Origin of the sequence: Streptomyces sp. NPDC005494 (genome assembly GCF_042872025.1) — a bacterium.
Classification (GTDB): Bacteria; Actinomycetota; Actinomycetes; order Streptomycetales; family Streptomycetaceae; genus Streptomyces.
On sequence record NZ_JBIAJR010000001.1, the window covers coordinates 7676 to 63427 of the forward strand.

Consider the following 55752-nt stretch of genomic DNA (forward strand, 5'->3'; position numbering starts at 1 on the left):
CCCCGGCGCCCGCCCCGGCGGGGGGGGGGGGGGCCGCCCGGCCCCCCCCCCCCGCCCCCCCCCCCCCCCCCCCGGGCGCGGCGGGGGGGGGGGGCCCCCCCCCCCCCCCCCGGCGGCCGGTGGGGGTTGAGGCGTCGGTCAGCCGTTCAGGCCGAGGTTGCCGAAGGCCGGGTTCAGCAGGCCCACCACGTTGACGGTGTTGCCGACCACGTTGACCGGGACGTGCACCGGGACCTGGACCACGTTGCCCGAGGCGACGCCCGGGGAGCCGACGGCCGTGCCGTGGGCTCCGGCGCCGCCGTGGCCCGTGGCGGAGGCGGCTCCGGCACCGGCGGCGATGATTCCGCCCGCGATCATGGTGACGGCTGCGGCCTTCTTCAGGGACTTCACTTCAGGATCCTCCTCGCGTCGCCGCGGCCGACCGCCGCAGCATGCATGGAGAACGCCGGCACGCCCGGGGAGGATGCGCCATCCGGGTGACATACACCCGACAGTATGAATCTCGGACCGGAGGGGACCCGTCCGTTTATCTGACCACCCGGTGGGGCCCGCCCGATCGTCCGGCCACCCGGTGGGGGCCGCCCGCTTGTGCGACCACCCTGTGAGGCCCGCCCGCTTGTCCGACCGCCCTGTGACGCCCGTCCGTTTATCCGGCCACACAGTGGGGCCCCGTCCGCTTATCCGACCACCCGGTGAGGCCCGTCCGCTCGTCCGGCCACCCGGCGCACCTGTGTCACCCCGCGGCTCCGTGCCGGACCGCCCACAGCGCCGCCTGGGTCCTGTCCGCCAGGTCGAGCTTCATCAGGATGTTCGACACGTGGGTCTTCACGGTCTTCTCCGACAGGACGAGCGCTCGTGCGATCTCCCGGTTGGAGCGCCCGTCGGCGATCAGCCCGAGCACCTCACGCTCCCGCTCGGTCAGGGTGCTCCCCCTGCCGGTACCGCCGCCCGTGTCCTCCTGGGCCAGCAGGGCGCCGGCCACTTCAGGCTGGAGCAGCACATGGCCCGCGTGCACTGAGCGGATGGCACCGGCGAGGGCGTCCGGGTCCACGTCCTTGTACACGTATCCCGAGGCCCCCGCCCGCAGCGCGGGTACCACCGTGCGCTGCTCGGTGAAGCTGGTGACGATCAGGACCTTGGCGGGGTTCTCCAGCTCCCTCAGCCTGCGCAGCGCCTCGATGCCGTCCGTGCCCGGCATCTTGATGTCCATCAGGACCACGTCCGGCCGCAGCTCCTCGGCCCTGGCGACCCCCTCGGCCCCGTCCGCCGCCTCCCCGACGACCTCTATGTCGTCCTGGACCTCCAGGAAGGTGCGCAGTCCCCGGCGGACCACCTGGTGGTCGTCGACCAGCAGCACCTTGATGATCTTGTCAGCCACAGGGAACCTCCATCTGGACGGTCGTGCCCTCACCGGGCCCCGACTCGACGGTGAGGCGGCCTCCGACACTGCCCGCCCGGTGCCGCATCGACACGAGCCCCAGATGCCGGCCGGCGTGGCGCACCTCGTCGGTGTCGAAGCCGCGGCCGTCGTCGGTGATCCGCAGCATGACGGCGGACGTGTCGCGGGTGAGGGTGACGGCGACCCGCCCGGCGCCGGAGTGACGCAGGGCGTTGTGCAGGGCCTCCTGCGCGACCCGGAGCATCGCCTCCTCCTGGCCGGCGGGCAGGGCGCGTACCCCGGCGCTCTCGAAGGTGACCCGTGCGGTGTGGGCACGGTCCAGGACCTGGACCTGCGTACGGAGCGTGGCGACGAGGCCGTCCTCGTCCAGGGCTGCGGGGCGCAGCTCGACGACGGCCGCGCGCAGCTCGTCCACGGCTTCCCCCGCCAGGGCGGCGACCTGGTGGAGCTCGCCCTTGGCGCGGACCGGGTCGCGGTCGACGAGAGCGGCGGCGGCCTGCGCGGTGAGCCGGAGCGAGAAGAGCTTCTGGCTCACGGCGTCGTGCAGCTCGTGGGCGAGCCGTGAGCGCTCCTCCGCGATCGTGAGTTCGCGGCTGCGCTCGTAGAGCCGTGCGTTGGTGAGGGCGATGGCTGCGTGCTGCGCGAGGATCCCGAGGAGTTCCTCGTCCTCCTCCGTGAAGCCGCAGCCGCCCGCCGGGCGGGCGCAGCGCTTGTTGGCGAGGAAGAGCGCGCCGATGGTCTCGTCGCCGTCCTGGATGGGCAGGCCGAGGAAGTCGGACATGTCGGGGTGTGCGTCGGGCCAGCCCTCGAAGCGGGGGTCCTCGGTCACGTCGGCGAGCCGCTGGGGCTTCGGCTCGTGGAGCATCGCCGCGAGGATGCCGTGCTGCCGGGGCAGCGGCCCGATGGCCTTCCACTGCTCGTCGCTCACACCGTCGACGACGAACTGGGCGAAGCCGCCGTGGTCGTCCGGTACCCCCAGGGCCGCGTACTCGGCGTCCAGCAGTTCACGCGCGGACGCGACGATCGTCTTGAGGACGTCCCGCACCTCGAGGTGCCGGCTCATGGCGAGCAGCGCGGCGCTGACCGCGGCGAGGCCCGATGGTGGGCGGTGACTCATGTGCTCACCGTACCGGCGGGCCCGGCGCCGCCGTATCGGCCTGTGGACGGGCGCGGGACGGGACTCCGGGCCTAGGGCCGCACGCCGGGCAGCCGGGGCCCGGCCCCTCTTCTCCGCGAGTACCGGCAGCCCGGCCCGGCTCCCCGGCCTCCTCCCGGCGACGCCCGGACTCCCGCCTCCGGCCTGCCCGAGATGCCCCTTACGCTCCGCATCGCACACGCAACTATTCGTGAGTGCGAAGGGCCCTCCATGTGAGCCCAGGCATAGGACCCACGTCACTTACGAAGACGGATAGTTGACGCAAAGCGGGCAATTTTTCAGGGCTCAAACCGGACAAGAAGGAACGAACGAGACCCTGTTCCACTACTCAGCTTCGTACGTCACACCTTTGCCAGGCCATTTTGCTGGCGCTAAGAATTGCATCTGTCCCCGACGGAGATGCGCCCCGGCGCTTCCGTCCGCGTCCTCGCCGAGGACCCCTGCTATTCGAAGAGGTACGACTGTATGTCCGTGTCCCGCATCTCCAGCCGTAGCCGTCGTCTGAACAAGGCGCAGAAGCTCTCCGTCGCGGGGGTCTCGACCCTGGCCGCCGCCGCTGTCGCCTTCTCGCTCGTCCCGCAGGACGCGTCGGCCACCACCGAGCCGCAGGCCGCTTCGGCCGCCGCCCCGGTCGCCTACACCGGCTCGCAGACGCAGACCCTCAAGGCCACCGGCCTGGGGCAGAACACGACCGACCAGCTCGTGAAGACCGTCGACGCGGCCAAGGCCGAGGAGACGGCCGCGAAGAAGAAGGCGGCCGACAAGGCCGAGGCGAAGGCCAAGGCCGTCGCCGAGGCCAAGAGCAAGGCCGCCGCCAAGAAGAAGGCCGAGGCCAAGGCCGCCGCGAAGAAGCGCTCGGCCGAGAAGGCCAGCCGCGCCGCCGACCGCAAGCCGGTCTACGCGAACAACCTCGACGGCTGGATCCGTGAGGCGCTCGCCATCATGGACAAGAAGGACATCCCCGGTACGTACGAGGGCCTGCACCGCAACATCATGCGTGAGTCCAGCGGTAACCCGCGTGCCATCAACAACTGGGACATCAACGCGATCAACGGCGTCCCGTCGAAGGGCCTGCTGCAGGTCATCAAGCCGACCTTCGACTTCTACCACGTCAAGGGCACCAAGCACGACCAGTACGACCCGGTCGCGAACATCACCGCTGCCGCCAACTACGCGGCGGACAAGTACGGCTCGATCGACAACGTCGACAGCGCGTACTGAGTCACGCACCGAGCAAGGCCTGGCAGAGCTGACCCGCCGGCACGCAGCGTCGCGTGACCGGCAGGCACATGCCGAAGGGCGGCACCCCGCGGGGTGCCGCCCTCGGGCGTTTCCGGGGCCGGTCGGTGCGGCCCCGGCGGCGCTACTTGCGCATCACTTCGGGCTCGTGGCGGCGCAGCATCCGCGAGACGGCGAAGAACAGGACCCCGCTCATGACGAGCATGACCGCGATGTCGATCCCCCACTGCCCGGCCGTGTGCTCCCAGAGCGGGTCCAGGTCGGTCGGGTTCTCCGGGTCCCACGGCGGCATGAGGTGGGCGAGGTCCAGCGTGGTGCCCGCGGCGGCAACCGCCCAGCGCGACGGCATCAGCCAGGCGAACTGCTCCAGGCCGGGCGATCCGTAGACCTGGAAGAGCACGCCGGTGAAGACGACCTGGACGATGGCGAACATGACCAGCAGCGGCATGGTCTTCTCGGCGGTCTTCACCAGCGCGGAGATCAGCAGGCCCACCATCATCGAGGTGAAGCCGAGCACGATGATCGACACGCAGATCTCCACGGCGGGGGGCATGAACAGGCCCTCCTCCGGCAGCTTGCGGGTGGAGAAGCCGATGCCGCAGATGATCACGCCCTGGAAGGCCGTGATCACACCGAGGACGATCACCTTGGACAGCAGGTAGGCGGAACGGGAGAGCCCGGTGGCCCGTTCCCGCTCGTAGATCACCCGTTCCTTGATCAGCTCTCGAACCGAGTTGGCCGCGGCGGCGAAGCACATGCCGACCGCGAGGATCAGCATGATGGTCCCGGCCTTGCCGTTGAACCGCGAGGGCGGCTCGGGCTCCGCGAGGCCGAACTCGGCGGGGATGACCACACTGACGACTCCGAGCACCGCCGGCAGGAGCACCATCAGGAGCAGGAAGCCCTTGTCGGAGGCGATCACCGAGATGTAGCGGCGCATCAGCGTCCACAGCTGGGCCGCCCAGCCCGACGGCTTCGGCGGGCGCATCTGCTGCGGCGGGGGCATGTGCACGGACTGCGCGGCGACGGCGTCGATGTCCGCGGCGTACATCTGGTAGTGCTGCGAGCCGCGCCAGCGTCCCGCCCAGTCGTAGTCGCGGTAGTTCTCGAACGCGGAGAAGACGTCCGCCCAGCTGGTGTAGCCGAAGAAGTTCAGCGCCTCCTCGGGCGGGCCGAAGTAGGCGACGGAGCCGCCGGGCGCCATCACCAGGAGCTTGTCGCAGATGGCGAGCTCGGCCACGGAGTGTGTGACCACGAGGACCGTACGGCCGTCGTCGGCGAGGCCGCGCAGCAGCTGCATGACGTCGCGGTCCATGCCCGGGTCCAGACCCGAGGTCGGCTCGTCCAGGAAGATCAGCGACGGCTTGGTGAGCAGCTCCAGGGCGACCGAGACGCGCTTGCGCTGGCCTCCGGAGAGCGAGGTGATCTTCTTGTCCTTGTGGATGTCGAGCTTGAGCTCGGCGAGGACCTCGTGGATCCGGGCGGTGCGTTCGGCCTCGGTGGTGTCCGCGGGGAAGCGCAGCTTGGCCGCGTACCGCAGTGCCCTGGTGACCGTGAGTTCCTTGTGCAGGATGTCGTCCTGCGGGACCAGGCCGATGCGCTGCCGCAGCTCGGCGAACTGCTTGTACAGGTTCCGGTTGTCGTAGAGGACGTCGCCCTGGTTGGCGGGCCGGTAGCCGGTGAGCGCCTTGAGCAGGGTGGACTTGCCGGATCCCGACGGGCCGATGACGGCGATCAGCGACTTCTCGGGGACGCCGAAGGAGACGTCCTTGAGGATGTCCTTGCCGCCGTCGACCGTGACCGTGAGGTGGCGGGCCGAGAAGGAGACCTCACCGGTGTCGACGAACTCTTCCAGCCGGTCCCCGACCAGCCGGAAGGTCGAGTGTCCGACACCGACGATGTCGTTCGGGCCGATGAGCGCCGAACCGGACTTGCTGAGCGGCTGGCCGTTGACGTACGTGCCGTTGTGGGACCCGAGGTCACGGATCTCGAAGCGGCCGTCGGGGGTCGCCCTGAATTCCGCGTGCAGGCGCGACACCTGCAGGTCGGAGACGACCAGCTCGTTCTCCAGCGCACGGCCGATGCGCATGACTCGGCCGAGGTCCAGCTGGTGGAAGGTGGTCGGGCTGCGGTCCCCGTAGACCGGCGGCGCACCCGCCGCGCCCCCGGGGGCACCCGCCCCGCCCCCGTGGCCCTGCTGGTGCGGGACCGGAGCCTGCTGCCAGCCCTGCTGCTGCGCGGGCCCGCCGGGCCATCCGCCCGCGCCCTGCTGCTGGGGCGGCTGCACGGGAGCCTGGTGGGGCTGCTGCACCGGGGCCTGGTGGGGCTGGTGGACGGGGGCCTGCTGGGCTCCCACCGCCTGCCCGCCCTGGACTCCGGCACCCGCGGCGGCTGTGAGGCTGAGCCGCGGTCCGTCGGTGGCGTTGCCCAGGTGCACGGCCGTCCCGGGGCCGATCTCCTGCTGCTGGATCCGCCGGCCCTGCACATACGTGCCGTTCGTGCTGCCGTGGTCCTCGATGGACCAGCCGCGCCCGTTCCAGCTGATCGTGGCATGCCGCCACGACACTCTGGCGTCGTCGATCATCAGGTCGCCCTGCGGATCACGTCCGAGGGTGTACGACCTGGACGGATCGAGCGTCCAGGTCCTTCCATTCAATTCCAGTACGAGTTCCGGCACTCCGCGCCCCACTAGTTGTCCCCCGTGTCGCTCCCGCTGCGGGGAGCCTAGGGATGCTGAACATCGTGGGGAACTATTCCAGGAGCGGTCCCCCGACGGAAAGCCGGGCGGCGTGAAGAGGGCGCGGAGGCTCCGCATCCCGCCCGCGGACTCGGGAGAAAGCGGTAGGGAGCACCGCATCCGAGGCACCCCTTCCCCGGGCCGCCGTCCCCTCCCGGGCCGCGTCCCGGGCTGTCCGCCACTCGGGACGGCTTCGGAGCTCCCCCCGGCCGCCCTATACGGTGGGACCACCATGAGCGCATCTCAGCCACCTCGGTCTCCCCGGTCTCCTGAGCTCCCCGAGCCCCCTCGGTACGCGGACGCACCCACCCTTCTCGTCAAGATCTTCGGGAAGGACCGTCCGGGCATCACCGCCGGACTCTTCGACACCCTGGCCGCCTACGCCGTCGATGTCGTGGACATCGAGCAGGTGGTCACCCGCGGCCGCATCGTGCTGTGCGCCCTGGTGACCTCCCCCGCCCCGGGCGGCACGACCGAGGGCGACCTTCGTGCCACCGTGCACAGCTGGGCGGAGTCCCTGAAGCTCCAGGCCGAGATCATCTCGGGCACGGGTGACAACCGGCCCCGCGGCTACGGCCGTTCCCATGTGACCGTGCTGGGACACCCGCTGACCGCGGAGTCCACGGCGGCCATAGCGGCCAGGATCACCTCGACGGGCGGCAACATCGACCGCATCTTCCGTCTGGCGAAATATCCCGTCACCGCTGTCGAATTCGCGGTGTCAGGTACGGGGACCGAGGAGCTGCGCACCGCCCTGGCGACGGAGGCCGCCGGCATCGGCGTCGACATCGCGGTCGTGTCGGCCGGACTGAGCCGTCGTGCGCAGCGTCTGGTCGTGATGGACGTGGACTCGACGCTCATCCAGGACGAGGTCATCGAGCTTTTCGCCGCCCATGCGGGCTGCGAGGCCGAGGTCGCCTCGGTGACCGAGCAGGCCATGCGGGGCGAGCTCGACTTCGAGCAGTCGCTGCACGCACGCGTGGCGTTGCTGGCGGGCCTCGACGTGTCCGTGGTGGACAAGGTGCGGACCGAGGTCCGGCTGACCCCCGGCGCCCGCACCCTGATCCGCACGCTGAAGCGGCTCGGCTACCAGGTCGGCGTGGTCTCGGGTGGCTTCACGCAGGTCACGGACGACCTCAAGGAGCGGCTCGGACTCGACTTCGCCTCCGCCAACACGCTGGAGGTCGTCGACGGCAAGCTCACCGGACGGGTGGTGGGCGACATCGTCGACCGGGCGGGCAAGGCCCGGCTGCTGCGCAGCTTCGCCGAGCAGGCGGGGGTGCCGCTGGCGCAGACGGTCGCGATCGGCGACGGCGCGAATGATCTGGACATGCTGAACACGGCCGGTCTCGGTGTCGCGTTCAACGCCAAGCCGGTCGTCCGCCAGGCCGCCCACACCGCGGTGAACGTCCCCTTCCTGGACACCGTGCTGTATCTGCTCGGGATCACCCGCGAAGAGGTCGAGGCCGCCGACGGCCTCGTGGACTGACGCGCGCGGGAGCGGCGTGCCACGGGACCGAGGTACGCGATACCGGCGCACGCGGGGACGGGGCGCACGTGAAGGGGCGCACGTGAAGGGGCGCACGTGAAGGGGCGCACGTGAAGGGGCGCACGTGAAGGGGCGCCGGCACAGTCCCTGTGCCGGCGCCCCTTCCGGGTCCGTGGTCAGTCGTTCGGCGTCCAGTACTCGACGAGCTTGCCCACGCCGTGCTCCAGGGTCTTCCAGGAGCCGGTGAACTCGACGACGGCATAGGCCGCGGTCGGGAACCCGTCCCTGGTCATGCGGGAGAGGGCGTCGCCCTCGGCCGATCCGCTGAGCGCGTCCGCCGCGCCGTGCATACCGGGGTTGTGGCCGATGACCAGCAGATTGCGCACGTCGTCGGGGGTCTCGTCGAACAGGGCGATCAGCTCGCCGAGGGAGGCCTCGTACAGCCTCTCCTCGTACACGGTCCTGGGGCGCTGCGCGAACTCGTGGACCGCGAGCTTCCAGGTCTCGCGGGTCCTGGTGGCGGTCGAGCACAGCGCCAGATCGAAGGCGGTTCCTGAATCGGCCAGCTTGCGGCCGGCGACGGGGGCGTCCTTCCTGCCCCGCTCGGCCAGTGGCCGCTCATGGTCGGACTCCTGCGACCATTCCGCCTTTGCGTGCCTGAGAAGGACGATCCTGCGAGGTGTATCGGCGCTCATACACCTCAGCTTCGCACGAATTACGCTTCCGGGCGCAGGGTGTTGACGGGCTCGCCCGCCATGGGTGAAACCACGGCACCGGCAGGCCTCGGGGCGCCGGTCAGGCGGGCAGCAGCGCCATGAGGCGGCCCAGCAGCCGGCCGATCGCGGGGTCGCCGGCCGCCGCGTGGGCCTGGCCCGGTTCCACGATCAGCAGGAGCAGTCCGGCGAAGGCGAGGGCAGGCAGCGTGATCGCCCACCACGGCAGCCGGACCTCGATGGTGCCCTCGGCCGGGCGGTGGGTCCAGGTGCGTGTATGGGCCGGCATGTCCGCCTCCGTGGTCCTCGGCTGTGTTACCCAGAACCTACGGGGCGGCCGACGGCGGTCCCATCCGGTGACCCACCCACTCGACCCTGAACCTGGCCCCCTAGGGGATGGTGGGGGCAGCCCCACCATCGAGGACGGTCCGGGCCGGTCAGGGGGAGGCGATGGTGGCGATCACACCGATGACGACGGAGATGAGAAGCATCGTCCCGAAGACGAGGAGGAGCTTCTTCTGGCCGTTCTGGGGATTCGGATCGAGCACTGGCATGCGCACAGTGTCGCATCTCAGCATTCGTCCTCGATCGTCCGGTCCCGTCCCGCGAGCACCCCGGCCACCATCTGCGGCACCAGGAGCCCCGCCATCAGGGCGATAGGAAGCCCCCAGCCGCCGCTGTGCTGGTAAAGGACCCCGACGAGCAGCGGCCCCGGGGCGGCGATCAGATAGCCCGTGGACTGGGCGAAGGCGGAGAGCCTGACCACGCCCGCGCCGGTGCGGGCACGCATCCCGATCATGGTGAGGGCGAGCGGGAAGGCGCAGTTGGCGATGCCGAGCAGCAGGGCCCAGAGCCAGGCGCCGCCCGCCGGGGCCAGGTAGAGACCCGCGTAGCCGAGGAGGCCGCATCCCCCCAGCACCAGGGCGATCGGCCCCTGGTTCTTCAGCCGGGCGGCGACGCGCGGGATGACGAAGGCGAGCGGTACGCCCATGGCCATGGTCACGGCGAGCAGGACGCCCGCGGTGCCCGCCGAGACTCCGGCGTCGCGGAAGATCTGCGGCATCCACTGCATGGTGATGTAGGCCGCCGTGGCCTGGAGTCCGAAGAAGCAGGCCAGCGCCCAGGAGGTACGGCTACGGGTGATCCTCGGCGCGGGAGCGTGCTGCGGGGCCGATTCCGCCGACTGCCCGGAACCGGAGCCGGGCCCGCGGTCGCGGTTGCGTACGAGCGGGAGCCAGGGCAGGACGGCGACCGCGGCGAGGGCGGCCCACACCACCAGCCCGGTCCGCCAGTTGCCGCCCAGCGCGTCGGTCAGGGGCACGGTGAGCGCGGCGGCGAGGGCTGTGCCGAGGGCCAGGGCCATCGAGTAGAGGCCGGTCATGGTGCCGACCCGGTCGGGGAACCAGCGCTTGACGATGACGGGCATCAGGACGTTGCTGACCGCGATCCCCATCAGCGCGAGGGCGCTGGCGGCGAGGAACCCGGCGGTGCCGCCCACGAAGGGGCGCAGCAGCAGGCCCACGGCGATGGCGACCATGCCCGCGCAGACGACGGCGCCGGCTCCGAAGCGGCGGGCCAGCCGTGGAGCGGCGAAGCCGAAGAGCGCGAAGCAGAGCGGCGGTACGGAGGTGAGGACACCGGCCACGCTGCCGCTCATGTGCAGCCCGTCGCGGACCTCTTCGAGGAGGGGGCCGAGGCTCGTGATCGCGGGCCGGAGGTTGAGCGCGGCGAGAACGAGGCCGAGGACGACGGTCCGCAGCACCCAGGGCGACGGCGCGGGGGCGGGGGCGGACCGCGCGCGTGCGGGTGTGGCGGCGGGGCTCAGGGTCGGGGTCTCGTCGGAACGCATGGGACCCATCATAGAATCATGGGATGATTGACTGTCCACCTCACGTCGGCCCCTGAGACAATCGGGGGGAGACGATCCGACGGGCCCGCACCTCCCGGACGACCCCTTCCGGAACACGAGCAAGGAGCAGCATGGCGCTGACGTCCCCGCGGCGTTCGGCTCTCGCCGATCAGGTGATTGCCCAGCTGAGGAACCAGATCACCGCCGGCGAGTGGCCCGTGGGCTCGCGGATCCCCACCGAACCCGAGCTGGTCGAACAGCTGGGGGTCGCGCGCAACACCGTCCGCGAGGCGGTGCGCGCCCTGGCGCACAACGGCCTGCTGGACATCCGCCAGGGCTCCGGTACGTACGTGGTGGCGACCAGCGAGCTGGCCGGGGTGATGCACCGCAGGTTCGCGGACGCCGACCCCCGGCACGTGGCCGAGCTGCGCTCCACCCTGGAGTCCTCGGCGGCCCGGCTGGCGGCTCTGCGGCGCACGGACCGGGACCTGCGGCAGCTGGACGCGCTGATGGTGCGCCGCGAGGAGACCTGGGCGTCCGGGGACCTGGATGCCTTCGTGGCCGCGGACGCGACCTTGCACCTCGCCGTGGTCGCCGCGTCCCACAACGACGTGCTGACGGAGCTCTACGCCGATCTGAACGACCTGCTCCGCGACTACCTGCGCGACGACGTGGGACCGGAGCTGCGGCCGGAGGAACTCATGGACCACACCCGGCTCGTCGAGGCGATCCGTGCGGGTGACGCGGAGACAGCGGCCGCCGAGGCCGCGGCCCACGCGATGGACTGCCTGCGCGAGCGGGTCCAGGCCTGAGGGGAAGCAGATCCGGGACCTCCGGGCCTCTCAGGAGGTCACCGAATGGCTGACCCAGACCGAGCCGACCTCTTTCCAGCAGCGGTCCTCCAGCTTGACCGTCCGGCCGGGCTGCACGGCGACCGCGCTGCTGTCGGCGTCGACGTCCCACCAGCGCGCGCACTCGGTGTGGAGGCGTACGACATCCGTGCTGGGATACGGGTTGTGGCAGTAGGCGGTCACCCGGGAGCCGTCGACGGACGTACGGCATTCGGAGCCCGAGGGTTCGGGTTCCGGCGCGAGGGGAGCCGCCGCTCCGCCACCCGCCCGGTTGGCCGCGCTCACGGCGACCGGAGCCGCGATTCCCGCGATGACGGCCGCCGCTACGAGCAGGGCCCAGGTTCGGCGACGTGTGGAGCGCACAGCGATCTCCTCCCCACAGCCTGACCAGAAGTCCGGTTTCTCCACATTCTGCGGTGGGGCGGCCATTTTTTCGACTCGAGCGACGTGGGGCGGGGGCCGGACCCGCGACAGCGCCCGTGCCGACGTGGGCCCGGAGGCGCGACGGCGGGCCACCCCGGCACGGGCCCGGACGCACGACAGCCGCGCACCCCTCGCCGGGGTGCGCGGCTGTCGGCGAGCGCTGGGCGGTCAGGCGCCCATCATGTGCACGCCGCCGTCGACGTGGATGATCTCGCCCGTCGTCTTCGGGAAGAAGTCCGAGAGCAGCGCCACGACCCCGCGGCCGGCCGGCTCCGGGTCGGCCATGTCCCACTCCAGCGGGGAGCGGTGGTTCCAGACGTCCGCGAGCTCGCCGAAGCCCGGGATGGACTTGGCGGCCATGGAAGCGAGCGGTCCCGCCGAGATCAGGTTGCAGCGGATGCTGTCCTTGCCCAGGTCGCGGGCGAGGTAGCGGGAGGTGGCCTCCAGCGCGGCCTTGGCCGGGCCCATCCAGTCGTACTGGGGCCAGGCGAACTGCGCGTCGAAGGTGAGGCCGACGATCGAGCCGCCGTCCGCCATGAGCGGCTTGCACGCCATGGCGAGCGACTTCAGCGAGAACGCCGAGACGTGCATCGCGGTGGCGACCGACTCGAAGGGCGTGTTGAGGAAGTTGCCGCCGAGCGCGTCCTGCGGCGCGAAGCCGATGGAGTGGACGACGCCGTCCAGCGAGCCGAGCTCTTCCTTCACCAGACCGGCCAGCCGGTCCAGGTGCTCGTCGCTGGTCACGTCGAGCTCGATGACCTTGGCGGGCTTGGGAAGCTTCTTGGCGATGCGCTCGGTCAGCGTCGGCCGGGGGAAGGCGGTGAGGATGACCTCGGCGCCCTGCTCCTGGGCCACCTTCGCGGTGTGAAAGGCGATGGACGACTCCATCAGCACGCCCGTGATGAGGATGCGCTTGCCGTCGAGAATTCCGCTCATGGTGATCAGTGACCCATGCCCAATCCGCCGTCAACGGGGATGACGGCTCCAGTGATGTAAGACGCGTCGTCGGACGCGAGGAAGCGCACCGCGGCGGCGATCTCGGCGGGCTGCGCGTAACGGCCGAGCGGCACCTGCGACACGATGTCCTTGCGCTGCTCGTCGGTGAGCACCTGCGTCATGTCGGTGTCGACGAACCCGGGCGCGACGACGTTGAACGTGATGTTGCGCGAGCCGAGCTCGCGGGCCAGCGACCGGGCGAAGCCGACCAGGCCCGCCTTGGACGCCGCGTAGTTGGCCTGGCCCGCCGAACCGAGGAGGCCGACGACGGAGGAGATCAGGACGACACGGCCCTTCTTCGCGCGCAGCATCGCGCGGTTGGCCCGCTTGACGACGCGGAAGGTGCCGGTGAGGTTGGTGTCGAGGACCGAGGTGAAATCGTCCTCGGACATCCGCATCAGCAACTGGTCCTTGGTGATACCGGCGTTGGCGACCAGCACCTCCACGGGACCGTGCTTCTCCTCGATCTCCTTGTAGGCCTGCTCCACCTGCTCCGTGTCGGTGATGTCGCACCGAACGCCCAGGACCCCCGCGTCGGTGAGCACCTGAGGCGGCTCTCCCGAGCGGTAGGTGATGGCCACCTTGTCGCCGTTGTCGGCGAAGGCGCGGGCGATGGCGAGGCCGATGCCCCGGTTTCCTCCGGTGACGAGAACCGAGCGGCTCAACGGATCACCCTTTCCTTGGCGGTCTGGTACCTCGAAAACCTATCGGTACCACCGCTCATCCAGGGAATCGGGCCCTGACAGCGCCGCCGGGCCGCGACTGTCGGATCCCTACAGAATGCTCCGGGCATGCCCTCGGCACGGTAAAAGGAGCGCACGGGGATGCCGGGACCCCTCATGATTCACTGCGGAGACGTTTTTCAGAGGTGGAGAAGGGGAGGCCCGCGTGGCCCACGAGGTAGATCAGTCGTTTCTGGCCCTGCCGCTGCGTGCCCTCGCCGACGCGGCACTCGCCCGCGCCCGGGCACTCGGTGCCGTGCACGCGGACTTCCGGCTGGAGCGGGTGCGCGGTGCCTCCTGGCGCCTGCGGGACGCGCGGCCGGCCGGGACGTCGGACACCACCGATCTCGGCTTCGCCGTCCGGGTGGTGCACGGCGGTGCCTGGGGGTTCGCGTCCGGGGTGGACCTGACCATGGACGCGGCGGCCAAGGTCGCCTCGCAGGCCGTGGCCATGGCGAAGCTGTCGGCGAAGGTGATCGCCGCGGCCGGCTCCGACGAGCGCGTGGAGCTGGCGGACGAGCCGGTGCACGGCGAGCGGACCTGGGTGTCGGCGTACGAGCGGGACCCCTTCGACGTACCGGACGCCGAGAAGGCGGGGCTGCTCGCCGAGTGGAGCTCGCGGCTCCTCGCGGCCGACGGTGTGGCGCACGTCGACGCGTCCCTGATGACCGTCCACGAGAACAAGTTCTACGCGGACACGGCGGGGACCGTCACCACCCAGCAGCGGGTGCGGGTGCATCCGCAGCTGACCGCGGTCGCGGTGGACGGCACGACCGGTGAGTTCGACTCCATGCGGACGATCGCACCGCCGGTGGGCCGGGGCTGGGAGTACCTGACGGGCACGGGCTGGGACTGGGACTCGGAGCTGGAGCGCATCCCCGGGCTGCTGGCCGAGAAGATGCGGGCGCCGAGCGTCGAGGCGGGGACGTACGACCTGGTCGTGGACCCGTCGAACCTGTGGCTGACCATCCACGAGTCGATCGGCCACGCCACCGAACTGGACCGCGCGCTGGGCTACGAGGCGGCGTACGCGGGAACGTCGTTCGCCACCTTCGACCAGCTGGGGAAGCTGGCGTACGGCTCCCCCGTGATGAACGTGACCGGTGACCGCACCGCCGAGCACGGGCTCGCGACGATCGGTTACGACGACGAGGGCGTCGAGGCGCAGTCCTGGGACCTGGTCAAGGACGGGACGCTGGTGGGCTACCAGACGGACCGGCGGATCGCGAAGCTGACGGGTCTGGGCCGCTCCAACGGGTGCGCGTACGCGGACTCGCCGGAGCACGTCCCCGTGCAGCGCATGGCGAACGTCTCGCTGAAGCCGGACCCCGGCGGGCTCTCCACGGAGGACCTGATCGGCGGGGTCGAGCGCGGGATCTATGTGGTCGGCGACCGGTCGTGGTCCATCGACATGCAGAGGCACAACTTCCAGTTCACCGGCCAGCGCTTCTTCCGCATCGAGAACGGCAGGCTGGCGGGCCAGCTCCGGGACGTCGCGTACCAGGCGACGACCACCGACTTCTGGGGCTCCATGGAGAAGGTCGGCGGTCCCCAGACCTACGTCCTGGGCGGCGCGTTCAACTGCGGCAAGGCCCAGCCGGGCCAGGTCGCCGCGGTCTCGCATGGCTGCCCCTCCGCCCTCTTCCGAGGCGTGAACATCCTCAACACGACGCAGGAGGCCGGGCGATGAGCCGCGTCAGCAAGCCGTACGAGATCGTCGAGCGCGCACTGGAGCTGTCCACCGCCGACGGCTGTGTGGTCATCGCGGACGAGAACTCCTCCGCCAATCTGCGCTGGGCCGGCAACGCGCTCACCACGAACGGCGTCACGCGCGGACGCACCCTGACCGTGATCGCGACCGTGGACGGGGCCGAGGGCGCCGCGTCGGGAGTGGTGTCGCGCTCGGCCGTCACGGCCGACGACCTGGAACCGCTCGTGCGGGCCGCCGAGGCCGCAGCGCGCGGTGCCGGGCCCGCCGAGGACGCGCAGCCACTGGTCTCCGGCGTCCCGGCGTCCGCCGACTTCACGGACGCGCCGGCGGAGACCGGGTCCGACGTCTTCGCCGACTTCGCACCCGCGCTCGGCGACGCCTTCGCCCGGGCCCGCTCGGGCGGCCGTGAGCTGTACGGCTTCGCCCACCACCAGCTGACCTCGACGTACGTGGGTACGTCGACGGGCCTGAGGCTGCGCCACGACCAGCCGAACGGGACGCTCGAGCTGAACGCCAAGTCGCCCGACCGGACCAGGTCCGCCTGGGCGGGCCGGGCGACCCGCGACTTCAAGGACGTCGACCCCGCGGCCCTGGACGCCGAGCTGGCGCAGCGCCTGGGGTGGGCGGAGCGCAGGATCGAACTGCCGGCGGGGCGGTACGAGACGCTGCTCCCGCCGACGGCTGTGGCCGATCTGCTGATCTATCAGTACTGGTCGGCGGGCGCCCGGGACGCGGCGGAGGGCCGGACGGTGTTCTCCCGGCCCGGTGGTGGCACGCGGATCGGCGAGACGCTCTCCGAGCTGCCGCTGACACTGCGCAGTGATCCGCACGCGCCGGGCCTGGAGTCCGCGCCGTTCGTGATCGCGCACGCGTCGGGGGACGGTTCCTCGGTGTTCGACAACGGGCTGCCGCTGGCTCCGACCGACTGGATCAAGGACGGCGTGCTGGAGCGGCTGACCACGACCCGGCACTCCGCCGGGCTGACCGGTCTGCCGGTGGCGCCGGCCATGGACAACCTCGTGCTGGACGGCGGCGGTGAGCGGTCCCTGGAGGAGATGGTGGCCGCGACGACCGGCCGTGCCCTGCTGCTGACCTGCCTCTGGTACATCCGGGAGGTGGATCCGGCCACGCTGCTGCTGACGGGGCTGACCCGGGACGGGGTCTACCTGGTGGAGGACGGCGAGGTGCTGGGCGAGGTGAACAACTTCCGCTTCAACGAGTCCCCGGTCGGGCTGCTGTCCCGGGCGTCGGAGGCGGGCCGCACGGAGAAGACCCTGCCGCGCGAGTGGGGCGACTACTTCACGCGCGCCGCGATGCCCGCGCTGCGCATCCCGGACTTCCACATGAGCTCGGTCAGCCGGGGCGTCTGACCGTCCTAGACTGGACCGGCACACCCCGAACCCCCCGAGGAGAGAATCGACCGTGACCGACATCGTCGACGAGCTGAAGTGGCGTGGGCTGTTCGCCCAGTCCACCGACGAGGACGCACTGCGCAAGGCTCTCGCGGACGGCCCGGTCACCTTCTATTGCGGGTTCGACCCGACCGCGGCGAGTCTGCACGTCGGCCACCTGGTCCAGGTCCTCACCATGCGGCGGCTCCAGCTCGCCGGGCTGAAGCCCCTCGCCCTGGTGGGCGGGGCCACCGGCCAGATCGGTGACCCGCGGCCCACCGCGGAGCGCACGCTGAACGACCCGGAGACCATCGCCGCGTGGGTCCAGCGGCTGCGGGGGCAGATCGAGCCCTTCCTCACCTTCGAGGGCCCGAACGCCGCCACGATGGTGAACAACCTGGACTGGACCGCGGGCCTGTCGGCGATCGAGTTCCTCCGGGACATCGGCAAGCACTTCCGGGTCAACAAGATGCTCACCAAGGACTCGGTGGCCCGACGGCTGGAGTCGCAGGAGGGCATCAGCTACACGGAGTTCAGCTACCAGCTCCTGCAGGGCATGGACTTCCTGGAGCTGTACCGGCGCCACGGCTGCACGCTCCAGCAGGGCGGCAGCGACCAGTGGGGCAACCTCACCGCGGGCATCGACCTGATCCACCGCCTGGAGCCGGGTGCCCAGGTGCACGCGCTGGCGACCCCGCTGATGGTGAAGGCCGACGGCACCAAGTTCGGCAAGTCCGAGAGCGGCGCCGTCTGGCTGGACCCGGAGATGACGACTCCGTACGCGTTCTACCAGTTCTGGCTGAACGTGGACGACCGGGACATCTCGACGTACATGCGCATCCTCAGCTTCAAGAGCCGTGAGGAGCTCGAGGAGCTGGAGAAGCTCACCGAGGAGCGTCCCCAGGCGCGTTCGGCGCAGCGTTCGCTGGCCGAGGAGCTGACGACGCTGGTGCACGGCGGCGCGCAGTGCGCGGCGGTCATCGCGGCGTCGAAGGCGCTGTTCGGGCAGGGCGATCTCGGTGAGCTGGACGAGGCGACGCTCGGCGCGGCCCTGTCCGAGGTGCCGCACGCCCAGGTGGCCGAGCTGGGCCCGGTGGTGGACCTCCTGGTCGAGGTCGGGCTGTCCGCCAGCAAGTCGGCCGCCCGCCGCACGGTCAAGGAGGGCGGGGCGTACGTGAACAACGTGAAGGTCACGGACGGCGAGAGCGCCCCCGCCGCCGAGGAGCTGCTGCACGGCCGCTGGCTGGTCCTGCGCCGGGGCAAGAAGAACCTGGCGGCCGTCGAGGTCGTCGCGGGCTGAGGTCCCGGCCCCGCACAGCACCGCGGCCGGTCACGCATGACGCGTGGCCGGCCGCGGTGCTGTGTCACACCCGGTTCAGGTTCTCTGCCGCTTGCCCTTGTTGCCCCTGATCGACTGCCAGAGCATGTCCCCGACACCGACGACGGCCACGGCTCCGATCAGCTGGAGCACGTGCCGGATCCAGTCGATCCCTTCGGTGTCCCTGACGCCGATCCAGGACGCCACGGCGTTGCCCAGGATGCTGCCGAGGATGCCGAACACCGCCGTCAGCCAGAGGGGGATGTCCTGCTTGCCGGGAAGGATCGCCCGCGCGATCACACCCAGCACCAGTCCTACGATGATTGCCCACAACCAGCTCATATCGCCTCCTCGTGCGGCGCGGTGTGCGCACGTCCGCCCAGTCTCGTCCCCCTGGACGTACGCCGCATGCCGGACAGGGCCGTACGTGGCAGGGCACCACGGACCGGTACGAACGGGACATGCCCCGGTCTCGAAGCCTGCGGACACCGGGCGTACCGTAGGACCCGCGCCGTCCGGCGAAGTCCGGCACAGAGATCTGGTGGTGGAATCACGATGCGGAAGCAGAGCGGCCCGGAGGTTTTCCGTATCACGGGCGCCCGGCAGGGACTTGCCGACGACGTGCGCGGCAGGCAACGGCGCTACATCATCTCGATGTCCGTGCGCACCGTGTCCGTGGTGCTGGCCGCGACGCTGTGGAACGTCGAGAGGCATGTGGCCGTGGTGGCGCTCGCGTTGGGCGTTCTGCTCCCTTATGTCGCGGTGGTCATCGCCAACGCCGGTCGCGAGAACGCCCCTTCGCTGCCGTCGACGTTCGTGCCCGCCCCGATGCGCCCCGCGCTCGGGACTCCCGCCGCCGCCGGCCCCGGGGATCCGGTCCAGGAGCCCGTGGCGGAACCTCACCGGCCGGGCGGTACCGGTGATCCCCGCGGCACGGACTGACCCGGCGCCGGGGCCCGAAGCTCAAGAAAAGCTCAGATCAATCATGACGTTCCGGTGCACCGCACCCCGGTCCGCGTGGCATACTTCGGGAGCGCTCCGCATCCCCCGTCGGAGCGACGGACCGACGCCGGGCAGCTCCCCCCGTGGCTGCTCGGCGTCGCCTTTCTCCGGCGGGGATGCGCCGCGGCGCCCTGGCCGGGAACCCTTAGGGTTGAGGCCGTGAACTTCCCCGATACTTCAGCCGAGAGCGCCTCGGGCGCGCCGGTCTGCTCCGCCAAGGGCTGCCGCGCCGATGCCGTGTGGGTACTGGCCTGGAACAACCCGAAGCTCCACACCCCCGAGCGGCGCAAGACGTGGCTGGCCTGCGAGGAGCACCGGGAGCACCTCTCCTCGTTCCTCGGGGTGCGGGGGTTCCTGAAGGATGTCGTCACCCTCGGGGAGTGGGAGTCCTCATCCACCGATCGCTGACATCGGGCGGTCGGGCTGGAGGAAGGACGGGTCGTCGAGTCCGGAGCCCGCCTTCTTGCCCCACATGGCGAGCTTCCAGATCCTGGCGATCTCCTCGTCCGGCGCGTCGGAGCGCAGGGCGCCTCGCAGGTCCGTCTCCTCGCGGGCGAAGAGGCAGGTGCGGACCTGGCCGTCGGCGGTGAGCCGGGTGCGGTCGCAGGCGCGGCAGAAAGGCCTGGTCACGGAGGCGATGACACCGACGCGGTGCGGGCCGTCGTCCACCGTCCAGCGCTCCGCGGGGGCCGATCCGCGCTTCTCGTCGCCTTCCTCGGTGAGGGTGAACCGGGTGCGCAGCGAGGCGAGGATGTCGCCTGCCGTGATCATCCCGTCACGCTTCCAGCCGTGCTGGGCGTCGAGCGGCATCTGCTCGATGAAGCGGAGCTCGTAGTCGTGCTCGACGGCCCAGGCGAGCAGGTCGGGGGCCTCGTCCTCGTTGAGGCCGGGCATCAGGACGGAGTTGACCTTGACCGGGGTGAGTCCGGCTTCCCGGGCGGCCTGGAGTCCGTCGAGTACGTCCTGGTGACGGTCGCGGCGGGTGAGCGTCTTGAAGACGTCGGGGCGCAGGGTGTCCAGGGAGACGTTGACCCGGTCCAGACCCGCGGCCTTCAGGGCCGTCGCGGTGCGCTTGAGTCCGATGCCGTTCGTGGTGAGGGACATCTTCGGCCGGGGCTCCAGTGCGGCGCAGCGCTCGACGATCGACACCAGCCCGGGGCGCAGCAGGGGCTCGCCGCCGGTGAAGCGGACCTCTCTGATGCCGAGGTCGGTGACGGCGATGCGGATGAGCCTGACGATCTCGTCGTCGCTGAGGAGCTCGGTCTTGCCGAGCCACTGGAGGCCCTCTTCGGGCATGCAGTAGGTGCAGCGGAGATTGCACTTGTCGGTCAGTGAGACACGCAGGTCGGTGGCGACCCGGCCGTAGGTGTCGATGAGCACTGTGGGCCCCCTCCCCCGGTGATGTCCGCGGTTGCGGTTTCTGACTCTTCCGAGACTACGCGAGAGCTGTGACATCCAGGGTGCGCGGTTGCCACGAGGTGTGACGGGGTTCCGTCGTAGGTCCCTACGACGGAACCCCGTCGCAGTCGTGGCGACGGGGCTCCGCGGGTGGTCCGGTGTGCGGGTCAGTGGGCTCCGGTGCCGGTGAGGGACTTGACCTCGAGCTCGGCGTACTTGCCCTTGTCCGGCACCTCCTTGGAGAGGATCGAGCCGATCCAGCCGAGCAGGAAGCCCAGCGGGATGGAGATGAGGCCCGGGTTCTCCAGGGGGAAGAGGGCGAAGTCCACGTCCGGGAACATGGAGGTGGCCTTGCCGGAGACGACCGGGGAGAAGAGCACCAGCAGGACGGACGAGGCGAGGCCGCCGTAGATCGACCAGAGGGCGCCCTGCGTGGTGAAGCGCTTCCAGAACAGGCTGTACAGGATGGTCGGCAGGTTGGCCGACGCGGCGACGGCGAAGGCCAGGGCGACGAGTCCGGCGACGTTCAGGTCGCGGGCCATCGCGCCGAGCCCGATGGAGACGACACCGATGGCGACGGTGGCCCAGCGGGCCGCGCTCATCTCCTCCTTCTCGGTCGCCTTCCCCTTGCGGATGACGTTGGCGTAGATGTCGTGGGCGAAGGAGGACGAGGAGGCGAGGGTGAGGCCCGCGACCACGGCGAGGATCGTCGCGAAGGCGACGGCGGAGATGACGGCGAGCATGATGGCGCCGCCGGTGGTGCCGACCCCGCCGAGGTACTCGGCGAGCTGGGGTGCGGCCGCGTTGCCCGCCGGGTTCTTCGCCTTGATCTCCTCGGGCCCGATGAGCGCCGCGGCGCCGAAGCCGAGGGCGATCGTCATCAGGTAGAAGGCGCCGATGATGCCGATGGCCCAGTTCACGGACTTGCGGGCGGCCTTGGCGGTCGGGACGGTGTAGAAGCGGATGAGGATGTGCGGCAGGCCCGCGGTGCCGAGCACCAGCGCGATGCCGAGCGAGATGAAGTCCAGCTTCGACACGTCGGTGGCGCCGTACTTGAGGCCGGGCTCCAGGAACGACGCGCCGTGACCGCTCTTCTCCGCGGCGGTGCCCAGCAGGTCCGAGACGTTGAAGTCGAACTTCCACAGCACCATGAGGGTCATCAGCAGCGCACCCGCGATGAGCAGCACGGCCTTGACCATCTGGACCCAGGTGGTGCCCTTCATGCCGCCGATGGTGACGTAGAGGATCATGAGCACGCCGACCAGCGCGACGATGAGGATCTTGCCGGCGTCGCTGGTGATACCGAGCAGAAGGGCGACGAGTACGCCCGCACCGGCCATCTGGGCGAGCAGGTAGAAGATCGACACGACGATGGTCGAGACGCCGGCGGCGGTACGCACCGGCCGCTGGCGCATCCGGTAGGCGAGGACGTCGCCCATGGTGTAGCGGCCGGAGTTCCGCAGCGGCTCGGCGACGAGCAGCAGGGCCACCAGCCAGGCGACGAGGAAGCCGATGGAGTAGAGGAAGCCGTCGTAGCCGAAGAGCGCGATGGCACCGGCGATGCCGAGGAAGGACGCCGCCGACATGTAGTCGCCGGAGACGGCGAGGCCGTTCTGGAAGGCCGTGAACTGGCGTCCGCCGGCGTAGAAGTCGGACGCGCTCTTGGTCTGCCGGCCCGCCCAGACGGTGATGCCCAGGGTCGCGGCGACGAAGACCGCGAAGAGGGTGATGATCAGCGGCCGGTGCTCGGTCGTCGAGGAGGCGGCGAGCTGGATCACGGCGTGGGATTCGTACGCGGCGCTCATGCGTCGGCCTCCAGACGGGACTTGATGGCCGCCGCCTGCGGGTCGAGCTTGTTCGTGGCGTGGCGCGAGTAGAACCAGGCGATGAGGAAAGTGGTGGCGAACTGGGCGAGGCCGAAGACGAAGGCCACGTTGAAGTTGGCGACGACCTTGGTGCCCATGAAGTCGCCGGCATAGCTGGACAGCAGCACGTACAGCAGGTACCAGGCGATGAAGCCCACGGTCAGCGGGAAGGCGAACGAACGGTGGGAGCGGCGCAGTTCGGTGAACTCCGCGCTGTTCTGCGCCTCGAGGAACGCCTCGGTCGTGGGCTGGACGGGGCTGTCGTCCTCACGCTTCTGGGGCGGCGGTGCTTCGGTAGCCACGGATTCTCCTCGCGACGCGGGTGCGGTGGTGGGCACGGTGGATTTCACAGGGAGTCCTCTGCCTGATCGGGGCTGGTGCACGGCTCCCTGTGCAACGGCACGGAGAGCGCGGCGAAGCGGTTCACCGCAGGTTCGGTCTTCTCCGGTGTGGGCCCGTGGACGCGCCTCCCGGAGGTCACACCTCGAACTCACTTGCCCGTATTCATTGATGTGCCGGGAAGATCAGCGATAACTTCACAGGTCATGTACCGGTCCGGTCACGCCTGTGTCCGGACCACTGGCACGGATGATGTGGAGAACCCATGGCTCATCTGGCATCCAGACGGACACGCGTACTCACGCTGCCCGTCGGACTCGCGCTCACGGCTTCGCTCGGTTTCCTCCCGACGGGGACCGCGGCCGCCGCACCCGCGGAGGAGCCGGCGGCGGTGACGGCAGACGGCCCCCAGCTGTCGTACGTCGTGAACACGAGGGCCGGTCACGGCACCGTCAAGCAGGTCCGCAAGGCGATAGCCGCGGCCGGCGGAACGGTCGTGACCTCGTACGACAAGATAGGCGTCGTCGTCGTCCACTCGAAGAACCCGGACTTCGGCGCGACGATCCGCAAGGCCAAGGGCGTCCAGTCGGCGGGCGCCACGCGCACCAACCCGATCGTCCCGCAGGCGACGAAGGACATCGGCGTCGGGCAGCCCCTCACCGCCGGTCAGGCGCGGGCGGCGGCGGACGAGGCCGTGGCCGGCCAGGACCCGCTCGAACCCCTCCAGTGGGACCTGCCCGCCATCAAGGCGGACAAGGCGCACGAGAAGTCGCTCGGCAGCAGCAAGGTCACGGTCGCCGTCATCGACACGGGCGTGGACGACACCCACCCCGACCTGGCCCCGAACTTCGACCGTGACGCCTCGGTCAACTGCGTGTCCGGAGCCCCGGACACCACGGACGGCGCCTGGCGTCCCGCGGCCGGCGAGAGCGACCACGGCACGCACGTCGCGGGCACCATAGCCGCGGCGAAGAACGGTACGGGCATCACGGGCGTCGCGCCCGGCGTGAAGGTCTCCGGCATCAAGGTGTCCACGCCGGCCGGCTTCTTCTACGCCGAGGCCGTCGTGTGCGGCTTCGTCTGGGCGGCCGAGCACGGCGTCGACGTGACGAACAACAGCTATTACACGGACCCCTGGCTGTTCAACTGCAAGAACGACCCCGACCAGGGCGCGCTCGTCGACGCGATCACCCGCGCCACCCGTTACGCGGAGGGCAAGGGCGTCGTCAACGTCGCCGCGGCCGGGAACTCCGACCACGATCTGGCCCTCGACGCCATCGAGGACTCGACGAGCCCGAACGACACGACGCCGGTCACGCGCACGGTCGACCCGAGCGCCTGCCCCGACATCCCGACCATGCTTCCGGGTGTCGTGACGGTCGCCGCCACCGGTGCGAAGGGCCTGAAGTCCTCGTACTCCAACTACGGTCTCGGTGTCATCGACGTGGCCGCCCCGGGCGGTGACTCGACGCGCTACCAGACGCCGGAGGCCCCGGCCGTCAGCGGTCTGATCCTGTCGACGACGGTGGGCGGCGGCTACAACTACAAGGCCGGTACGTCGATGGCGTCCCCGCACGTCGCGGGCGTCGCGGCCCTGATCAAGTCGACCCACCCGCACGCCTCGCCGGCGGTGGTGAAGGCGCTGCTGACCCACGAGGCCGACGCCACCGCGTGCGGCGCGCCGTACGACATCGACGGTGACGGCACCGTCGACGCGGTCTGCGAGGGCGGCACGCAGTACAACGGCTTCTACGGAGCCGGTGTCGTGGACGCGCTGGACGCGGTCCGCAAGTAGGGCATGAGGGAGGGGCCGGGGACAGCTCAGCTGTCCCCGGCCCCTCCTGTGTTCCGTCCCGCCGGCTACGGCTTGACGAGGACCTTGAGCGCCGTGCGCTCGTCCATCGCCTTGTAGCCGCCCGGCACGCCGTCCAGCCCGACCGTCAGGTCGAAGACGGGCGACGGGTCGATCGTGCCGTCCAGCACGTCGGGCAGCAGGTCGGGGATGTACGTACGCACGGGCGCGACGCCGCCGCGCAGGGCGATGTTGCGGTCGAACATGACGCCGAGGTCCACCCCGGTACCGCTGCCGTGCGGGACGCCGACGTAACCGACGGAGCCGCCGTCGCGCACGATCGCGAGGGCCGTACGCATCGACTGCTCGGTGCCGACCGCCTCGATCACCCCGTGGGTGCCTTCGCCGCGGGTCAGCTCGTGCACGGCGGCGAGTGCGTCGTCGCCGCGCTCGGCGACGACGTCCGTGGCACCGAACGCGCGGGCGATGTCGGTCCGGGCCTGGTGGCGGCCCAGCGCGATGATCCGCTCGGCGCCGAGCCGCTTGGCCGCCATGACGCCGCACAGGCCGACCGCGCCGTCACCGACGACGGCCACGGTGCTGCCGGGCCGCACGCCGGCGCCGAGCGCCGCGTGGTGGCCGGTGCCCAGGACGTCGGAGAGCGCCAGGAGGGCGGTGAGCAGCCGGTCGTCGGATGCGGCCGCGGCCGGGAGCTTGACCAGGGTGCCGTCGGCGAACGGGACGCGCACGGCCTCGCCCTGGCCGCCGTCGGAGCCGACCGATCCCCAGAAGCCTCCCTGGGGGCAGGAGGTGGTCAGCCCTTCGGCGCAGTAGGTGCAGGTGCCGTCGGACCAGACGAACGGGGCCACCACGAGGTCGCCGGCCGCGAAGCCGTTGACCCCGGCCCCGGCCTCCTCGACGACGCCGAGGAACTCGTGGCCGATGCGCTGCCCGGGCTGCCGGGCGGACTCGCCCCGGTAGGCCCACAGGTCACTGCCGCAGATGCAGGCCCGCAGAACCCGCAGGACCACGTCGGTCGGCTGCTGGACCGTGGGGTCGGGCACCTCCTCGACGCGGATGTCGTGGGGGGCGTGGATGACTGTGGCGCGCATGCGTGGGGAACCTCGCTGGTCTCAGATTCTGATACGCCTCTCACGGTACGCCCCGGGGGCGGCGCCGGTGGAATCCGCGCTTCCGTCGAGCGCCCCCCGCGTGAGCAGGTACTGCGCGGCGATGTAGGTCAGCATGATCCAGAAGTCGTGCGCGGGCAGCTGGGGCCATTCCGCGATGCCTGTGGCGATGAGGGCGTCGGAGAACAGGAAGAGGGCGCCGCCCGCAGCGGCTCCCCGGCCGAGGACGCCCGCCCGCCACGCCATCGCCGTGAGCAGCAGGCTGTACGCGGTCAGGGGGACGCGCAGCCCGCCCGGCAGCCCCGGCCACAGGAGCACGACGAAGCTCACGAGGACGACCGCGTACACGAGGCCGGTGACCGGGCGCACGGGGGCGCGGCCGAAGAGCAGGAGGTAGCAGACGTGGCCGGCGGCGAAGAAGCCCATACCGGCGAGGAACGCGGGCTCCGCGTCGGGCATCAGCAGCACGTCCCCCGCCCAGCCGCACAGCAACGCGGCGATCAGTGTCCAGGGGCCGCCGCGCGCCACGGCGTAGGCGGCGAGCAGGAGCATCAGCAGCGGCTTGGTGGCCACGTGCACGGCGTCCGGCCCGGCGAGGAGCCCCGCCAGATGGACGGCGGAGACGGCCAGGAAGGCGACGAGCAGCGGGCGCACGAGCCGGGGCGCACCGGAGCGCGGCGTCATCCGCTGGTCTCGGCTGCGTGCGACGGCGCGGCGACGGCCGGTGCCGTCCCGGAGGCGCCCCCGGCGTGCGGCTGCACGACGGCCGGTGCCGTCCCGGCGGCGTGCGGCTGTACGACGGGCGGAGCCGTCCCGGCGGTGGGTGAGGGCTGCCAGCCCGGCCCCCGGAAGACGCGGCCCGCCCGCTCGCTCCAGGTGGCCGCCGCCCGTACGTCGCGGGCGATGGCCACGTACTCGTGGGTGGCGACGCGGAGAGGGTTGTAGGTGGTGATGTTCTTGGTGAGCCCGAAGACGGGCCGCTCGGTCTCACCCGCGAACGAGCCGAAGAGCCGGTCCCAGAGGATGAGGATCCCGCCGAAGTTCCGGTCCAGGTAGCCGCCCTGGGAGGCGTGGTGCACCCGGTGGTGGGAGGGCGTGTTGAGGACGTACTCGAAGGGCCTGGGCAGCTTGTCGATCCGCTCGGTGTGCACCCAGAACTGGTAGACGAGGTTCGCCGACGAGCAGAAGGCGAGCGCGGCCGGGTGCACGCCCAGCGCGATGAGCGGCAGGTAGAAGGGCCAGGAGGTGAGCGAGGTCCAGGGCTGGCGCAGCGCGGTGGTGAGGTTGAACTTCCGGCTGGAGTGGTGGACGACGTGGCAGGCCCAGAGGATCCGGATGACGTGGTGGCCCCGGTGCGACCAGTAGTAGAAGAAGTCCTGGGCCAGGAGCATGAGCAGGATCGTCCACCACAGGACGGGGACGCGCAGCGGGGTCAGTTCGTGCACCGCCGCGTAGATCGCCACGACGGGTATCTTCCACAGCAGGTCGAAGGCCAGGCTGCCGAGGCCCATGGTGACGCTGGTGGCGGCGTCCTTGGCGTCGTACCCGGCGGCCTCCTCGTCCGGGTGAAGCCGGTGGACGGCCATCTCGACGACGGTGAGCAGGACGAAGGCCGGGATCGACCACAGCACGACGTCGGGCAGGTTCGGCTCCATGCGTGCACCGTAGGGCCGCCGGAGGTGCCGGGCATAGATGTTGTTACCGACAAGTATGTGAGACACGCTGTCATGAGTGTTTGGCAGTTTCCGCCAACGGGCGCGTCGGCCGGGGCCCGGCACGTGTGACGCCGGGGTGAAGGGCCGCCCCCGCGGGCCGGAGCGGTCCGTCCGTCCTCACACCCCCGCCGCCCCGAGCAGCACCCCCGCCCCGTAGGTCACCCCCATGGCGACGGCTCCCCCGGCCATGTTCCGCAGGACCGCGCGCCCGGCCGGTGCCTCGCCGAGCCGGGCACTCCACCAGCCGGTGAGGGCCAGGGCCGCGAGGACCGAGACCACCGTGACGGGGAGCCGGATCGAGGTGGGCGGCAGCACGATCGCGAGGAGGGGCAGCAGCGCGCCGACGGTGAAGGCCAGGAAGCTCGCTCCCGCGGCGTGCCACGGGTTGGTGAGCTCGTCCGGGTCGATGCCCAGCTCGACCTCCGCGTGGGCGCGCAGCGCGTCGCGCCGCGTCAGCTGGACGGCGGCCTCCCGGGCGAGCCCGCTGCTCAGCCCCTTCTGCTCCAGCAGCCCGGTCAGTTCGGCGAGCTCGGCCTCCGGGGCATCCTCCAGCTCCCGGGTCTCGGTCGCCAGGGCGGCCCTCTCGGAGTCGCGCTGGGTGGACACCGAGACGTACTCGCCCGCCGCCATCGACATGGATCCCGCGAGCAGCCCGGCCAGGCCCGCCGTCAGCAGGGTGGAACGTGCACCGGTGGCCCCGGCCACGCCGACGACCAGGCCCGCCGTGGAGACCACTCCGTCGTTCGCCCCGAGCACCGCCGCCCGCAGCCAGTTGAGCCGGGTGCCGAGCCCGGCCCCGTGGGGTTCGTCGTGTGCCTGCGCCTGTCTCTCCGTCATGCCGGGAGCGTCTCACCGCCCGCTCCCCGACGGCACCCACGACCCGCGTTTTCCGGGTACCGGCCAACTGCTCGTCCGGGCCACCGGGTTCAGGGACACAACCGCCCGGATAGGTCACTGTCGGTCCCGGCCCGTATTCTCTGTGACCATGCTCGACGACCGTCAGACCGCAGCGCCGTGGCCGGCCGCGTATCCCCAGGGGTACGCGGTCGTCGACGTGGAGACCACCGGACTCGCCCGCGACGACCGGATAGTGTCCGCCGCCGTCTACCGGCTGGACGCCCAGGGTGACGTCGAGGATCACTGGTACACGCTGGTGAATCCGGAGCGCGACCCCGGCCCCGTCTGGATCCACGGGCTGACCAGCGACGTCCTGGAGGGCGCGCCGCTCTTCCCGGAGGTCGCGGCGGAGTTGTCGCAGCGGCTGGCCGGTCGGGTGCTGGTCGCCCACAACGCCGCGTTCGACTGGTCGATGATCGCCCGGGAGTACGCACGCGCGGCGGTCACCGCGCCCGTCGAGCAGCGGCTGTGCACCATCGCGCTGTCCAAGGAGCTCCGGCTCCCCCTGCCCAACCACAAGCTGGAGTCGCTGGCCGCGCACTTCGGTGTGGTGCAGCAGCGCGCGCACCACGCGCTCGACGACGCCAGGGTGCTGGCCGAGGCGTTCCGTCCGAGCCTGCACGCGGCGGCCCGGGGTGGTGTGCGCCTGCCGCTGCTGGAGTGCCGTCCCCTGACGGAGTGGTACGACTCCCCGGTCACCCCTCGCGCCGGCTACCGGCCCTCGCCGTCGCAGAGCTGGCGTCCCTCGCGCAAGCGTCCGGCGTGCCCGTATCCGAACCCGGGACGCTACGAATCGGACAAACCCCTCATGCAGGGCATGCGGGTGGCGTTCTCCGGGGACACCTCCGTCGACCGGGAGCTCCTGGAGGACCGGGCCGTGGAGGCCGGCCTGCATGTGGCGACCAGCGTGTCGCGGCTGACGAGCCTGCTGGTGACCAACGATCCGGACTCGGTGACCTCCAAGACGGTGAAGGCGAAGTCCTTCGGCACGCCGATCCTGGAGGAGAGCGCCTTCACCCATCTGCTGAGGGATGTGGCCCCCGCGAAGTCGGTCGTCGTACCGAGGCCGTCACCGTCATCGGAGTGAACCGGGGGCGACTCGCCCGGCATCCGCTCGCCCGCCGCCCTCATGCGTCCCACCCTGTGGCGCATGGCACGTTGCGAGGTTTGCGGAAACGACTACGGGATGTCCTTCGAGGTGCACGCGCAGGGCGCGGTGCACGTGTTCGACTGCTTCTCCTGCGCCATCCACCGCATGGCGCCCATCTGTGAGCACTGCCGGGTCCAGGTCATCGGCCAGGGCGTCGAGGTCGACGGCCACTGGTACTGCGGCGGCCACTGCGCCCGCGCCGAGGGGAGGGCGGGCATCGTGGACAAAGTGTGACGGTCCGCTCCCTCCGCACGGGGCACCCTCCGTGCCGCACCCCATGACGCCGGTTGTACGGTCATGGGGTGTACCGCTTCCTGATGACCCGGCAGTGGGTGATTCTCACCCTCCTCGTCCTGGCCATGATTCCCACGATGGTCGAGCTGGGTTTCTGGCAGCTCCACCGGCATGAACACCGGGTCGAGCAGAACGCGCTCATCACACGGAACCTCGAGGCGGAGCCCGTCCCGGTGGCCCGGGTGACCTCGCCCGGCCACACGGTCCCGCGCTCCGACTACTGGAAGGCGGTGACGGCGACCGGGACCTTCGACACCGAGCACGAGGTCGTCGTACGGCGCCGCACCTCGCGGGACGAACGCATCGGCGTACTGGTGCTGACCCCGCTGGACCTCAAGGGCGGCGGCACCGTCCTGGTCAACCGCGGCTGGGTCCCCGCCGCGACGGACCAGCAGGCCTACCCCGAGGTTCCTCCGCCGCCCGGCGGCGAGGTCACCGTCGCGGGCCGGCTCAAGGCGGACGAGACGACGAGCGCCAGCGGCATCAAGGACCTTCAGGGCCTGCCGGACCGTCAGGTGATGCTGATCAACAGCGCCCAGCAGTCGCACCTGCTCGGCCGTCCCGTCCTGGGCGGTTACCTGGAGCTGACGAGCCCCGAACCGGCCGGCGGCAGTCCCGAGACGATCGCCGCCCCCGACGACGGCTCCATCGGCCCGCACATGGCGTACGCCGTCCAGTGGTGGCTCTTCGCCGCGGGTGTCCCTGTCGGCTGGGTGATTCTCGTACGCCGCGAGAAGCACGACCGGGCCCAGGCCGCCGCCGACGGCGAGACGGCACAGGAGCCGGAGCCGGCCACCGCCTAGACAGGCGTCGCGACGCCTGTTCCCACCCGTTTCGCTGCTTAGCGGAGCCCAGGTTCGGGAAGACGCCAGAGCGTGACCCCACGCATCGAGGACTACGCCCTCATCGGCGATCTCCAGACGGCCGCCCTGGTCGGCAGGAACGGTTCTGTCGACTGGTTGTGCCTGCCCCGCTTCGACTCGGGCGCCTGCTTCGCGGCCCTGCTCGGTGACGAGGACAACGGCCACTGGCGCATCGCCCCCCAGGGCACGCACAGCACGGAGACCTGCACCCGGCGCGGTTACGTGGACGACTCCCTGGTCCTGGAGACCTACTGGGAGACCAGGACCGGGACGGTCAAGGTCGTCGACTTCATGCCGCAGCGTGACAAGGCTCCCGACGTCATGCGGATCGTGCAGGGCGTCAGCGGCAGCGTCGACATGAGCTCCGTCCTGCGGCTCCGCTTCGACTTCGGCTCCGTGGTCCCGTGGATGCGCCGTTCGCACGGACACCGGGTGGCGGTGGCCGGCCCCGACTCCGTCTGGCTGCGCAGCGAACCGCCGGTCAAGACCTGGGGCCAGCAGTTCAGCACCTGCTCCTCCTTCACGGTCTCCGAGGGCGATTCCGTGGCCTTCGTCCTGACCTGGCACCCCTCGCACTCCCCCCGGCCGAAGCTGATCGATCCGCACAAAGCGCTGAAGCACACCCTCACCGACTGGGCGAAGTGGTCGGCCCGCTGCACCTACCACGGCCCGCACAGAGAGGCGGTGCTGCGCTCCCTGATCACCTTGAAGGCGCTCACCTACGCCCCCACCGGCGGAATCGTCGCCGCGCTCACGACCTCGCTCCCGGAGGAGATCGGAGGCGTACGGAACTGGGACTACCGCTACTGCTGGCTGCGGGACTCCACGCTCACCCTGGGAGCCATGATCTCGGCCGGATACCTGGAGGAGGCGGCGGCATGGCGGGACTGGCTCCTGCGCGCCGTGGCCGGTGACCCCGCGGACCTCCAGATCATGTACGGCCTCGCTGGCGAGCGCAGACTCCCGGAGACGGAGCTGCCCTGGCTCAGGGGGTACGAGAACTCCCTGCCGGTCCGTACGGGCAACGCGGCGGTGCGGCAACGGCAGCTCGACGTCTACGGCGAGGTCATCGACTCGCTCAGGGTGGCCCGCACCGCCGGGCTCGACGACAAGCCGCACGCCTGGAACCTGCAGCTCAGCCTGCTCGGCTTCCTGGAGTCCACCTGGCGCGAGCCGGACGAGGGCCTGTGGGAGGTCCGCGGTCAGCGCCGCCATTTCGTGCACTCCAAGGTCATGGCCTGGGTCGCGGCCGACCGCGCGGTACGCACCCTGGAGGAGAACCCCGAGCTCCCGGGCGACGCCGACCGCTGGCGGGCCATGCGGGACGCCGTGCACGCGGAGGTCTGCGACAAGGGCTACGACCCCGTGCGCAACACCTTCACCCAGTACTACGGCTCCCAGGACCTGGACGCCTCGACCCTGCTGATCGTGCGCACCGGCTTCCTGCCGCCCGACGACCCCCGGGTGATCGGAACGGTCGACGCGGTGCGCGACGAGCTCGCCCACGACGGCCTGATCCGCCGCTACAGCACCGAGGGCGCGTCGGTGGACGGTCTGCCCGGCGACGAGGGCGCCTTCCTCGCGTGCTCGTTCTGGCTGGTCGACGCCCTGCTGCGGACGGAGCGCAGGGAGGAGGCCGAGGAGCTGTTCGGCCGGCTGCTGGAGCTGCGCAACGACGTAGGGCTGCTGGCCGAGGAGTACGACCCGGGGGCCGCGCGCCAGCTCGGCAACTACCCGCAGGCGTTCAGCCACGTCGGCCTGGTGAACAGCGCGGTCGACCTCGCCGGTGAGGACTTGGCAGGATAGGCCCATGGATCTTGGACTGAAGGACCGTGTGTACATCGTCACCGGCGCGACCCGCGGGCTCGGAAACGCCACCGCGCGCGCTCTGGCCGCCGACGGGGCGAAGGTGATCATCTCCGGCCGTGACGAGAAGAGCGCCGTCGAGGCCGCCGCCGAGCTGGGTGCCGACGCGATCGGCATCGGCGCGGACAACGCCGACCCGCTGGCCGCCCGGCGTCTTGTGGACGCGGCGAAGGAACGCTTCGGCAGGCTGGACGGCATCCTCATCAGCGTCGGCGGGCCCGCGCCGGGCTTCCTGGCCGACAACACGGACGATCAGTGGCAGTCGGCGTTCGAGTCGGTCTTCCTCGGCGCCGTCCGGCTGGCCCGTACGGCGGCCGAGGCACTCGGCGAGGGCGGGGTCATCGGCTTCGTCCTGTCCGGATCGGTGCACGAGCCGATCGCCGGTCTGACCATCTCCAACGGCCTGCGCCCCGGCCTCGCCGGCTTCGCCAAGTCGCTCGCCGACGAGCTGGGCCCGCGCGGCATCCGGGTCGTGGGAGTGCTGCCGTCGCGGATCGACACGGACCGGGTGCGCGAGCTCGACGCCCTGTCCGGCGACGCGGAGGCGTCCCGCACCGCCAACGAGGCACGCATCCCGCTGCGCCGCTACGGCACCCCGGAGGAGTTCGGGAAGACCTCGGCCTTCCTGCTCTCCCCGGCCGCCTCCTACCTGACGGGCATCATGGTGCCCGTCGACGGTGGCGCGCGGCACGGCTTCTGAGACCGGGCGCTGCGGGCGGTCGACGGGGCCGCCCGCCGCGCGGTCCCCGAGACCACCGCCTCGCCCTCGCCGGTGGCGCGCGGCACGGTTTCCGAGACCGGGCTGCGGGCCGTCGGCGGCGGCCGCCCTCAGCGCGGTTCCGAGACCGCCTCGCGGGCGGTCCGGCGTCAGGTCACCCGCTCCGCGCGGTGCTTGACCGCCTTCAGACGGACCTCGGCGGGCAGCTCGTCCAGCCCGGCCGAGGTCCGCGCGTGGGTCAGCGCCCCCTCGGAGAGGCCTCGCAGCGCCAGCCCGGGAGACGCGTGCGGCTCCATCTGCATGCGGACCCTGGCCCGCGGGGCGGTACGCCGACCGGTGAGCGTGGCCTTCGCGTCGGCGACGCCGTCCAACCGGGCCGCCTCGACGCCGAGTACGCCCTCCAGCGCCCTGCCGCGCAGCAGCGCTCCCTCTCCGTCGCCGCTGTCCACCAGCACCTCGGCTAGGCGCCTGCGGCGCAGCTGGGCCAGGAACCACCACAGCGCCAGGACCACCAGGACGGCCAGGACGGCGATGACGGTGGGCCACCACCAGCCCTCGTCCCGCCACCTGGTCCGGTCGGACCTGCTGAGCAGCACGTCGTCCGTGCCGCCCCAGGGCCACCAGGAGGGCAGGGACAGGCCGAGGCCCGACACGAGGACGGCGCCGCCGACGGCGAGCAGGACCAGCCCTGCCAGGCCGAGCAGGACCCGGTTGACGGTTCCGATCACGGGGTCATCCCTTCCTCGCCGGCCGGTGGACGCGCACGGAGAGGCCTGGCGGCCGCGCCAGGCCCAGATCACTGATCGCCGTGGACACGACGGTTTCCAGGTCGGCCTTGACGTCGTCGAGTTCACGGAAGTGCGAGGCGGCCCGCACGCTCGCCTTGTGGCGCTTCATCTTGACCCGTACGGCCTGTACCCCGGCCACCTCCACGGCCCGGTCACGCAGCACGAGTGCCGCGGCGTTCCGGTCGAGACCAGCCCGGACCTCCGGGTGTTCGCGGCGCATGGGCAGCAGCTTGCGCAGTCCTGGGGTGAGGGCCAGGACGAGCAGCCAGAGCCCGAGAGCAGCCGCGAGGGCGGATCCCGCGAGCACCCACACGTCGTCGAGGTGACGGCTCGCCAGGTCGTCGGCGACCGTGCGCCGCCACTGCATGGCCGGGTGGTCGGCGCGGACCGCCGCGATGTCGTAGAGCAGGAGTCCGCTGCCACCGAGGACGATCAGGGCGACCAGCGCGGCAGGGACTCTGCGCCCGGACCAGAAGCGGCCCGCACGGCCGCCCGTCCGCTGCGCCGCGCCAGCGGCCTCGTAGGTCGAGCCCGACCGGGACCGGTCCCTCTCGATTACGCCACCGGAGGGTGCCGGCTCCACCGTGGGCAGGCGGCGCGTGCTGTTCTCCGGGTCCTGGGACTCGCTCATCGGATGCTCCCCCCCGGTGTGGTGCCCGTTCCCTGTGCGTGCAGCCGTTCGACCTGCACCGCCACTTCGGGCGCCTCCATCCCCGCCAGTGATCTCACCCGCTCGGCGATGCGACGACGCACCGCACCGCACTGACGGCCGATGTCACAGGGGTAGGCCAGGTCGAGGCTGACCCGCACGCGCGCCGTGTCGCGGTGCACGGTGACGGTGGCGCGCGGGGAGGCGGCGCCCTTGGGCCGCTCGTCCACGGCCTCCATCGCCGCCTGCGCGGCGATCTTCGCTACGACCCGGTCGGCGATCCGGGTCTGCCCGCGCTCGGCGGCGTCGACCCGGCCTGTCACCGCCGTCACCGTCGCCGGTCGCCGCGATCGCGGCGCCTGAAGAAGTCGCCGGGTTCGAGGTCGCCGTCCAGGAGGCGGCCGGCGATGAAGCCGACCGCGCCCAGTGCGGCCACCAGCAGAAAGGCCCCGAAGCCGCCGAAGTAACCGGCGAAACCGAGCGCCATGCCGGCCACCAGGCCGACCACAGCCATGCTCATCTTGTGCTCCTCAACTGCCGCGCGTGGGGGGGGCTACTGAACGCGTGACTCGGATTCGTCCTCGTCGTCCTCCTCGTCGGGCAGCTTCACGTCGCTCACGGCGATGTTGACCTCGACCACTTCCAGACCGGTCATCCGCTCGACCGCCGCGATGACGTTCTCGCGTACGTCGGCGGCCACCTCGCTGATCGACACCCCGTAGACGACGACGATCTCCAGGTCGAGGGCGGTCTGCGATTCACCGACCTCCGCCTTGACACCGCGGGACACGGACCTGCCGCCGCCGGGGACACGGTCGCGCATCGCTCCGAAGGTCCTGGAGAGGCCGCCGCCCATCACATGGACACCGGCCACGTCACGTGCGGCCATTCCGGCGATCTTCTCGACCACGCCGTCGGCGATGGTGGTGCGCCCCCGGGTCCCGGGAGCGCCGCCTCCGCGCTTGCTGAACTGGCTCTGCCTGCCCTCGTCCCCGCCGGACGCACTGCCGGGGTTCTCGGGCCGGTTCCGCTGTGGGGTCTCGGTCATCGCCGCTCTTCCCTTCGGGGCGGTTGGAACTTCCGTTGCCCACAGTAAGTGCGCTTGCCCGGTCCCGCGCCACGGATGGGGCAGGGTGGAGCAATGACAACGGCTGACGGCCCGTACCGGGCCGATGGATGGACCTCCGCGGTACGCCTGCGGCTCGGACTGGGCAGACTGCTGCCTCTGGGTGGTCCCGGGGACGGTTCCTGGATCGCGGAAAAGGCGGCGGAAGCGGTGTTGCGCGGCGCCGCCTCCGGTTCGGGCGCGGTGCTGGGGACGCTGAGGATCGGCCCCGCCGACGAGGCCTGCGAGGCGCCGGAGCCGGTGGTGCCCGCGCCTCCCAGCGCGCTCCCGCCCGGCCCTCTGCGCATCGAGGCCGGCTTCGCCGCCACGGCCCGGCGGCCACTGACCGTAACCGCGGACGCGTTGCGGGCGGCTCTGCTGGCGGCGGCGGCACAGCGGCTCGGCCTGGTCGTCGACGAGGTGGACCTGCGGGTGACGGAGCTGCTGGAGGAGGAACCCGTCGCGGGCGGGGAGCCGCCGTCCGAGGTCCGTGCGGCGGAACCGGAAGGGGCCGCGGGGGTGGCGGCGGCCGGCGTCCCCGGCGTGGTCGCGCTGACCCGCGTGCTGGGTGGCGCCGTTCAGCACACGGACGGCCACGTCCGGGTGGAGCTCGCGACCGCCGGGGACCACCGGGCACTCGACGTGGCCCAGGCCGTGCGCGGGGCGGTGACCGGGGCGGTCGAAGGCCGCCCGGGCGTCGCCGTGCTGGTCACGGCTGTCGTGGACCGGGAATGACAGCGGCGGGGTGACGGCCGCGGCCCACCGCCTGCCCCGAGCCGCGCGGCGAGGGGCAGGGCGTGCCCGGCCCCGGCCGCGCGGCTCGGGGACACAGGCTCGGCCGTCCGGTCGGGTCCGTCCGTCAGGTCCGCCCCGTCCGTTCAGTCCGCCCCGTCCGCCCCGTCCGTCAGGTCCGTCAGATCCGTCAGGTCCGTCCGGTTCGAGATGCCCGCGAGTCAGTCCGAGATGCCCGCGAGGTCGCGCAGACGGCGGCCCTGGGCGGCACGCTCGGCGGTGCGCTGCTCCTCGTACGTACGCGAGACCGCGCCGCTCAGCAGTGCCTTGGTCTCGACGACCGCGTCACGGGGTGCGGCGAGCAGGGCGGCGGCGAGGTCGCGTGCGGCGGCGTCGAGCTGGTCCGCGGGCACCACCAGGTTCGCCAGGCCGGTGCGCTCGGCCTCCTCGGCGTGCACGGAGCGGCCGGTGGCGCAGATCTCGAGTGCGCGGGCGTATCCCACGAGGTTGACCAGGGGGTGGGTGCCCGTGAGGTCGGGGACGAGACCGAGGCTGGTCTCACGCATGGCGAACTGCACGTCCTCGGCGACGATCCGCAGATCGCAGGCGAGGGCGAGCTGGAAGCCGGCACCGATCGCGTGTCCCTGGACGACCGCGACGGAGACGATGTCGTTGCGGCGCCACCAGGTGAACGCCTCCTGGTACTCGGCGATGGTCGCGTCGAGTTCGGCCTCCGGGCCGCGCGCCATGTCGAGGAAGGACGGCTCGCCGTCGAAGCCCTCGGGGGTGAACGCCTGCCGGTCGAGGCCGGCGGAGAAGGACTTGCCCTCACCGCGCAGCACGACGACCCGCACGCTCCCCGGGAGTGCCCTTCCGGCCTCTGCCAACGCCCGCCACAGAGCGGGAGACTGAGCGTTGCGCTTGGCCGGGTTGGTGAGCGTCACCGTGGCAACCGCGTCTTCGACGGTGAGCCGTACGCCGTCCTTGTCGAGCACAGAGTCGAGCGAGGTCATGGAGCGCCTCCGGATCGGGTGCAGTCAGCACTTACTGGCAAGTAACTGAACAGTAACCACCCGGACGATCTGCCGATCGGCCGGGTGGTCACCCCGTTCCGGTGAGTCTCCAGGGCGGGGCGTGCGCCCGTCCCTGACCGCTGCCCGCCGTCAGGCCCCAGCGGCCTTCTTGCCGCGAGTCGCTCCGCCGCGTCCCCGCAGCGTGACTCCGGACTCGCTGAGCATCCGGTGGACGAATCCGTAGGAGCGGCCGGTTTCCTCGGCCAGCGCCCGGATGCTCGCACCGGAGTCATACTTCTTCTTCAGGTCTGCCGCGAGCTTGTCACGCGCGGCGCCGGTAACCCGGCTGCCCTTCTTCAGAGTCTCGGCCACCCGTGCCTCCTCAAGGAAGTGCGCTCTGGACTCTCATGATCACCCCTCCTGGGCTTCCTGGCCACCCATTCGGCAAGGTCCGTACGAGAGGATTCCGCACCCCGAGACGGTCCGACACAAGCGGAATCCAGGGCTCCCAAGGGTCCCGGAGGCCTTCCGGAACGGGCAGCGAGAAAAACAGCCAGGTCAGGGCCGTAAGGCGTGAGTACGCCCGAAATGGGTGCGCCCGGCAGCTATCTGCCGGGCGCCGCGCCGGGGTACGAGACCCCCTCACCCAGATGATGGATCACCGATGGGCCGAATGATCCATACGCGTTGGATCACCGGGCACCGCACCCGCCCGGGAGGTCCCCGAAGGGCTCAGGCGAGGGCGACCAGGTCCCGGTAGTCCGCACCCCAGAGGTCCTCGACCCCGTCGGGGAGCAGGATGATCCGCTCCGGCTGGAGCGCCTCGACCGCACCCTCGTCGTGGGTGACGAGGACGACCGCGCCCTTGTACGTGCGCAGGGCCCCGAGGATCTCCTCGCGGCTGGCGGGGTCGAGGTTGTTCGTCGGCTCGTCGAGCAGCAGCACGTTGGCGGACGAGACGACCAGGGTGGCCAGGGCGAGCCGGGTCTTCTCGCCACCGGAGAGCACTCCGGCGGGCTTGTCGACGTCGTCACCCGAGAAGAGGAACGAACCGAGCGTCTTGCGGACCTCGACGAGATCGAGGTCGGGCGCCGCGGTGCGCATGTTCTCCAGGACGGTGCGCTCCGGGTCGAGGGTCTCGTGCTCCTGCGCGTAGTAGCCGAGCTTGAGTCCGTGCCCCTCGATGACCTGGCCGGTGTCGGGCTTCTCGGCGCCGCCCAGGAGCCGCAGCAGCGTCGTCTTGCCGGCGCCGTTGAGGCCGAGGATGACGACGCGGGAGCCCTTGTCGATGGCCAGGTCCACGTCGGTGAAGATCTCGAGCGAGCCGTAGGACTTGGAGAGTCCCTCGGCCATCAGCGGGGTCTTGCCGCAGGGAGAGGGTTCCGGGAAGCGCAGCTTGGCCACCTTGTCGGAGACCCGGACGGCCTCCAGACCGGAGAGGAGGCGCTCGGCGCGCTTGGCCATGTTCTGGGCGGCGACGGTCTTGGTCGCCTTGGCGCGCATCTTGTCGGCCTGGGAGTTGAGGGCCGCCGCCTTCTTCTCGGCGTTCTGGCGCTCGCGCTTGCGGCGCTTCTCGTCGGCCTCGCGCTGCTGCTGGTAGAGCTTCCAGCCCATGTTGTAGATGTCGATCTGCGCGCGGTTGGCGTCGAGGTAGAACACCTTGTTGACCACGGTCTCCACGAGCTCGACGTCGTGGGAGATCACGATGAAGCCGCCGCGGTAGGACTTGAGGTAGTCGCGCAGCCAGACGATCGAGTCCGCGTCGAGGTGGTTGGTCGGCTCGTCGAGGAGCAGGGTGTCGGCGTCCGAGAAGAGGATGCGGGCCAGCTCGACACGGCGGCGCTGACCACCGGAGAGCGTGTGCAGCGGCTGACCGAGCACCCGGTCCGGCAGGCTGAGCGCGGCGGCGATGGTGGAGGCCTCGGCCTCGGCGGCGTACCCGCCCTTGGTGAGGAACTCGGTCTCCAGGCGCTCGTACTTCTTCATCGCCTTCTCGCGGGTGGCGCCCTTGCCGTTCGCCATCCGCTCCTCGTTCTCCCGCATCCTGCGCAGGATCTCGTCGAGCCCGCGGGCCGAGAGGATGCGGTCGCGCGCGAGCACTTCGAGGTCACCGGTGCGCGGGTCCTGCGGGAGGTAGCCGACCTCGCCGCTGCTCGTGATGGTGCCGCCGGCCGGGTTTCCCTCGCCCGCCAGGCACTTGGTGAGGGTGGTCTTGCCCGCGCCGTTGCGGCCGACCAGGCCGATGCGGTCGCCCTTGGCGATACGGAAGGAGGCGGACTCGATGAGGATGCGGGCGCCGGCACGCAGCTCGATGCCGGAGGCGGTGATCACGGAAATACTCCAGGGCGGTATGGACGGCGGAGGGACAGCGGACTCACGACTCGACGCCGTCTAATGCACAAGGAGAATTGCCATGGCACTCAGTCTACTGGCGGTGTCCACCTGCTTCTCCGCGTGCTCCCCGCAGCCGTCGCGACGCGTCCCTGCCCCGGCATCCCGTACCGGACCAGCCGATACCGCTTCCGCACGGACGACGCGGCCGCCGCGGCGCCTTCGGCTGACGGCTCCGGCAGCCGGTGGAAGACTGAGACGCAGATCACATCGCATCGGCGCGAGGAGAGTGAGCGCGATGGCACGCACGGACGGTGTCCCCACGGTGTATCCGGCGCTTCTGTACGACGACGCGAAGGCCGCGATCCGGGTGCTGACCGAGGCCCTGGGTTTCACGGAGGAAGCGGTTCACGAGGGGGACGACGGGAGCGTGATGCACGCCGAGCTGGCCTGCGGGAACGGCAGGGTGATGCTCGGGTCGAAGGGGGGCGAGGGCGTCTTCGCCAAGGCGATGGCGGGTGCCGGGCCCGCGGCGGTCTACGTCGTCGTGGACGAGGTGGACGAGCACCACGCCCGGGCCGTGGAGCACGGCGTGGAGATCCTGATGCCGCCCACCGATCAGGACTACGGCTCGCGGGACTACATGGCGCGGGACGCGGAGGGCAACGTCTGGAGCTTCGGGACCTACGCCCCGGGGTCCTCGGGCTGAGTCCCCCGGGGCCGCGCCGGGCTCCCGCCGGTCACGCCCCGCCGGTGTGCACCTGGAAGGCGGCGCGGCGTACGGCCTTGGCGAGGGCGGGGTCCGGATGGGCGGCGGCCAGGGCGACGAGCACCTGGACCGTGCGCGGGTGGCCGACGGCCCGCACCTCGTCCAGGAGCGCGGGCACCGTGCCCTGGACCGCGGAGTCGAGGTGCCTGACCAGCAGTCCGGTCTCGCCGTGGTCGGCGACGGCCGCGGCGGTGTCGACCCAGAGCCAGGTGGCCTCCTCCCGGCTCAGCACGTCCTGGGCGTCGTCCGGGTCGGTGCCCTCGTACTCGGCGAGCCAGAGCAGCGCGTACGGCCGCAGGGGCGCCTCGGAGACGACGGAGCGGACGACGGGCTCGGCGGGGGCGCCGACGACGCGCAGCGCCTCGAAGGCGAGACCGCGCAGCAGGGCGTCCTCGCCCCGTGCGACGGCGAGCAGTTCGGCGACCGCGCTGCCGACGGGGCGGGCGGCGAGCCAGGCCCGGTACTCCGCGCGGGCCGGGCCGGGGGTGAGCCGTGCGCAGCCGAGCAGCATGTCGGCCGCGGACTGCTCGATGTTGCCGGCCGGGCTCTGGGCCGCGACGCAGATCTGCTCCAGCTTGACCCAGACCGCCCAGTTGCCCAGCGGGGTCAGGGTGGCGTGCCCGGCGCCGAGCGTGAGGGCGCCGACGGAGGCGAGGCCTTCGAGCGCCCAGTCGAGCAGCAGCGCGTTGAGGTCGGCGGGCTGCCCGTCGGCGTCCGCCGGGGTGGACTGCTCCTGCGGCCCGTACGGCACCTCGCACCGCTCCTCGTGGAGTTCCGCGACCCGCTGGCCCAGCAGGTCCAGGAGCGCGGGCACGGTGACGGGGCCGGCCGAGAGCTGGAGGAGCGAGAGGACCTGGGGAACCGCCTCGACGGCCTCGGCCACCGCGGTGGCCTCGATGCCCTCGGGCGAGGCGTGGACGAGCGACCAGGCGTCGAAGAGCGCCACCCAGCCGCGGAGCACGGCGGAGTCGTCCCGGTCCCAGGCCCGGAGCCGCCAGCCGGGGCGGGCGGTGTCGCCGTGGAGTTCGATGAGCCCGGCCAGCCTGGCCCGGTCCCAGCCGGCCAGCACCTGGGCCGGGGAGAGGTCCAGCGCGGAGGCGGCCCGTCGCAGGGCCTGCGCGGCGAGCGGGGCGGACCCGGGGCTCCTGCCGTCAGCCGCCCAGTGCGCGATCCGCACCGCGTCGGCCAGTACGGCCCTGGCCTGGCGTGCCAGTTCCGCCGGGGGCGGGGTGCCCTCCGGTGGGCGGGGGGCCGGCCTGGTGCGCCGGGTCGACACGGCCTTGCGGGCGGTCGCCTGGGGTCGTGGGCGGACAAGTCGCAGCCTGGAGTCGCGCGGGGTACGGGACGTCACGAGGAGCAGTCTTGCCTCTGACGGGCCGAAAGCCCAAACGGAAGCTGTGTCACCGGGCTTGGAAGGGCCTCGGGGCAGGGTCACCAACCGGGCGGTTCCGGACCATCAGCTCACATCAGGGGCGTGAGGAAGCGCCGGAGGGCCTCTTCGTAGCCGGCCGGATCGGCATTCCACATCGCCGCATGCGGAGCCTGGGGCACGGAGTGCAGGGTCACCAGGTCGGGCCGGCGAGCGGCGAGTTCCCGGGACGGCCCCCAGGGGGCCAGGGTGTCGTCGGGGCCGTGGACGACAAGGGTGGGGGCGTGCAGGGCCGTCGGCACCGCGGTGTCCAGGAGCCGGGCCCCGTGCAGGCCGGTCTGGCCCTGGGCCGCGCGGACCGCGAGGGGCAGCAGGGCGGAGGGGACTCCCCTGGCCGAGGCGAGGGCGCGCAGGGTGGTCCGCCAGTCCAGGACCGGGGAGTCGAGGACGAGACCCCGGATGCGGTCGCGGAGCGCGGAGTTGACGGCCGCGTGCAGGGCCATCGACGCGCCGGAGGACCAGCCGTGGATGATGACGTTCTCGGCGCCGTACCGCACGGCGTAGCGGATCGCGGCGTCGAGGTCGCGCCATTCGGACTCGCCGAGGTGGGTGAGGCCGTCCGGGGAGCGCGGGGCGCCCGGGTCACCGCGGTAGGCCAGGTCGAGCACGGGGAGCTGCTGGCGGTTCAGGAAGCCGAGCACGTTCAGCGGGTGCTCCCTGGTGGTGCCGAGGCCGTGCACGGTGATCACCCACGTGTCGCGGGCACCGGGCACGAACCAGGCGGGCAGCGCGCCGAGCTCCCCCGGGATCTCGACCTCCTTGTGGGCGAGGCCGAGGGCGGCCAGCGGGTCGCCGCGGTGCACCTCGGGGGTGAGGCGGACCTTGGAGCCCCGTTTCAGGCTGCCGAGGGTCACGCGCTCCAGCCGGCGCACGACCGTGTCGGCGGAGGCCGTGGCGGCACCGGGCAGCTGTTCGACCACCGGGCCGACGACCGCGTGGACGCCGCGGCCCACGAGTCCGTACGTGCCGGGGCGCAGCGCGGAGAAGGAGCGGGTCAGGGTGATCTGCCCGGCAGCGGTGGCGTGCACGGTGAGGCGGCGGTCGGCCGGGAAGGGGCGTGGCGAGTGCGCCCCGAGGGCGGCGTCGCTGGCGTAGCGGCCGGCGGCGACCGTAGCCGCGCCGACGCCGAGGATCGATGTGGCGGCCACTGCCGCCGCTGTTGCCGGGCGCACGGCTCCAGTGTCACGGGCGGGGGCGCCGACGGCCAGTGGGCGGCGGCCGTTCGGTACGGCGGCGGGCTCAGCCGGGCTGGCCGTATCCCTCCAGCGCCTCCTGCACCTCGCCCAGCTGGTCCGGGGTGAGGAGGGACGGGCTGTGGCCGGGCACGGAGCTCGCGGTGAGCCAGACCCTGCACATCCATTCGAGCTGGGCGGTGCGGTCGTAGGCCTCGTCGAGGGTGTCCCCGTAGGTGACGGTGCCGTGGTTCCGCAGAAGGCATCCGGTGCGGTCGCGCAGGGCGGCGAGCATGTTGTCGGCGAGCTCCTGCGTGCCGTAGCGCGCGTAGGGGGCGGTGCGGACGGGGCCGCCGAGCAGGGCGGCGGCGTAGTGGACGAGCGGGACCTCGGGGACGAGGGTGGAGACGGCCGTGGCGTGGACGGCGTGGGTGTGGACGACGGCGCGGGCCCGGGTGCCCCGGTAGACGGCCAGGTGGAGCGGGAGTTCGCTGGTGGGGACGAGGTCGCCCAGGACGCGGCGGCCTTCCAGGTCGACGCCGACCGCGTCGCCGGGGCCGAGCTTGTCGTAGGGCACCCCGCTGGGGGTCACCAGGACGAGGTCACCGGCCCTGGCGGACACATTGCCCGAGGTGCCGACGACCAGGCCCTCCTCCCGCGTCCGGCGGGCCGTCGCGACGACCCCTTCCCACACCCGTGCGATCGCGTCCTGATGTCCGTCGCTCATGCGGAGATCCTAGGACGCGGACGATCAGGTGACCGAGGTCTCCCGGGAGGGCAGGACCTCGCAGGCCATGGCGTCGCGGGCACCCCCACGGGCCGGGCGCCGCAACGGTGCCGGGCCGCCCCGCCGCTCAGGAAGCACACAAGCGGAACCCGCATACGCGGTTGGGGTCACCGTGCAGCCCCGCCCAGTTCACCTTCCGTTCATCCAGGTTGCTTACGTTCCACGAGCCAATGACGTCGAACGATTGCCTGGGTAAATGGAACACATCACGCTGCTGCTCGCGATTGTGGTCGTGACAGCTCTCGTGTTCGATTTCACGAACGGTTTCCACGACACCGCCAACGCGATGGCGACCACCATCTCGACCGGCGCCCTCAAGCCGAAGACCGCGGTGGCCATGTCCGCCGTTCTCAACCTCGTCGGCGCCTTCCTCTCGGTGGAGGTGGCCAAGACGATCTCCGGCGGAATCGTCGACGAGAAGGGCCTCAGAACCGAGGTCATCTTCGCCGCACTCGTCGGCGCGATCCTGTGGAACCTGCTGACCTGGCTGGTCGGCCTGCCCTCCAGCTCCTCCCACGCACTCTTCGGCGGCCTCATCGGCGCCGCGGTCATGTCCGCCGGCTGGTCCTCGATCGACGGCGGCACGGTCGTCACGAAGATCCTGCTGCCCGCGATCGCCGCGCCCCTGGTGGCCGGTCTCGCCGCGCTGCTGGCCACGAGGCTGACGTACCGCCTCAACCGGAAGATGACCGACGAGGCGCAGCTCAAGTCGACGGCCAAGGGGTACCGCGCCGGCCAGATCGCCTCGGCCGGTCTCGTCTCGCTCGCCCACGGCACCAACGACGCGCAGAAGACGATGGGCATCATCACCCTGGCCCTGGTCACCGGCGGCGTCCTCGCCCCCGGTTCGAACCCGCCGGTCTGGGTCATCGCCTCCGCCGGTATCGCCATCGCGCTGGGCACCTACCTCGGCGGATGGCGCATCATCCGCACCATGGGCAGCGGCCTCACCGACCTGCGTCCGCCGCAGGGCTTCGCGGCCCAGACCAGCGCGGCCACGGTCATCCTGGCCTCCTCGCACCTCGGCTTCTCCCTCTCGACCACCCAGTCCTGCTCCGGTGCCGTCATGGGCGCGGGCCTCGGACGCAAGGGGGGCGTGGTCCGCTGGTCCACCGCCACCCGGATGTTCGTCGCCTGGGGTCTGACGCTCCCGGCCGCCGGCCTGGTCGGAGCGGGCGCGGAGTTCCTGACCAAGCAGGGCTCCTGGGGCGTCGCGGTGGTCGCCGTGCTGCTCGTCGCGGGCTCCGGCGCCATCTGGCTGCTGTCGCGCCGCAAGCCGGTCGACCACACCAACGTCAACGCGACCGAGGGTGAGCCCGCGGGCGTCGTCACGACCGCCATCGCGGCCGTCAGCCCGCCGCCCGCCGGCGTGAGCGTCCCGGACCTCAAGACGACCATCCACGCCCCGACGGCCGAGACCCCGGCCGACCGGCCGGCCACGGTGTAAGGACAGATCCACATGAACATCGACTGGGCAGCTCTCGCCTCCGTCTTCGGCGTCAGCCTCGTGGTCACCGTCGCACTGGTCGGCCTCTTCACCCTCGGCATCACGGGACTCGCGAAGCAGGCGTCCACGACGCAGGCCGGCGGGGCCGGTGTCCTGGCGCGCACCGGCGCGTACGCCTGCTTCGCGCTGTGCGTGGCGGCGGTCGCGTACGGCATCTACCTGATCGTCGCCTGACTCTGGGCGCACCCTGCCGGGCCGGACACACCCCGTGTGTGTCCGGCCCGGTGTGCGTCTCAGCACACTGAAGCCCCGCAGGTCAACGGCAGGTTGACGGGCCTTCGTGGGGCGTGGTGGACTGCCGGAGCCATTGAGGCCGACCGGCATGTGTCAGCCGGCCTTACGGCGACAGGAGAGGAAGCCGGTGCGAATCCGGCGCGGTCCCGCCACTGTCACCGGGGAGCAGCCTCCATACGGAAGTCACGGTCCGCCGACGCGGACTGGAAGGCCGGAGGAACTGCGGATCCGGGAGCCAGGAGACTCTCGTCGCCGGTCACGTCGAACCAGGGCGCGGACCCTGAGTGAGGACATACGCCATGTCTGGCTGCCCTGCGTCGGTCACCGCACCGCCACCCGCCCCGGAGCCCCTTCGAGGCGCGACGGCCGGCTGAGTCGTGCGAGCCGACCGCATCTTCGTGTACGGCGCCGCCGCCGGACTGATCGGCGACCTGCTGCTCGGTGATCCGCGGCGGGGCCACCCCGTCGCCGCCTTCGGGCGTGCCGCGGCGGGCGTCGAAAGCCGGCTGTGGCGCGACCACCGCGGCTGGGGCGCGCTGCACACCCTCGTGTGCGCCGGAGGCGCCACCGGTGCCGCGGCACTGGCCGCCCGCGCCGTACGGAACCGCCCTGCCGCAGCCGTGGTGCTGACCGCCGCCGCCACCTGGTCCGTCGTCGGTGGCACGTCGCTGGGCCGCGAGGCCCGCGCCGTCGGCGGGGCGCTTGCCGCAGGGGACGTCGAGGCGGCCCGGGAGCGGCTGCCGCACCTGTGCGGACGCGACCCGCAGGCCCTGGACGCGCAGCAGATGGCCCGCGCGGTGGTGGAGTCCGTCGCCGAGAACACCTCGGACGCCGTCGTGGGCGCGCTGGTGTGGGGGGCGCTCGGCGGTGTACCCGGGCTGGTCGCCTTCCGCGCCGTCAACACCCTGGACGCCATGGTGGGGCACAAGTCGCCTCGCCACCGGCGCTACGGCTGGGCCTCGGCGCGGCTCGACGACCTCGCCGGCTGGCCCGGCGCCCGGCTGACCGCGGCGCTCGCCGTGGCCTCCGGGGGGCGCCCGCGCGAGGCCGTCCGGGCCTGGCGGGCCGACGCGGACCGGCACCCGAGCCCCAACGCGGGCCCGGTGGAGGCCGCCTTCGCGGGAGCGCTGGGCGTGCGGCTCGGCGGGACCCTGTCGTACGGCGGGCGGGTCGAGCACCGGCCCGTGCTCAACGGGGAGGCCGGCCGCGAGGTGCGGGTCACGGACATCGAACGCGCGGTGCGGCTCTCGCGCCGGGTGAGTGTGCTGGCCCTCGCCGTGTGCGCGGCGGGGCGGCTGGCCATGGGGCGGAGGGGCAGATGAGCGGCGGGCTGCTGGTGGCCGGCACCACTTCGGACGCGGGCAAGAGTGTCGTCACGGCCGGGATCTGCCGTTGGCTGGTGCGCCAGGGGGTGAAGGTCGCGCCGTTCAAGGCGCAGAACATGTCGCTGAACTCGTTCGTCACCCGCGAGGGCGCGGAGATCGGCCGGGCCCAGGCCATGCAGGCGCAGGCGGCCCGGGTGGAGCCGTCGGCGCTGATGAACCCGGTGCTGCTCAAGCCCGGCGGTGACCGCTCCAGTCAGGTCGTCCTGATGGGGAAGCCGGTCGGTGAGATGAGTGCGCGCGGCTACCACGGCGGACGCCAGGAGGCGCTGCTCGGGACGGTCGTGGACTGCCTGGAGCAGCTGCGGGGCACGTATGACGCCGTGATCTGCGAGGGGGCGGGCAGTCCCGCCGAGATCAATCTGCGGCGTACGGACATCGTGAACATGGGCATCGCGCGGGCCGCGCGCTTTCCCGTGCTGGTGGTCGGCGACATCGACCGGGGTGGCGTGTTCGCCTCGTTCTTCGGCACGACGGCGCTGCTGAGCCCCGAGGACCAGTCGCTGATCGCCGGGTACCTCGTCAACAAGTTCCGCGGGGACGTCTCGCTGCTGGAGCCGGGTCTCGACATGCTGCTCGGGCTCACGGGGCGGCGGACGTACGGGGTGCTCCCGTACGCCCACGGGCTGGGCATCGACGAGGAGGACGGGCTGCGCGTCTCGATGCGCGGCACCGTGCGCGAGTCTGTCGTGGCTCCCCCGCACGGCGAGGACGTGCTGCGGGTCGCGGTGTGCGCCGTGCCGCTGATGTCGAACTTCACCGATGTGGACGCGCTGGCCGCCGAGCCCGGTGTGGTGGTGCGGTTCGTGGACCGGGCGGAGGAGCTGGCGGACGCCGACCTCGTGATCGTGCCCGGGACACGGGGCACCGTGAAGGCGCTGGCCTGGCTGCGGGAGCGGGGCCTCGCGGACGCCCTGGTGCGGCGGGCGGCCGAGGGACGGCCGGTGCTGGGCATCTGCGGCGGGTTCCAGGTGCTCGGCGACCGGATCGAGGACGACGTGGAGTCGCGGGCCGGACTGGTCGAGGGGCTGGGACTGCTGCCCGTACGCGTCCGCTTCGGCCGGGAGAAGGTCCTGGAGCGGCCTGCCGGTTCGGCGCTCGGGGAGCCGGTGGAGGGCTACGAGATTCATCACGGGGTCGCCGAAGTGCTCGGCGGTGAGCCGTTCCTGGACGGGTGCCGGGTGGGCTCGGTGTGGGGGACGCACTGGCACGGGTCCCTGGAGAGCGACGGGTTCCGGCGGGCGTTCCTGGCCGAGGTCGCGCGGGCCTCGGGCCGGCGGTTCACCGCGGCGCCGGACACGAGCTTCGCGGCGTTGCGGGAGGAACAGCTGGACCGGCTGGGGGACCTGATCGAGGAGCACGCGGACACGGACGCGCTGTGGCGGCTCATCGAGCGGGGCGCGCCCGCGGGACTGCCGTTCCTCGCTCCGGGCGCGCCACCCGTGCCGGAGCCACGCGCCGGCCGGGCACCGGGCGGGTCCGAACATGCAGGTGTCGTTGCGACAGAGGAGGCCTTGTGAGTACCCCGTATCCCTTCACCGCCCTGGTGGGCCAGGACGATCTGCGGCTCGGGCTCCTGCTCAACGCCGTCAGCCCGGCTGTCGGCGGGGTGCTCGTGCGGGGTGAGAAGGGCACCGCCAAGTCCACCGCCGTGCGGGCGCTGGCCGCGCTCATGCCGGAGGTCGCGGTGGTGGCGGGCTGCCGGTTCTCGTGCGACCCCGCCGCGCCCGACCCGGCGTGTCCCGACGGGCCGCACGAGGCTGCGCCGGGCGTGTCGCGTCCGGCGAGGACCGTGGAGCTGCCCGTCGGCGCGTCGGAGGACCGGCTCGTCGGCGCGCTGGACATCGAACGGGCGCTGTCGGAGGGCGTCAAGGCCTTCGAGCCGGGGCTCCTCGCCGACGCGCACCGCGGGATCCTGTACGTGGACGAGGTCAATCTGCTCCACGACCACCTGGTGGACCTGCTGCTCGACGCAGCGGCCATGGGCGCCTCGTACGTCGAGCGCGAAGGGGTCTCCGTACGGCACGCTTCGCGCTTCCTGCTGGTCGGGACGATGAACCCCGAGGAGGGCGAGCTCCGGCCGCAGTTGCTGGACCGCTTCGGGCTGACCGTCGAGGTCGCCGCCTCGCGCGACACGGACCAGCGCGTCGAGGTCGTGCGCCGGCGGCTGGCGTACGACGACGACCCGGCGGCGTTCGCCGCACGGTGGGCGGACGAGGAGGCCGCGTTGCGTGAGCGGATCGCCGCCGCGCGCGCCCTGCTGCCCCGGGTGGTGCTCGGCGACGGCGTGTTGCGGCAGATCGCCGCCACGTGCGCGGCGTTCGAGGTGGACGGGATGCGCGCCGACATCGTCATGGCGCGTACCGCGACCGCCCTGGCCGCGTGGGCGGGGCGCGACGAGGTCGTCGCCGACGATGTGCGGCAGGCCGCGCTGCTCGCACTCCCCCACCGGCGCCGCCGCAATCCGTTCGACGCTCCCGGGCTCGACGAGGACAAGCTGGACGACGCGCTGAAGGACGCGGAGGGCGAGGGCGACGACGACCCGGGGCCCGGGGGCCCCGGCGACGGAGCGCCTCCGCAGGGGGGCGGAGACGTGCCTCCCCAGGGAGGCGGCCCCGAGGGCGGCGGCCCGCAGGACCGCGGTCCGGGCGCTCCGGAGCGGACGGGGGCGGGGAGCGGTGACGCGCCCGCGCCGTCGCCGGGTGCCGGAGCGGGCGAGCGGCAGGCGGTGCGCTCCGGCGAGCCGTTCCGTACCAAGGTGCTCAGCGTGCCGGGTCTGGGCGAGGGGGCGGCCGGGCGGCGGTCCCGGGCGCGTACGGAGCACGGCCGGACCACGGGGTCGCGGCGGCCCGAGGGCGCGCTGACGAAGCTGCACCTGACGGCGACCGTGCAGGCGGCGGCGCCGCATCAGCGGGCCCGGGGGCGCTCGGGCCGTGGGCTCGTCGTACGGCGGGACGATCTGCGTCAGGCGACGAGGGAGGGGCGCGAGGGCAACCTCGTGCTGTTCGTCGTGGACGCTTCCGGGTCGATGGCGGCCCGGCAGCGGATGAGCGCGGTGAAGGGCGCCGTGATGTCGCTGCTGCTGGACGCCTACCAGCGCAGGGACAAGGTCGGTCTGGTCACCTTCCGGGGCAGGGACGCGGAGGTGGCGCTGCCGCCGACCTCCTCGGTCGACGCGGCGGCGGCCCGGCTGGAGTCGCTGCCGACCGGCGGGCGGACCCCGCTGGCGGCCGGTCTGCTGAAGGCGCACGACGTACTGCGGGTGGAACGGCTGCGCGACCCCTCGCGCCGGGCGCTGCTCGTGGTGGTCACCGACGGCCGGGCCACGGGCGGCGTCGACCCGGTGGCGCTGGCGGCGCGGGCCGGGCGGCTGCACGCCTCCGAGGGCACCGCGTCGGTCGTCGTGGACTGCGAGTCGGGGGTCGTACGCCTCGGTCTCGCCGCACAGCTCGCCCGGGATCTGGGAGGCAGCGCGGTCACGCTCGACGAGCTGCGCGCCGACTCGATCGCCGGACTGGTCAAGGACTTCACTGCTGCCGGGAGGGCCGCTTGATGCCACAGGGACAGCCGGTATCGGTACCGGACGACGGACTGACGACGCGACAGCGGCGCAACCGCCCGCTGCTGTTCGTGCACACGGGCATCGGCAAGGGCAAGTCGACGGCCGCCTTCGGGCTGGCGCTGCGGGCCTGGAACCAGGGATGGCCGATCGGGGTGTTCCAGTTCGTGAAGTCGGCGAAGTGGAAGGTCGGCGAGGAGAACGCCCTGAAGGTGCTGGGGGCGAGCGGCGAGGGCGGCAGCGTCGCCTGGCACAAGATGGGCGAGGGGTGGTCGTGGGTCCAGCGGGGCCTTCACGGTGACAACGCCGACAACGAGGAGAAGGCCCGGGAGGGCTGGGAGCAGGTCAAGCGTGACCTGGCCGCCGAGACGTACAAGCTGTACGTGCTCGACGAGTTCGCCTATCCGATGCACTGGGGCTGGATCGACACCGACGAGGTCGTCGAGGTCATGCGGGACCGGCCGGGGACCCAGCACGTCGTGATCACGGGGCGCAACGCCCCGCAGAAGCTGATCGAGGTCGCCGACCTGGTGACCGACATGTCGAAGGTCAAGCACCCGATGGACGCCGGGCAGAAGGGCCAGAGAGGCATCGAGTGGTGAGTGTTCCCCGTCTGGTCGTCGCGGCGCCGTCGTCGGGCAGCGGCAAGACCACCGTCGCCACGGGCCTGATGGCGGCCTTCGCGGGACGCGGTCTCGCGGTGTCCCCGCACAAGGTGGGACCCGACTACATCGACCCGGGCTACCACGCGCTGGCCACCGGCAGGCCGGGGCGCAACCTCGACGCGTACATGTGCGGGCCCGATCTGATCGCTCCGCTGTTCGCGCACGGCTCGGACGGCTGCGATCTGGCGGTCGTCGAAGGCGTGATGGGGCTGTACGACGGGGCATCGGGGCAGGGCGAGCTCGCCTCGACCGCCCAGGTCTCCAAACTGCTCAGGGCGCCGGTCGTGCTGGTGGTCGACGCGTCCTCGCAGTCGCGTTCCGTCGCGGCCCTCGTGCACGGCTTCGCCTCCTGGGACCCGGAGGTGCGGATCGGCGGGGTGATCCTGAACAAGGTGGCGTCCGACCGTCACGAGGCCCTGCTGCGGGAGGCGCTGGACGAGTCGGGGCTGCCCGTGCTCGGGGTGCTGCGGCGCGCACCGCAGGTGGCGACGCCCTCGCGCCATCTGGGGCTGGTCCCGGTGGCCGAGCGGCAGGCCGAGGCGCTCGACGCCGTAAGGGCGATGGGCGAGCGGGTGCGGGAGGGCTGCGATCTGGACGCCCTGCTCGCGCTGGCCCGTACGGCACCCGCCCTGCCCGGCGAGGCGTGGGAACCGGAGTGCCGGCCCGACGGCGGGTCCCGGCCGGTGGTGGCCGTGGCGGGCGGCGCGGCGTTCACCTTCGCGTACGCGGAACACGCCGAGCTGCTGACGGCGGCCGGCGCGGAGGTGGCCGTCTTCGATCCGCTGCACGACGAGAAGCTCCCCCCGGGCACGGCGGGGCTGGTCATCGGCGGCGGCTTCCCCGAGATGTACGCGCCCGAGCTGTCGGCGAACGAGCCGCTGCGCCGGGCGGTGACCGAACTGGCCCTGTCCGGTGCTCCGGTGGCGGCGGAGTGTGCGGGGCTGCTGTATCTGGCCCGCGAGCTGGACGGGCGGCCGATGTGCGGGGTGCTGGACGCCTCGGCCCGGATGTCCGAGCGGCTGACGCTGGGGTACCGGCAGGCGGTGGCGGTGACCGACAGCGTGCTGGCGGTGGCGGGGACGCGGCTGCGCGGGCACGAGTTCCACCGCACGGTGCTGGAACCGGGCGCCGGCCCGACGCCCGCCTGGGGCCTGCACCAGCCGGAGCGGCGGGTGGAGGGCTTCGTCCAGCGGGGTGTGCACGCGAGCTATCTGCACACGCACTGGGCGGCGTCTCCCGAGGTGGCCCGGCGCTTCGTGGAGCAGTGCCGGGGGTGAGGCCGGGTGCGCTGTCACTCCGCGATGCCGACCACCAGCCAGATGAAGCCCACCCCCGCGACAGTGCAGAGCATCGTGGAGCGGGCCGGGTGACGGTGGTGCGCCTCGGGCAGGATCTCGGCGGCGGCGAGGTAGAGGAGCGCCCCGCCGAAGAAGCCGAGATAACAGCCGAGCAGTTCCTCCGGAAGGGTGAACAGCAGGGTCGTCGCCGCGCCCACGATCGGGGCCACGGCGTCCGCGTACAGCATCAGGAGCGCCTTGCGACGGGCGTTCCCGTAGAGGCTGGTGATGGTGTACGTGTTGAATCCGTCGGCGAAGTCGTGGGTGATGACGGCGAGCGCGACGGCGGCGCCCATGCCTCCGCCGATCTGGAAGGCGGCGCCGAGCGCGATGCCGTCCATCAGGCTGTGGCCCACCATCGCCGCCGCCGCTGTCAGCCCGACCTGCGGCACGCGTTCGTCGCTCGCCCCGTGTGCCGCCTGCCGTACGGCGAGCGAGCGCTCGACGAGATGGGCCGTCAGGAAGCCTCCTACGAAGAGCAGCAGGGCGGCGGGCACGCCGAAGACGACTCCGTCCGCGGCCTCCACCGCCTCGGGCAGCAGATCGAGGCCGACGACCCCCAGCATCAGTCCGCCGGCGAGGCCGAGCACGAGGTGCCGGCGGTCGCTGACGCGCTGCGCGACCCAGCCGCCCGCCAGGGTCATCAGGAACGCGCCGAGCGCGACGAATACCGCCATGGGCCCTTGCTAGCGGATCGACCCCGCTCCCCGCACCTCAGGCCCTTTTCACCCGTGCCCCTCGAAAGGACCTCTTCCCATGACCCGTGCCGCCCTCGTCGTCGGTGTGGGTGCCCGCCGGGGCACCCCGGCCGAAGAGGTGCTCCGGCTGATCCACGGGACGCTGGAGGCGGCCGGGCTCGCGGCCGGTGACGTGGTGGAACTGGCGACGCTCGACAGCAGGGCGGACGAGCCGGGGATCACCGGGGCCGCGGCACGGCTGGGGGTGCCGGTGCGTGCGTACGCCGCCGGAAGGCTGGCGGAGGTACGCGTACCGAATCCGTCGGCGGCGCCGTACGCCGCTGTCGCCACCGGCTCGGTCGCGGAGGCGGCGGCACTCGCGGAGGCCGGTGAACTGCTCGTCCCCAAGCGGAAGTCGGCCTCGGTGACCTGCGCGGTGGCCCGCCGGAGTCCACCGGCCGAGAACTCGGCATCGACGAATGGCTCCCGGCCGTCCACCATGGCTGCCATGCTGCCCCCCACGAAGCACACGAAGCACACTGATGGCGTCGGTCCCGATCTGCGGCACCACGGCGACGCGGAGATACGCGGTCTGGATCTGATCGACCTCGCCGTGAACGTACGGACCGGCACACCCCCCGACTGGCTGCGGGAGCGGATCGGCGCTTCGCTGGGTTCCCTGGCCGCCTACCCGGACGGAGGAACGGCCCGCGCGGCGGTCGCCGGGCGGCACGGGCTGCCCGAGGAGAGGGTCCTGCTCACGGCGGGCGCGGCGGAGGCGTTCGTGCTGATCGCGCGGGCCCTGCCGGCCCGGCGGCCGGTGGTCGTGCACCCCCAGTTCACGGAACCGGAGGCGGCCCTGCGCGCGGCGGGCCATGAGGTCGGGCGGGTGCTGCTGCGTCCCGAGGACGGCTTCCGGCTGGACCCGGCGACGGTGCCCGAGGACGCGGACCTGGTGGTGGTCGGCAACCCGACCAATCCGACCTCCGTCCTGCACCCCGCGGGCGTACTGGAGCAACTGGCGCGGCCGGGCCGGACCCTGGTGGTCGACGAGGCGTTCATGGACGCCGTCCCGGGCGAGCGGGAGGCGCTCTGCTCACGCCAGGACGTCCCCGGACTCGTCGTGCTGCGCAGCCTGACCAAGACCTGGGGGCTGGCGGGTCTGCGGATCGGTTACGTCCTGGCCGACTCCGCGACGATCGCGCTGCTCCAGGAGGCGCAGCCGCTGTGGCCGGTGTCCTCCCCCGCGCTGGCGGCGGCCGAGGCCTGCATGGAGCCGCGTGCACTGGTCGAGGCGGCGGACGCGGCGGACCGGATCGCTGTCGACCGGGCCCATCTGCTGGCCGGGCTCGCGGAGTTCAGTGAGGTGCGGGTGGTGGAACCTGCCGCGGGTCCGTTCGTGCTGCTGCGGTTGGAGCGGGCGGACGAGGTGCGGGAACTGCTGCGGACGCGGGGGTTCGCCGCGCGGCGCGGGGACACCTTCCCGGGGCTGGGCAGCGAATGGCTGCGCCTCGCCGTACGCGACCGTGTGACGACGAACAGGTTCCTGCAGGCACTCGATCTGGCGCTGCAGGGGCTGCCCAGGAGAACCGCCGGCTGAGAACGGACGGTGCCGGCGAATCCGGCTCAGGTCACCGGCACCTCGGTGCGGGCGGCGAACCGGACGGCGAACGGCTCTCAGCCTCACGGCCCGCCGGTGCCCCCCTGCTTCGACCCGGTGTCCTGGGAACCCGGGCGGGGGCAGGGGGGTCCGGGAGTGGTCGCGTGGGGGCGCTTGTCGAGGAGGAGGAGGAGCCCGGCGATGATGCGGGCCCTCACCCCGGGCGGTGCTCCGGTGCGGCAGCACCGCCCGCCCCCGAGAACAGTCCTCCGGTGCGGCAGCACCGCTCTCCCCCGAGAACAGTCCTCCGGTGCGGCAGCACCGCCCTCCCCCGAGAGCAGTGCTCCGGTGCGGCAGCACCGCACCGCCCGCCCCCGAGAGCAGTGCTCCGCAACACGACCACCACCCCATCTGGCGAGCAGAGCTCTGCGGTGTGGACGCCCCTCTCCAGGAAGGACGGGCCTCAGCCCCGGGCGCGCCTGCGGGCGAGAACCGTGGCCCCCGCACCGGCGGCCAGCAGGACCGCTGCCCCGCCCGCGATGTACGGCGTCGACGAGCTGGAGCCGGTCTCGGCGAGATCGCCCGAGCCGGACGCCTGAACCGGGTCGGATCCGGTCTGCGGCTTCACGTCGACGACCTCGTCCGCGCCGCCGGTTCCGCCGGAGCCCTCCGTGTCGTCGGAACCGCCACCGCCCGACCCGCTCTCGCCCGACCCGCTGTCACCGCCCGTCGTACCGCCGTTGCCGGAGGAACCGCCGTTCTCCGACCCGCCGTTGCCGGTGGAGCCCCCGTTCTCCGAACCGCCGTCGTCCGAACCGCCCCCGCTCGACCCGCCGTTCTCCGACCCTCCGTTCTCCGAGCCGCCGTCACCCGAGCCGCCGCCCTTCGGCGTCCGGCAGGTCGCCTCGGCCAGCGTCACCTCGCCCTCCACCTCGGCGACGTTGAGCTGCAGCGGGTTCACGGAGACCGCCAGCCGCAGCGCCGTCGCGGCTG

56 protein-coding genes and 1 riboswitch (1 of these 57 running past the window's edge) are annotated in these 55752 nt (G+C 72.0%); of the genes, 24 read left to right on the top strand and 32 right to left on the bottom strand.

The features are described 5' to 3' along the window. Positions 1–138 precede the first annotated feature (138 nt). The 3 genes from ACFYQ6_RS00050 to ACFYQ6_RS00060 form a co-directional block, all read right to left on the bottom strand. On the bottom strand, positions 139–390 hold the full coding sequence (locus ACFYQ6_RS00050) for a chaplin family protein (protein WP_361580438.1): 252 nt from the start codon (positions 388–390) through the stop codon (positions 139–141). A gap of 343 nt (positions 391–733) precedes the next feature. Beyond that, positions 734–1378 (bottom strand): response regulator transcription factor, encoded by a 645-nt coding sequence (locus tag ACFYQ6_RS00055; protein WP_356736489.1) that lies wholly within the window; start codon positions 1376–1378, stop codon positions 734–736. Further along, entirely contained in the window at positions 1371–2516 is a 1146-nt protein-coding gene (locus tag ACFYQ6_RS00060) for a GAF domain-containing sensor histidine kinase (RefSeq protein WP_361580436.1), read from the bottom strand. Before ACFYQ6_RS00060 ends, ACFYQ6_RS00055 begins: the two co-directional genes overlap by 8 nt. A 504-nt stretch (positions 2517–3020) precedes the next feature. Here ACFYQ6_RS00060 and ACFYQ6_RS00065 point away from each other — a divergent pair. Then, the gene (locus ACFYQ6_RS00065; protein WP_361580434.1) at positions 3021–3776 is read left to right on the top strand and encodes a transglycosylase SLT domain-containing protein; all 756 of its coding nucleotides are present in this window, start codon (positions 3021–3023) and stop codon (positions 3774–3776) included. 142 nt (positions 3777–3918) lie between these two features. Here the strand turns inward: ACFYQ6_RS00065 and ACFYQ6_RS00070 are convergent, their stop codons facing one another. After that, complete coding sequence (locus ACFYQ6_RS00070) at positions 3919–6483, bottom strand: FHA domain-containing protein (protein WP_361580432.1); 2565 nt, start codon at positions 6481–6483, stop codon at positions 3919–3921. Positions 6484–6763: 280 nt separating this feature from the next. Between ACFYQ6_RS00070 and serB the strand changes: the two genes are divergently transcribed. After that, the gene (gene serB / locus ACFYQ6_RS00075) at positions 6764–8020 is read left to right on the top strand and encodes a phosphoserine phosphatase SerB (protein ID WP_361580430.1); all 1257 of its coding nucleotides are present in this window, start codon (positions 6764–6766) and stop codon (positions 8018–8020) included. Positions 8021–8196: 176 nt separating this feature from the next. Here the strand turns inward: serB and ACFYQ6_RS00080 are convergent, their stop codons facing one another. The 4 genes from ACFYQ6_RS00080 to ACFYQ6_RS00095 all read right to left on the bottom strand — a co-directional run bounded on the left by ACFYQ6_RS00080 (position 8197) and on the right by ACFYQ6_RS00095 (position 10582). Beyond that, positions 8197–8715: a histidine phosphatase family protein gene (locus ACFYQ6_RS00080; protein ID WP_361580428.1), complete on the bottom strand. Its 519-nt coding sequence runs from the start codon at positions 8713–8715 to the stop codon at positions 8197–8199. Between the two features lie 100 nt (positions 8716–8815). Next, entirely contained in the window at positions 8816–9022 is a 207-nt protein-coding gene (locus ACFYQ6_RS00085; protein WP_361580426.1) for a hypothetical protein, read from the bottom strand. A gap of 148 nt (positions 9023–9170) precedes the next feature. Beyond that, positions 9171–9287, bottom strand: a complete 117-nt coding sequence (locus ACFYQ6_RS00090; RefSeq protein ID WP_086010434.1) for an SGM_5486 family transporter-associated protein — start codon at positions 9285–9287, stop codon at positions 9171–9173. 17 nt (positions 9288–9304) lie between these two features. Continuing rightward, positions 9305–10582: a CynX/NimT family MFS transporter gene (locus ACFYQ6_RS00095; protein WP_388759390.1), complete on the bottom strand. Its 1278-nt coding sequence runs from the start codon at positions 10580–10582 to the stop codon at positions 9305–9307. A 131-nt stretch (positions 10583–10713) separates the two neighbouring features. Here ACFYQ6_RS00095 and ACFYQ6_RS00100 point away from each other — a divergent pair, with 131 nt between their 5' ends. Beyond that, positions 10714–11394 (top strand): FadR/GntR family transcriptional regulator, encoded by a 681-nt coding sequence (locus tag ACFYQ6_RS00100; RefSeq protein WP_361580422.1) that lies wholly within the window; start codon positions 10714–10716, stop codon positions 11392–11394. A 30-nt stretch (positions 11395–11424) separates the two neighbouring features. Here ACFYQ6_RS00100 and ACFYQ6_RS00105 read toward each other — a convergent pair whose 3' ends face one another. From ACFYQ6_RS00105 to fabG, 3 genes are all read right to left on the bottom strand, one after another. Further along, positions 11425–11796 carry a hypothetical protein gene (locus ACFYQ6_RS00105; protein ID WP_361580420.1) on the bottom strand — a complete coding sequence of 124 codons (372 nt, stop codon included), beginning with the start codon at positions 11794–11796 and terminating at the stop codon, positions 11425–11427. 228 nt (positions 11797–12024) lie between these two features. Further along, positions 12025–12792, bottom strand: coding sequence for an enoyl-ACP reductase FabI (gene fabI / locus ACFYQ6_RS00110; RefSeq protein ID WP_361580418.1), 768 nt, complete (start codon positions 12790–12792; stop codon positions 12025–12027). Positions 12793–12797: 5 nt separating this feature from the next. Then, on the bottom strand, positions 12798–13517 hold the full coding sequence (gene fabG / locus ACFYQ6_RS00115; RefSeq protein WP_361580416.1) for a 3-oxoacyl-[acyl-carrier-protein] reductase: 720 nt from the start codon (positions 13515–13517) through the stop codon (positions 12798–12800). A gap of 223 nt (positions 13518–13740) precedes the next feature. Between fabG and ACFYQ6_RS00120 the strand changes: the two genes are divergently transcribed. From ACFYQ6_RS00120 to tyrS, 3 genes are read left to right on the top strand one after another with little or no spacing between them, the layout of a single operon-like run. Beyond that, the gene (locus ACFYQ6_RS00120) at positions 13741–15264 is read left to right on the top strand and encodes a TldD/PmbA family protein (protein WP_361580414.1); all 1524 of its coding nucleotides are present in this window, start codon (positions 13741–13743) and stop codon (positions 15262–15264) included. Continuing rightward, on the top strand, positions 15261–16655 hold the full coding sequence (locus tag ACFYQ6_RS00125) for a metallopeptidase TldD-related protein (protein WP_361580412.1): 1395 nt from the start codon (positions 15261–15263) through the stop codon (positions 16653–16655). Before ACFYQ6_RS00120 ends, ACFYQ6_RS00125 begins: the two co-directional genes overlap by 4 nt. 52 nt (positions 16656–16707) lie before the next feature. Beyond that, positions 16708–17976: a tyrosine--tRNA ligase gene (gene tyrS / locus ACFYQ6_RS00130; RefSeq protein WP_361580410.1), complete on the top strand. Its 1269-nt coding sequence runs from the start codon at positions 16708–16710 to the stop codon at positions 17974–17976. Between the two features lie 75 nt (positions 17977–18051). On the opposite strand, the gene ACFYQ6_RS00135 is transcribed toward tyrS, so the two are convergent. Next, a complete protein-coding gene (locus ACFYQ6_RS00135; RefSeq protein WP_361580408.1) occupies positions 18052–18336 on the bottom strand; it encodes a GlsB/YeaQ/YmgE family stress response membrane protein in 285 nt (94 codons plus the stop codon). A gap of 213 nt (positions 18337–18549) precedes the next feature. On the opposite strand from ACFYQ6_RS00135, the gene ACFYQ6_RS00140 reads away from it, so the two are divergent. Next, on the top strand, positions 18550–18936 hold the full coding sequence (locus ACFYQ6_RS00140) for a DUF3099 domain-containing protein (RefSeq protein WP_361580406.1): 387 nt from the start codon (positions 18550–18552) through the stop codon (positions 18934–18936). Positions 18937–19155: 219 nt separating this feature from the next. Further along, positions 19156–19404: a hypothetical protein gene (locus ACFYQ6_RS00145; protein WP_145802628.1), complete on the top strand. Its 249-nt coding sequence runs from the start codon at positions 19156–19158 to the stop codon at positions 19402–19404. Here ACFYQ6_RS00145 and moaA read toward each other — a convergent pair. The 3 genes from moaA to ACFYQ6_RS00160 all read right to left on the bottom strand — a co-directional run bounded on the left by moaA (position 19387) and on the right by ACFYQ6_RS00160 (position 22561). Further along, complete coding sequence (moaA, locus tag ACFYQ6_RS00150) at positions 19387–20376, bottom strand: GTP 3',8-cyclase MoaA (protein ID WP_361580404.1); 990 nt, start codon at positions 20374–20376, stop codon at positions 19387–19389. The two genes, ACFYQ6_RS00145 and moaA, sit on opposite strands and share 18 nt — an antisense overlap. 185 nt (positions 20377–20561) lie before the next feature. Then, positions 20562–22199 carry a cation acetate symporter gene (locus ACFYQ6_RS00155; protein ID WP_361580402.1) on the bottom strand — a complete coding sequence of 546 codons (1638 nt, stop codon included), beginning with the start codon at positions 22197–22199 and terminating at the stop codon, positions 20562–20564. Further along, positions 22196–22561 (bottom strand): DUF485 domain-containing protein, encoded by a 366-nt coding sequence (locus ACFYQ6_RS00160; protein ID WP_356736449.1) that lies wholly within the window; start codon positions 22559–22561, stop codon positions 22196–22198. Before ACFYQ6_RS00160 ends, ACFYQ6_RS00155 begins: the two co-directional genes overlap by 4 nt. Before the next feature lie 302 nt (positions 22562–22863). On the opposite strand from ACFYQ6_RS00160, the gene ACFYQ6_RS00165 reads away from it, so the two are divergent. Continuing rightward, positions 22864–24393: a S8 family serine peptidase gene (locus tag ACFYQ6_RS00165; protein WP_361580400.1), complete on the top strand. Its 1530-nt coding sequence runs from the start codon at positions 22864–22866 to the stop codon at positions 24391–24393. 65 nt (positions 24394–24458) lie between these two features. On the opposite strand, the gene ACFYQ6_RS00170 is transcribed toward ACFYQ6_RS00165, so the two are convergent. From ACFYQ6_RS00170 to ACFYQ6_RS00185, 4 genes are all read right to left on the bottom strand, one after another. Further along, entirely contained in the window at positions 24459–25502 is a 1044-nt protein-coding gene (locus tag ACFYQ6_RS00170; protein ID WP_361580398.1) for a zinc-dependent alcohol dehydrogenase family protein, read from the bottom strand. A 21-nt stretch (positions 25503–25523) separates the two neighbouring features. Further along, complete coding sequence (locus tag ACFYQ6_RS00175) at positions 25524–26204, bottom strand: lysoplasmalogenase (RefSeq protein ID WP_388759401.1); 681 nt, start codon at positions 26202–26204, stop codon at positions 25524–25526. After that, entirely contained in the window at positions 26201–27175 is a 975-nt protein-coding gene (locus ACFYQ6_RS00180; RefSeq protein ID WP_361580394.1) for a sterol desaturase family protein, read from the bottom strand. The genes ACFYQ6_RS00175 and ACFYQ6_RS00180 overlap by 4 nt, the downstream gene beginning before the upstream one ends. A gap of 177 nt (positions 27176–27352) precedes the next feature. Then, positions 27353–28072: a VIT family protein gene (locus tag ACFYQ6_RS00185; RefSeq protein WP_388759404.1), complete on the bottom strand. Its 720-nt coding sequence runs from the start codon at positions 28070–28072 to the stop codon at positions 27353–27355. 142 nt (positions 28073–28214) lie between these two features. Here ACFYQ6_RS00185 and ACFYQ6_RS00190 point away from each other — a divergent pair, with 142 nt between their 5' ends. The 5 genes from ACFYQ6_RS00190 to ACFYQ6_RS00210 all read left to right on the top strand — a co-directional run bounded on the left by ACFYQ6_RS00190 (position 28215) and on the right by ACFYQ6_RS00210 (position 33005). Further along, positions 28215–29219: a DEDDh family exonuclease gene (locus tag ACFYQ6_RS00190; RefSeq protein WP_361580391.1), complete on the top strand. Its 1005-nt coding sequence runs from the start codon at positions 28215–28217 to the stop codon at positions 29217–29219. Between the two features lie 63 nt (positions 29220–29282). Then, positions 29283–29516 (top strand): hypothetical protein, encoded by a 234-nt coding sequence (locus ACFYQ6_RS00195; protein ID WP_073747930.1) that lies wholly within the window; start codon positions 29283–29285, stop codon positions 29514–29516. A gap of 68 nt (positions 29517–29584) precedes the next feature. Continuing rightward, the gene (locus tag ACFYQ6_RS00200; protein WP_388759407.1) at positions 29585–30379 is read left to right on the top strand and encodes an SURF1 family protein; all 795 of its coding nucleotides are present in this window, start codon (positions 29585–29587) and stop codon (positions 30377–30379) included. A 72-nt stretch (positions 30380–30451) separates the two neighbouring features. Further along, a complete protein-coding gene (locus ACFYQ6_RS00205) occupies positions 30452–32245 on the top strand; it encodes a glycoside hydrolase family 15 protein (RefSeq protein ID WP_388759410.1) in 1794 nt (597 codons plus the stop codon). 4 nt (positions 32246–32249) lie between these two features. Beyond that, a complete protein-coding gene (locus ACFYQ6_RS00210; RefSeq protein ID WP_361580385.1) occupies positions 32250–33005 on the top strand; it encodes an SDR family oxidoreductase in 756 nt (251 codons plus the stop codon). A gap of 167 nt (positions 33006–33172) precedes the next feature. Here the strand turns inward: ACFYQ6_RS00210 and amaP are convergent, their stop codons facing one another. From amaP to ACFYQ6_RS00235, 5 genes are read right to left on the bottom strand one after another with little or no spacing between them, the layout of a single operon-like run. Continuing rightward, complete coding sequence (gene amaP, locus ACFYQ6_RS00215; protein ID WP_361580383.1) at positions 33173–33751, bottom strand: alkaline shock response membrane anchor protein AmaP; 579 nt, start codon at positions 33749–33751, stop codon at positions 33173–33175. 4 nt (positions 33752–33755) lie between these two features. Beyond that, complete coding sequence (locus ACFYQ6_RS00220; RefSeq protein ID WP_388759413.1) at positions 33756–34442, bottom strand: DUF6286 domain-containing protein; 687 nt, start codon at positions 34440–34442, stop codon at positions 33756–33758. Further along, a complete protein-coding gene (locus ACFYQ6_RS00225; RefSeq protein ID WP_361580381.1) occupies positions 34439–34792 on the bottom strand; it encodes a hypothetical protein in 354 nt (117 codons plus the stop codon). Before ACFYQ6_RS00225 ends, ACFYQ6_RS00220 begins: the two co-directional genes overlap by 4 nt. After that, positions 34789–34980 (bottom strand): hypothetical protein, encoded by a 192-nt coding sequence (locus ACFYQ6_RS00230; protein ID WP_145802599.1) that lies wholly within the window; start codon positions 34978–34980, stop codon positions 34789–34791. The genes ACFYQ6_RS00225 and ACFYQ6_RS00230 overlap by 4 nt, the downstream gene beginning before the upstream one ends. A gap of 33 nt (positions 34981–35013) precedes the next feature. Continuing rightward, a complete protein-coding gene (locus tag ACFYQ6_RS00235) occupies positions 35014–35508 on the bottom strand; it encodes an Asp23/Gls24 family envelope stress response protein (protein WP_361580379.1) in 495 nt (164 codons plus the stop codon). A 93-nt stretch (positions 35509–35601) separates the two neighbouring features. On the opposite strand from ACFYQ6_RS00235, the gene ACFYQ6_RS00240 reads away from it, so the two are divergent. Next, positions 35602–36300 (top strand): hypothetical protein, encoded by a 699-nt coding sequence (locus ACFYQ6_RS00240; RefSeq protein ID WP_361580378.1) that lies wholly within the window; start codon positions 35602–35604, stop codon positions 36298–36300. Positions 36301–36518: 218 nt separating this feature from the next. Here the strand turns inward: ACFYQ6_RS00240 and ACFYQ6_RS00245 are convergent, their stop codons facing one another. From ACFYQ6_RS00245 to ACFYQ6_RS00255, 3 genes are all read right to left on the bottom strand, one after another. Next, positions 36519–37310 (bottom strand): enoyl-CoA hydratase/isomerase family protein, encoded by a 792-nt coding sequence (locus tag ACFYQ6_RS00245; protein WP_361580376.1) that lies wholly within the window; start codon positions 37308–37310, stop codon positions 36519–36521. Between the two features lie 150 nt (positions 37311–37460). Then, entirely contained in the window at positions 37461–37682 is a 222-nt protein-coding gene (locus tag ACFYQ6_RS00250; RefSeq protein ID WP_361580374.1) for a helix-turn-helix domain-containing protein, read from the bottom strand. Between the two features lie 360 nt (positions 37683–38042). Next, entirely contained in the window at positions 38043–39641 is a 1599-nt protein-coding gene (locus tag ACFYQ6_RS00255; RefSeq protein WP_361580372.1) for an ABC-F family ATP-binding cassette domain-containing protein, read from the bottom strand. 298 nt (positions 39642–39939) lie between these two features. Between ACFYQ6_RS00255 and ACFYQ6_RS00260 the strand changes: the two genes are divergently transcribed. Beyond that, on the top strand, positions 39940–40350 hold the full coding sequence (locus ACFYQ6_RS00260) for a VOC family protein (protein ID WP_361580370.1): 411 nt from the start codon (positions 39940–39942) through the stop codon (positions 40348–40350). Between the two features lie 31 nt (positions 40351–40381). Here the strand turns inward: ACFYQ6_RS00260 and ACFYQ6_RS00265 are convergent, their stop codons facing one another. The 3 genes from ACFYQ6_RS00265 to ACFYQ6_RS00275 all read right to left on the bottom strand — a co-directional run bounded on the left by ACFYQ6_RS00265 (position 40382) and on the right by ACFYQ6_RS00275 (position 43738). Next, a complete protein-coding gene (locus ACFYQ6_RS00265) occupies positions 40382–41686 on the bottom strand; it encodes a hypothetical protein (RefSeq protein ID WP_361580443.1) in 1305 nt (434 codons plus the stop codon). A 185-nt stretch (positions 41687–41871) separates the two neighbouring features. Then, positions 41872–43011: an alpha/beta hydrolase gene (locus ACFYQ6_RS00270; RefSeq protein ID WP_388759418.1), complete on the bottom strand. Its 1140-nt coding sequence runs from the start codon at positions 43009–43011 to the stop codon at positions 41872–41874. Positions 43012–43078: 67 nt separating this feature from the next. Then, positions 43079–43738, bottom strand: coding sequence for a class II aldolase/adducin family protein (locus ACFYQ6_RS00275; RefSeq protein ID WP_388759421.1), 660 nt, complete (start codon positions 43736–43738; stop codon positions 43079–43081). Between the two features lie 256 nt (positions 43739–43994). On the opposite strand from ACFYQ6_RS00275, the gene ACFYQ6_RS00280 reads away from it, so the two are divergent. The 7 genes from ACFYQ6_RS00280 to ACFYQ6_RS00310 all read left to right on the top strand — a co-directional run bounded on the left by ACFYQ6_RS00280 (position 43995) and on the right by ACFYQ6_RS00310 (position 52422). Continuing rightward, positions 43995–45245 carry an inorganic phosphate transporter gene (locus tag ACFYQ6_RS00280; RefSeq protein WP_361580364.1) on the top strand — a complete coding sequence of 417 codons (1251 nt, stop codon included), beginning with the start codon at positions 43995–43997 and terminating at the stop codon, positions 45243–45245. Between the two features lie 12 nt (positions 45246–45257). Continuing rightward, positions 45258–45479: a hypothetical protein gene (locus ACFYQ6_RS00285; protein ID WP_388759424.1), complete on the top strand. Its 222-nt coding sequence runs from the start codon at positions 45258–45260 to the stop codon at positions 45477–45479. Positions 45480–45655: 176 nt separating this feature from the next. Then, positions 45656–45785, top strand: a riboswitch (cobalamin riboswitch). 131 nt (positions 45786–45916) lie between these two features. Beyond that, a complete protein-coding gene (locus tag ACFYQ6_RS00290) occupies positions 45917–46861 on the top strand; it encodes a cobalamin biosynthesis protein (RefSeq protein ID WP_388759427.1) in 945 nt (314 codons plus the stop codon). After that, the gene (locus tag ACFYQ6_RS00295; RefSeq protein ID WP_388759430.1) at positions 46858–48441 is read left to right on the top strand and encodes a cobyric acid synthase; all 1584 of its coding nucleotides are present in this window, start codon (positions 46858–46860) and stop codon (positions 48439–48441) included. Before ACFYQ6_RS00290 ends, ACFYQ6_RS00295 begins: the two co-directional genes overlap by 4 nt. Continuing rightward, positions 48438–50474, top strand: coding sequence for a putative cobaltochelatase (locus ACFYQ6_RS00300; protein ID WP_388759433.1), 2037 nt, complete (start codon positions 48438–48440; stop codon positions 50472–50474). The genes ACFYQ6_RS00295 and ACFYQ6_RS00300 overlap by 4 nt, the downstream gene beginning before the upstream one ends. Further along, positions 50474–51082 carry a cob(I)yrinic acid a,c-diamide adenosyltransferase gene (cobO, locus tag ACFYQ6_RS00305; protein ID WP_388759436.1) on the top strand — a complete coding sequence of 203 codons (609 nt, stop codon included), beginning with the start codon at positions 50474–50476 and terminating at the stop codon, positions 51080–51082. The genes ACFYQ6_RS00300 and cobO overlap by 1 nt, the downstream gene beginning before the upstream one ends. Next, the gene (locus ACFYQ6_RS00310; protein ID WP_361580352.1) at positions 51076–52422 is read left to right on the top strand and encodes a cobyrinate a,c-diamide synthase; all 1347 of its coding nucleotides are present in this window, start codon (positions 51076–51078) and stop codon (positions 52420–52422) included. The genes cobO and ACFYQ6_RS00310 overlap by 7 nt, the downstream gene beginning before the upstream one ends. A gap of 14 nt (positions 52423–52436) precedes the next feature. Here the strand turns inward: ACFYQ6_RS00310 and ACFYQ6_RS00315 are convergent, their stop codons facing one another. Further along, a complete protein-coding gene (locus ACFYQ6_RS00315; RefSeq protein WP_361580350.1) occupies positions 52437–53159 on the bottom strand; it encodes a ZIP family metal transporter in 723 nt (240 codons plus the stop codon). A 79-nt stretch (positions 53160–53238) separates the two neighbouring features. Between ACFYQ6_RS00315 and cobC the strand changes: the two genes are divergently transcribed. Continuing rightward, positions 53239–54759, top strand: coding sequence for an Rv2231c family pyridoxal phosphate-dependent protein CobC (cobC, locus tag ACFYQ6_RS00320; protein ID WP_361580348.1), 1521 nt, complete (start codon positions 53239–53241; stop codon positions 54757–54759). Between the two features lie 463 nt (positions 54760–55222). Here the strand turns inward: cobC and ACFYQ6_RS00325 are convergent, their stop codons facing one another. Beyond that, positions 55223–55752, bottom strand: the end of a protein-coding gene (locus ACFYQ6_RS00325) for an SCO1860 family LAETG-anchored protein (RefSeq protein WP_388759440.1). It continues 610 nt past the right edge of the window; 530 of the gene's 1140 nt are visible here — the last part of the coding sequence; its start codon lies beyond the right edge, outside the window — the gene reads right to left on this strand; it ends in the stop codon at positions 55223–55225.

Bases quoted from the DNA above. Each gene is read 5' to 3' on its own strand.
- ACFYQ6_RS00285 (WP_388759424.1), top strand. From the start codon at position 45,258: ATGAACATCGACTGGGCAGCTCTCGCCTCCGTCTTCGGCGTCAGCCTC.
- ACFYQ6_RS00085 (WP_361580426.1), bottom strand. From the start codon at position 9,022: ATGCCGGCCCATACACGCACCTGGACCCACCGCCCGGCCGAGGGCACC.
- serB (WP_361580430.1), top strand. From the start codon at position 6,764: ATGAGCGCATCTCAGCCACCTCGGTCTCCCCGGTCTCCTGAGCTCCCC.
- ACFYQ6_RS00185 (WP_388759404.1), bottom strand. From the start codon at position 28,072: ATGACGGAGAGACAGGCGCAGGCACACGACGAACCCCACGGGGCCGGG.
- fabI (WP_361580418.1), bottom strand. From the start codon at position 12,792: ATGAGCGGAATTCTCGACGGCAAGCGCATCCTCATCACGGGCGTGCTG.
- cobC (WP_361580348.1), top strand. From the start codon at position 53,239: ATGACCCGTGCCGCCCTCGTCGTCGGTGTGGGTGCCCGCCGGGGCACC.
- ACFYQ6_RS00315 (WP_361580350.1), bottom strand. From the start codon at position 53,159: ATGGCGGTATTCGTCGCGCTCGGCGCGTTCCTGATGACCCTGGCGGGC.
- ACFYQ6_RS00220 (WP_388759413.1), bottom strand. From the start codon at position 34,442: ATGAGCGAGTCCCAGGACCCGGAGAACAGCACGCGCCGCCTGCCCACG.
- ACFYQ6_RS00100 (WP_361580422.1), top strand. From the start codon at position 10,714: ATGGCGCTGACGTCCCCGCGGCGTTCGGCTCTCGCCGATCAGGTGATT.
- ACFYQ6_RS00240 (WP_361580378.1), top strand. From the start codon at position 35,602: ATGACAACGGCTGACGGCCCGTACCGGGCCGATGGATGGACCTCCGCG.
- cobO (WP_388759436.1), top strand. From the start codon at position 50,474: ATGCCACAGGGACAGCCGGTATCGGTACCGGACGACGGACTGACGACG.
- ACFYQ6_RS00210 (WP_361580385.1), top strand. From the start codon at position 32,250: ATGGATCTTGGACTGAAGGACCGTGTGTACATCGTCACCGGCGCGACC.
- ACFYQ6_RS00260 (WP_361580370.1), top strand. From the start codon at position 39,940: ATGGCACGCACGGACGGTGTCCCCACGGTGTATCCGGCGCTTCTGTAC.
- ACFYQ6_RS00155 (WP_361580402.1), bottom strand. From the start codon at position 22,199: ATGAGCGCCGCGTACGAATCCCACGCCGTGATCCAGCTCGCCGCCTCC.
- ACFYQ6_RS00140 (WP_361580406.1), top strand. From the start codon at position 18,550: ATGCGGAAGCAGAGCGGCCCGGAGGTTTTCCGTATCACGGGCGCCCGG.
- ACFYQ6_RS00060 (WP_361580436.1), bottom strand. From the start codon at position 2,516: ATGAGTCACCGCCCACCATCGGGCCTCGCCGCGGTCAGCGCCGCGCTG.
- ACFYQ6_RS00125 (WP_361580412.1), top strand. From the start codon at position 15,261: ATGAGCCGCGTCAGCAAGCCGTACGAGATCGTCGAGCGCGCACTGGAG.
- ACFYQ6_RS00165 (WP_361580400.1), top strand. From the start codon at position 22,864: ATGGCTCATCTGGCATCCAGACGGACACGCGTACTCACGCTGCCCGTC.
- ACFYQ6_RS00095 (WP_388759390.1), bottom strand. From the start codon at position 10,582: ATGCGTTCCGACGAGACCCCGACCCTGAGCCCCGCCGCCACACCCGCA.
- ACFYQ6_RS00295 (WP_388759430.1), top strand. From the start codon at position 46,858: ATGAGCGGCGGGCTGCTGGTGGCCGGCACCACTTCGGACGCGGGCAAG.
- ACFYQ6_RS00230 (WP_145802599.1), bottom strand. From the start codon at position 34,980: ATGAGCATGGCTGTGGTCGGCCTGGTGGCCGGCATGGCGCTCGGTTTC.
- ACFYQ6_RS00135 (WP_361580408.1), bottom strand. From the start codon at position 18,336: ATGAGCTGGTTGTGGGCAATCATCGTAGGACTGGTGCTGGGTGTGATC.
- ACFYQ6_RS00280 (WP_361580364.1), top strand. From the start codon at position 43,995: ATGGAACACATCACGCTGCTGCTCGCGATTGTGGTCGTGACAGCTCTC.
- ACFYQ6_RS00195 (WP_073747930.1), top strand. From the start codon at position 29,283: ATGGCACGTTGCGAGGTTTGCGGAAACGACTACGGGATGTCCTTCGAG.
- ACFYQ6_RS00275 (WP_388759421.1), bottom strand. From the start codon at position 43,738: ATGAGCGACGGACATCAGGACGCGATCGCACGGGTGTGGGAAGGGGTC.
- ACFYQ6_RS00235 (WP_361580379.1), bottom strand. From the start codon at position 35,508: ATGACCGAGACCCCACAGCGGAACCGGCCCGAGAACCCCGGCAGTGCG.
- ACFYQ6_RS00065 (WP_361580434.1), top strand. From the start codon at position 3,021: ATGTCCGTGTCCCGCATCTCCAGCCGTAGCCGTCGTCTGAACAAGGCG.
- ACFYQ6_RS00175 (WP_388759401.1), bottom strand. From the start codon at position 26,204: ATGACGCCGCGCTCCGGTGCGCCCCGGCTCGTGCGCCCGCTGCTCGTC.
- ACFYQ6_RS00245 (WP_361580376.1), bottom strand. From the start codon at position 37,310: ATGACCTCGCTCGACTCTGTGCTCGACAAGGACGGCGTACGGCTCACC.
- ACFYQ6_RS00080 (WP_361580428.1), bottom strand. From the start codon at position 8,715: ATGAGCGCCGATACACCTCGCAGGATCGTCCTTCTCAGGCACGCAAAG.
- ACFYQ6_RS00180 (WP_361580394.1), bottom strand. From the start codon at position 27,175: ATGGAGCCGAACCTGCCCGACGTCGTGCTGTGGTCGATCCCGGCCTTC.
- ACFYQ6_RS00170 (WP_361580398.1), bottom strand. From the start codon at position 25,502: ATGCGCGCCACAGTCATCCACGCCCCCCACGACATCCGCGTCGAGGAG.
- ACFYQ6_RS00090 (WP_086010434.1), bottom strand. From the start codon at position 9,287: ATGCCAGTGCTCGATCCGAATCCCCAGAACGGCCAGAAGAAGCTCCTC.